This is a genomic window from Pseudomonas sp. UW4, from assembly GCF_000316175.1.
Classification (GTDB): Bacteria; Pseudomonadota; Gammaproteobacteria; order Pseudomonadales; family Pseudomonadaceae; genus Aquipseudomonas; species Aquipseudomonas laurylsulfatiphila.
The window spans coordinates 2,970,109-3,027,779 of record NC_019670.1 but is presented as its reverse complement, the minus strand read 5'-3'; the positions used below and the strand labels follow the sequence as shown (position 1 = coordinate 3,027,779).

The following is a 57,671-nucleotide window of genomic DNA, read 5'->3' as shown; positions in this document are numbered from 1 at the left end:
CCTGTCAGCGGATTCCGGCACCGGCCAGGGATTCCGGAGCCCACTGGGCCTTGGAGAGTGGCTCGATGTACTTCACACCACCGTACGGCCCGTACATCCCGGTAATGTTGTAGCTACCGGTGACGAAGTCGTAGAACATATGGTTGTCCGAGTTCGGCGCCTGCACGTCGTAGCTGTAGGCCATGTGGGCAAAGGCGCCGCGGTACAGCTTGCCGCTGGCGTCGTATTCGTCCGAAGCCAGGGCAATCCAGCTGTCCTCATCGAGGTAGAAGGTGCGCTTGCTGTAGATGTGGCGCTTGCCCGGCTTCAGGGTCGCTTCCACGACCCACACTCGGTGCAGTTCCCAGCGCATCAGGTCGGGATTGACGTGGTTCGGAGTGGTCACGTCCGCAGCCACCTTGTGGTAGTTCAACTTGTAGGTGTTGTACGGGACGTACATTTCCTTCTTGCCCACCAGCTTGAAGTCGTAACGGTCCAGGGCACCGTTGAACACCCAGGAATCGTCATAGGTCGAGCTGCCCGCCGACCCCGGGTTCGGCGTGTCGTAGGCGATGTCCGGCGCCAGCTTCACCCGGCGTTGTCCCGGCAGGTACTGCCAGCCACGACGGCCTTGCTTGAGCGGGTTGACCGCATCGACCACCAGGATGGCTTCACCGGCACGGCGTGCCGGGCCCTGGTAATACAGCTTGGTCTTGAAGAACACGTCGCTCTCGTTGGCCGCCGTGGTACGGGCCGGGTCGTACAGCGGGTACTCGATGTAGGCGTTGCCGGTGGTGGCCAGGGTCGCCCTGCCCGAGGAATCGACGTTCCAGGAATCGTACTTGGAGTTCAGCGCAAAGCCCTGATAGCGCAGCAAGTGGTTCCACATGGCTTCATAGCCATCGGCAGGGATCGGGAACGGCACGCCGGGCAACGCATTGTCCAGGGCGACTCCACCCTCGGTGGTTTTGGTCCCGACCGCGTTTTTCGCCGTGTTATCCAGCAATCGCTGAGGCATGGCCACGGTACGGTGGGTCGGGTAGACATCGACGCGAAACGACGGGAAGCGCTTGAGCAGTTCCTGGGTCGAGGCTGTCATCTTGCCGGCGTACTGGGCAGCATTACCGGCGTTGATCACCGTCAGCGGCTTTTCACTTTCGAAGGGGTCGGGTCGAAACGAACTGCCCGCCTGGTAGCTGGCCGGGGCCTGGATCAGGCCACCGGTATAGGCCGGGATGCTGCCGTCGGCATTGCCGGCTTTTTCGGCGCCGACGCCGGTCAATGTGCTGCCAAGCCGGGCGGCCTGGTCGGAAGATACGGCCGCGTGGGCGGCACCGGTCACCGCCAGCGCAAGGGCTGCGGCCAATACGGATTGGGCAAGTTTCATGGGGTCTCTCCTGTTGCCTGGCAACGTTCGATCAAATAGTCGTTTTGAAGGTGAAGGTGACCATGCCGCGATCCTTGAGCTGGGCCGATGTACCGCCAAAGGCAGTGGCCTGCCCCGGGGTGCAGTTGTACTGACCATTGGCGCCGGGTGCGGCACCCTCTCCCTGGCTGCCGGCGTTGCCGGCGCGGTCGCAGGTATCGAACGAACCGAAGTTGTCCACGTACTTCAGGTCGAAGCGATATTGGTTGTGCACGTCCATGCCAACGCCGATCGAATAGCTTCCGGAGTCTTCGTTGCCCCCCATCTGGACGGCGGAGTTGCCATTGAGGCCGACGTTGTAGGTGGCCGGCATGTAGAAATCGATGCCGGGGAAAACCTGATACCAGGTCGGGTTGAAGTTGACGCCGATGACGTAGTTGTCCTTGCTGACCTTGTCCACGCCGCGGTACCAGTCCTCGCCCTTGAACAGCTGCTTGTTGTCGGTCACATCCAGCCAGCGGCTGTAGCCCAGCTCCACCAGCAGCGAGGCGCTGTCCCACACCGGCGTGTCGGCGAAGGTGGTCAGGCCGTTGAGCACCGCATGCACGGTGTTGCCTCGGGCCACGCCGTTGTTGCCATCGAAACTGCCGATGAATCCGGGCAGCCCGGCGGCGGCCGCGGCCGGGCTGACGGTGGCGGCGACACTGGCCAGCGGCATGTTCTCGCGGTAGTTGAGGTCGAAACCGACGCTGACCCCGGCGATGCTCTTGGACAGGCTGATGCCGTAGATATCGATATCATCGACGTAGAACTGGTTGTAGCTGCCGATGTTGCCCGAGATCAGCTGCGCCGGGCCGACAGCCGTCGGCTGCAGGACCAGGTTGGGCAGGATGTCCGAGGTGTTGCGGTAGTAGAAGCCCAGGGTCCCGTCCAGCCATTGCGGGCTCCACTTGGCCATCAGGCCGAAGTCGCCGTGATTGTCCGGGGTGAAGGTGTGGCCGTTGGTCAGCCGCAGGAATTCATTGGCGCCGATGGGGCCCGGAGCACCGAAGAGTGGATTGCGTCCACCGATCAGCGACAGGTTGTGCCCGCCACTCTGGATGCCGTCGTTGAACCCCAGGTAGGTACCCGATTCAGGCAGGCGCGAGGCGTCCCAACCGAGGAAGTACTGGGCGCTCAGGGTCAGCTCCGGGCCAAAGGTCAGGCTGCTGGACAACTGGTTGCGCGGGATGAACAGCTCCTTGGCCTCGGTGCCCGGCACTGTCAGCCCCTTGGTGATGTCCAGGCCCGACTGGCCATAACTGTTGCCGTGGGCGAAGGCCAGGATGCTTTCGCCCCAGTACTGGGTATGGCTGCCCAGCTTGGCGCTGAGCAGGGTTTCGTCACCGATCTCGGTGCTGCCAAACACGAAGGCATCGAGGATTTCCGCAGACGGTCCGTTGTAGTAGCGGTCGGCATAACCGCTGATATGGCGTGAGTCCGGTACGCCGTTGTTGAGCTGGTTGGTCGAGGCGTTGGCACTGCCGACATTGTCATAGGCATGGTCGTACCAGCTGTTGGCACTGACGCGAAAGCCGGCCTTTTGCTTGTAGACCACGTCCAGTTCCGAGAGCACGTCCAGGCGCTGGGACACTGCACTGCCCGACGAGAAGTTGCGGTTGCCATCATTGTTGTTCCAGCTGTTGGCCAGCTTGCTGTTGGCACTTTCCACGCGCTGGCCGTAGTTGAGCTTGAAGGTGTTGTCGAAACGCACCGACAGGTCTTCGTTGCCCGTATCGATTTCCAGGGCTTGCGCGGGCGCGATGCCCATCCCGGCCAGGATTGCTGTAGCCAAAAGCCCTCGACGCAGGTTTGCATGGCAGATCTTATTGTTGTTGTTCATCTAACGGGCTCACCTTCTCTGTGGTTCATGAAAACGCATTGAAACGGCACTGCGACGCTGTCCTTAGGTGCGCTGCAGGATGGTTACCGATACCGAACGACCCAGCGCCGTGTTATGCGCAAGTGCCGTCCGGACACCGTTGTCGTGCCTGGACGGCGCCGTGCCGCGCAACTGCCAGACCAATTCAGTGATTTGCGCCAGCCCCGTTGCTCCCGGGGCATGGCCGCGACCGAGCAATCCGCCGGAGGAGCAGACATCGACCGGGGTGCCGCGGCTGTTGCGCCGTTCGCGCACGAAGCCGTCGATACCTTCCTCCCGGCACAATCCCAGGGCGGCGCTGTACACCATGAAGTCGCCGACGCTCTGGTCATGCAGCTCCACGGCCTCAATCTCGTCGGCACCGATACCGGCGTGCTCATACGCCAGTTGCGCAACCCGCCGGGTCGTGGCGCGCCCCAGCACATCGAGCACACAGCCGGACTCCTGCTCGGAGGCCAGGTCGCTACCGCGCACACAGGCCCTGACGGCCACCCCACCGCGGGCGCCGTAGCGGGCCAGGAAACCCGGGGTACACAGCAGCACCGCCGCCGCCCCGCTCGCCGGCGGGCAAAGGTAACGAGCCCGCCAGCCATCGAGTGCCGTGCAGCGATTGAGCACGGCCATCGGGTTGAGCATGGCCTTGTTCCGGGCCTGGCTGAGGACCTGCTCGAAGCTGCTCTGGGCCACGCCCATGCGGGTCAGCAACCAACTGGTCTGGGCCGCGAACAGCGCGGCCGGATGCTCGCGCCGGGCAAAATGAGCCTGGCAGGCATCGGGCTGGCCGAGGCCGTCCCAGGCCTGCGGCGCGCTATCGTCCAGACCAAAGAAGGCGCGGTGGGTAACGTTCGCCGGCATGCATTCGAAGCCCAGCGCCAATGCGCATTCGGCCTGACCGGACAACACGCTGTGACGCGCCAGCTGCAAGGCGCTGCTGGCTGCCGTGCAGCCGTCCGCGAGGGAAAACACCGGGACACCGGTCAGGCCGATCTGGGCCAGGACCTGCTCAGTGCAACCGACTGCGCTGCTGACGCAGGCACTGAACACCTGGTCGACCAGGTCATAGTCAATGCGTGCATCGTCGAGCGCCTGGCGAATCGCCCTGCCCGCCAACGCAGCGACACTGTCGCCTGCGCCCAGCGGGACGAACGCAGACATGCCCACCCCCGCAATCAGCACGCTTTGACTCATACGCCCTACCTCGTTAGTCGGCTGGAGCCGATCCTCTCTTGTCTTCGAGCAACGCTCGGCGAGCGGCAGATCCGCCGGGCCGGGTTGGTTCAAGTGAGGTCCAGACTATCGGTCAGGCGCGATCCAACCCCCCCATCGTCAGGGGGGGTGGAAGAACAAGGGAGGTAAAAAATATTTCCGGAGAACTGTAGGAGCCAGCTTGCTGGCGATGGACTCAAGCGCACCGCGTTTATCCAGTTGACACGCGTAATCGTTAACGACCATCGCTGGCAAGCCAGCTCCCACAGGAGACCGTGCCCACGCCGGAAAACTGTAGGAGCCAGCTTGCTGGCGATGGACTCAAGCGCGCCGCGTTTATCCAGTTGACACGCGTAATCGTTAACGACCATCGCTGGCAGGCCAGCTCCCACAGGGTACAAAGTGAGCAGCATTAGCCGTTGCGGCTCGGAAATAATGCGCGAGCAGAAGGCCCAGGTTTCAGCCCGCAGGATCGAGGATGCCAAGCATGTAGGCACGATCCACCACATGCTTGCGGGTGCCGGCCTGGAACTTGCCGAACAGGTTCTTCAAATGCCATTTCACGGTTTCTTCGCCGACATTCAGCGCCAGGGCAATCTGCTTGTTCGACAGGTTACGTGCGAGCAATTGCAAGACTTCGCGCTCCTTGGGTGTCAGCAACCGGCTGGGCGACACCGTGCTGGTCGCCAGTGGCGCCGGCGCGGGTGGTGGTGTGCCTTGCGCAGCGGTCGGAGGTACCTCGTGCCGGATCTTGCGCACCCATTTGAGCAATTGCGGGTGGGTGTCTTCGACAATTCGCCGCAGGCCGTTTTCCTCGGCCAGGCTGATCGCTTCATGCAGGCAGGCCAGGCCGTTGCCGCTCGACTCGTGGAGCGCCAATGCCTTGAGCAGTTTGATCTGCACGATTTCACGGCCGCGACGAATGTGCTCGGCTGTTTCGCCGGCACGCTCCAACAGCCCCAGCATCCCTTGCCAGTCACGTTGCACATGGGCGATATAGGCCTTGGCCAGCATCACCATCAAGGCCAGTTCCGGCCCGAGCAAGCCGGTTTGTTCACGCGCGACCTGCGGCACCTGGGCATCGAGCCGGCGCCCCAATGCCAGGCAGGTATCGGCCCGGCCTTGCAGCGCGTGCAGGCGAATCTGCTCGGCCAGGGCTGCAATGCAGAAACGCGCAATGCCGCGCTCTTCGCCGAGCACGAACAGCGCCTCGAGCAGGTCATAACCACGATGGCCCTGGCCCTGCAGGAACGCCAGGCGAGAGGCGGTGATAAAGCCCAATACAATCGCATCCGGAGAAGCCAGACGCTCGACCACGTCCAGACGGTTGGCCAGTACCGTGGCCGCTTCTTGCACCTGATCGCTCTCGAGCAACACCGTGGCCAGCCCGCTGGCCAGCATCACCGCCACCGGGCTGCGTCGACCGATATCCTGCTCGGCGCGTGCCAGGCTGTCGCGCAATGCCCTTTCGGCCGGCACCAGGCGGCCTTCGGACAGGTAGCTGAGGCCCACGACCCATTCGCCCAGACCGCGAATCGCATCCAGGCCGGAACTCCAGGCATACAAGGGGGCCCGCTGAAAGATCCGCCGGGCTTTTTCCGGCTGGCCCTGGAACAGTGCCAGCCGCGAGATATGGTTGGCGACCACGGCCTGCAACTTGATCTCGCCCGTCGGCAAGGCGTCCAGCCAAGGGGTCAACAGCGTCAACGTCTCGTCCGGCCGGTCGGCAAAATAGGCGGCCGTGGCAAGGATCATGTCCGCCTCGCAGCGTGTGCTGTCATCGGATGCCGGGTCCTGCCGGAGACCGGCGACCAAGCGCACCGCTTCCTCATGCCGATCGCTCATGGCCAGGGACCAGGCGGCCGCCAGGCACATGCGCGAGCGCGATTCGACCTCCTGCGCCGGCAGTTCCTCGACCCATTCCAGGACCCGGCTGAACTGCCCGCGCAACATGATTTCGTACAGGCATTGCTCGATCATCTGATACGCCTGGCGGGTGCGTCCGGCCAACAGATAATGACGAGCCGCCTGCTCCAGGAATTCATGGGCCTCGAGCCAGCTGGCCGCCCGCTCATGCAGGTCCAGGCGTCGGGTCTCGGGCAGAGTGGCAAAGCGCCCGAGCAGGAACTCCCGGGCCAGCGGGTGGATACGCACCCACTCACTGTCCACGCTTTCGACAAAAATCGGCGTCGCCACGCACAGCTCCTGCAAGCGCAAGCCGGCCTGATCGTCGCCGGTCAAGGCGATGCACAGTGACGGATGCAACATCTCCAGCAGCGCAATGCTGATCAGAAATTCAATCTGTTCGGCGGGCAGGTGGGCGATCAGGGTGTCGACGAAATAGCGTCGTATATCACCGGTCCCTGCCGACAGCTCTTCGACCGCCGCGACCACGCTCGGGCTTTTTTCGATGGAAGCGATCGCCAGTTGCAGGCCCAGTGACCAGCCCTCGGTGGCTTCGTGCAAGCGTACGCACAGGTCCGGATCGATACGAAGGCCAAAGCGGCTGCTGAGGATCGCCACGGTTTCGTCCACCCGCAGGCGCAAGGCGTCCGTGCCGATGGCGACATAGAAGCCGCGGGCTTGCAGGTCGGCCACCTGCAGGTTCAAGCGCCCGCGCGAGGCCATGATGATGCGCAGGTTGGCCGGAGCATTGTGCAGCAGGTAGGCCAGGCAATGCCGTACGGTGGCTTCGGGCAGCCGGTCGACTTCGTCGAGCATCAGCACGATTTCGCCGCCCAGGTCCGCGACCTCGGCCAGCCAGTCGGTCAGCCCCTCCAGCTCGTCGCGCCGGGGCCCGGGCATGCGCTCCAGGAAACCGGCAAACGCTGCCCGGCCGCTGCCCACGGCCATGGCCGCGGCCAGCCCCCGGGCGAATCGCACGCCATCGTCATGCTCATCGAGCGTCAACCAGGCCACCACCGCCCCACGGGAAAGAAACTCCCGGCGCCATTGGGCCAGCAGAAATGTCTTGCCGAACCCCGCCGGGCCTTGCACGGCAATGGCCATCTTGTCCGCCAGGGCCGCAGAGTCGATGCTCAGCCGCTCACGCATGTGAGCGGTTTTCTGACTTCGCGGTGGCGTGGTCTTGAGGACCAGTTCCGGTGCAATGCGATCCATGGGGGGCCCTTTGGACTGGGGTACAAAGTAGCGCTGGTTATAAACGATAGTCCCGGAACTGTTCGCGCAATTTCATTTTTTGCACTTTACCCGTTGCGGTATAGGGCAGTGCGTCGACGAATGCCACCGCGTCGGGCAGCCACCACTTGGCCACGTGGTTCTGTAAAAAACCGAGCAACTCGTCCCGCGTCGCCAACATGCCCTGCTTGAGCACCACCACCAGCAGAGGCCGTTCCTGCCATTTGGGGTGGGGCACGCCGATGACCGCCGCTTGCGCCACCGCCGGGTGACCACAGGCGGCGTTTTCCAGGTCAATGGAGGAAATCCATTCGCCGCCGGACTTGATCACATCCTTGGCCCGATCGGTGATCTGCATGTAGCCATCCGGGTCGATGGTTGCGATATCGCCCGTGACCAGCCAACCCTGTTCATCCAGCAAGTCCCCGCCCTCGCCCCGGTAATACTGGCTGGCGATCCACGGCCCCTTGACCCGCAAATGGCCGGACGCCTTGCCGTCACGGGGCAGTTCGGCACCGTCTGCATCGACGATTTTGATCCTGACCCCGAACAACACCCGGCCCTGCTTGGCCTGCAGGTCGATGCGCTCGTCGAGCGAGGCGTCGCGGTGCTTGGGCAAGGCATTGCAAACCGTGCCCAAAGGTGACATCTCGGTCATCCCCCAGGCTTGCAGCACCCGGGCGCCAAAGCGCGTCTCGAAGGTTTGCACCAGGCTGCGCGGCGCCGCAGCCCCACCCATCACGACCCGGTTCAGGCACAGGTCCGCGGTCGGCATCAGCCCGGCGTTTTGCACATGCTGTTGCAGGCTCATCCACACCGTGGGCACGCCCAGGGCCAGGGTGACTCTTTCGCGCTGCATCAAATCATACAGGCTGGCCCCGTCGAGGTCCGCGCCGGGCAGGACCAGGCGCGCCCCGCACATCGCCGCCGAATAGGGCATGCCCCAGGCGTTGACGTGGAACATGGGCACCACCAGCAGCGCCGTATCGGCCGAGGACAGGTTGAACCCGTCCGACGTGCAGGTGGCCATCGAATGCAGCAAGGTCGAGCGATGGGAGTACAACACCCCTTTCGGATTTCCGGTGGTGCCCGAGGTGTAGCACAGGGAGGCCGCCACGCGCTCATCCAGGCAGGGCCAGGCGAAGGTCTCGGGTTCATCGCCGATCAGGTCTTCGTAGCACAGCAGGTTGGGCACGACGATGGGCGGCATCTGGCTGCGTTCGGCCAGGGCGACGAACGCCTTGACCGTGGTCAGTCGTGGCGCAAGCTGCTCGATCAGGGCAGCGAACGACAGGTCGAAAAACAGGTACTGGTCTTCGGCATGGTTGGCGATGAACTCGATCTGCTCGGCAAACAGCCGCGGGTTTATGGTGTGCAGCACCGCGCCCATGCCCGAGACGCCATAGAACATTTCCATGTGCCGGTAGCCGTTCCAGGCCAGGGTGCCGACCCGCTCGCCGGGCTGCACACCGAGGTTCGTGAGAGCATTGGCCAGTTGTCTGGCACGCCGGCCGATGTCGGCGTACGTGCAGTGATGCACCGTGCCGTCCTGCAGGCGCGAGGCTATCTCGACCTGGGGGTGCGAGCACAGCGCATGCTCCAGTACCGAAGAAATGAGTAAGGGGTGATCCTGCATCAGACCCAGCATGGCAATCGCTCCGTTGTGGTTTTTGTAAGGTTCGGGCGGTTGTATTCTGCGCAGGCTCCGGGCATTTATTTGATAAAACGTGCCAATCATTTGATACTTCGCGCCATTCATCCACAAAGGCGCGTGCCATGGACACTCATCTCATTCGCAGCATGTGCCTGTACGGTGCCCGCGAACTGATCGCCGATCTGCACGGCGACCCCTGGCGAGTGGCCCATGGGGCTTCGATTGCCCCGCAGTCGCTGGACCAGCTGGACTTCCTCCTGCCGGTACCAAAGGTGGTGCATTTTCTCGACCTCGCCGCCCGGGAAACCGGTCGCGAGGACTTCGGATTGCTGCTGGCACAGAAGCAAGGGATGGGCGTATTGGGCAGTGCGCTGCTCGACATCGTCAGCGAAGCGACCACGGTGGGCGACTGGCTCGAACGCCTGTCACGTTACTTCCACGTGCTGATGTCCGGTGCTCTGGTGCATCTGGAGCAACACGCACTGGGAATGACCGTGCACTACGAAGTGACCGCGACGGCCGGAATCGACGAAACCCAGTCCGTCCACCTGGGCCTGGCCCTGCTCGCGCGCAAACTGCGCAGCGCGCTGTATCCGCAGTGGTCGCCCGAACGCGTGATGCTGCGTTGCCGGGAACCCCATAGCCGCGCCAGCTACACACGGGTGTTCGGCCAGAACCTGTTCTTCAATCAGGAGTGCAACGGCATGCTGCTCAGCCACCAGGTGCTGGCACATCCACTGAGCGAGCAACAGCCCTTCTCCCGCCCCGCCCTGCTTGACTACCAGCGGGAAAACCAACAGCGACGCAACCGCAGCCCGGCCTCGGCAACCGAAGACTCGGTGCGCAAACTGCTTTCCAGCAGTGGCGCGCCCCTGGACGCCGTCGCCCTCAATCAGCTGCAGAGCCGCCGCACCCTGCAACGCAGGCTGGCCGGCAGCGGCACCACCTTCCAGGCCATCAAGCAGCAGACCAAGCTGGACCTGGCCCGCAAGTACCTGAGCCAGACCGACTTGAAGCTTTCACAGATCGCCGAAGTGCTGGGTTTTTCCAGCCTGAGTGCGTTCAGCCGCTTTTTCCACAACGCCCAGGGCTGCGCGCCCAAAGCCTACCGGGCGCAGGCTGCGGGCACGAACCCGCGGTTCATTTCGCCTTAGGCGGCCGTTGGATTGCCGCTGTGTACCAGCGCGGCCGGAACAGGCAGGCGAACGCGATGGGGCCAATAATGATGGGACTCAAAGGGTGGTTTTCCTGGTCATTGCCCAAATCAACAGTACCGTCATGACGGCGTGCAAGATCACCACTGGCCACAGGAGAACCCCACTCGATTCTCCCGAGTAGCCAACGTAGGCGAGATAAAGCGCAACGGCTGCGTTATAGATCAACATGCCGAGCAACGGGGGGCCGGGCCAGCAGGCGACCGCCAGGGCAATGAGGGCGATCCCGGCCACGCGGACGATGACGCCCGTCAGTTCAATGCCAAGCAAAAGTTGCCCGACCAGTGATGGGACAAGTATCAGCGCCACGCCAGTGGCGGCCTCGATGATCGCGGCGAAAACCAGCAGTCCTCTCATGACTTGCACGCTCCGTCCCGGGCTGTATCGGCGCAAGACTGCACGGGTGCGGAAGATCGGTTAATCCGATTGCGACTAATGCTTAGTGCTTATCGTGATTAACCTCAGTGGAAAGTTCCGGCCCAGCAGCAATACTCCACTCTGTTTCGAAAACCATTCGAGTATAGCGTGGGGCAATAAGTCATGAACTTGAGCGTCTGCGAAGCGAAAGAATCTCGACTTTCGTTAATCAAGCGATGCCTGCGCCAGCCGTTACTGCACTTCTTAGTTGCCGGTTTTGCACTCTTCGTACTGTACGGAGGTTTGCACCCTTCAACGGTCAATCAAGATCCGCAACGCATCGAAATTACCCCTGAAGTTGTTCAGCGGCTCGCGATTTCCTGGCTGGCACGATGGCAACGCCCGGCCTCGGAGCAACAGTTGCAGGCCCTGATTGATGACTATGTGAAAGAGGAAATCCTCTATCGCGAAGCACTGAAACTTGGCCTGGACAAAGACGACACCATCATTCGCCGCCGACTGGCGCAAAAAATGGATTTCCTCGCCGAAGATGTCGCCTCACTTCGCGAACCGGCACCCGGTGTACTTGAAGCCTGGTACAACCGGCATCAGGACCAATATGCCCCGCCCCCTCTGGCGACCTTCCATCATGTGTTTTTCGCCCTGGACAAACGCGGTGCGGATGCGCAGGCCCAGGCTCAAGCCGCGCTAAGAGGGCTGACTGACAGGAACAGCGGTGAAGGCGATGCCTTCGTGTTTGAAAGCGCCTACACAGAGCAATCACAGGATCAAGTGGCGCGGGTCTTTGGTTCTAAGTTCGCCCTTTCGTTGTTCCAACAAACGCCGGGTAGTTGGGTGGGCCCTGTGGAGTCAGGTTTTGGCTGGCATCTGGTGTGGATCGACACGCTGGCCAAGCCACCGGCACCGCCTTTCGAAACCGTGGCCCAGCAGGTCAAGTCCGATTGGTTGTCCGAGCAACGCAGCGAATCGAAACGGGCGAATTTCGATGCGCTCAAAGCACGCTATGAAGTCATGGTGATGATGCCTGCTGCCGCCGCTGACCTTGCCGCCATACCAACGGAGCGGCCGTGATGAGGCGCAGGGTCTGGCTGCTGTTGCTGCTCGGGTTCATGGCGCTGAGCGCGATGGCCCATGAGTCCCGCCCTGCTTATCTGGAACTCAACGAAACGGCCGCTGGGCGCTATGACGTACTGTGGCGCACGCCGGTGCTGTCAGGCATGCGCTTGCCGATTGCGCTGCGGTTTGCCGAAGGTGTGCGCACTGTCGTTGACCCGGTGGAAAGCCAACTGAACGATTCGCTGATCGAACGCCGGGTCATTGAAGCCGGTTCCGCCGGCCTGGTCGGGCAGCGCATCGAGTTTGTCGGTCTGCAAGCGAGCATCACCGATGTGCTGGTGCGTGTCTCGCGCCTGGACGGCAGCCTGACCACCACCCTCGTCCACCCCGCGCAACCCTGGATGGAAATCGCTGCCACGCCGGGAATGTTCTCGGTGGCCGGTGCGTTTCTGGTCCATGGCATCCAGCACATCCTCGGGGGCTTCGATCACTTGCTGTTCGTCTTCGGTCTCCTGCTGCTGGTGGGCAATGGCTGGATGCTGGTGAAGACCATAACCGCGTTCACCCTCGCCCACTCCATCACCCTGGCGCTCGCCGCATTGGGGGCGGTGCAGCTTCCCGGCCCGCCTGTGGAGGCGACGATTGCCCTGAGCATCCTGTTGCTGGCGGTGGAAATCACCCGCAAGAACCGTGGCGACGTCAGCTTCACAATCCAATGGCCATGGGTGGTGGCGTTCTGTTTTGGCCTGTTGCACGGCTTTGGTTTTGCCGGTGCGCTGGCGCAAATCGGCTTGCCCCAGCGCGACCTGCCGCTGGCGCTGTTCACTTTCAATGTCGGCGTCGAAATCGGCCAGTTGATGTTCGTCGCCGCCGTGCTGTGCCTGCGAGCGCTGTTGCTGCGATGTCGGCTGCCACGGTCCGCGCTCCTGTATGCCCGACCGATTGCGGCCTACGGTTTGGGAACACTGGCGGCCTTCTGGTTTTTCGAACGAGTCTCGAGTTTCTGGGCCTGAACTTCACCCTGTCACTGCCGTATTCCGGAGACGTGGAATATGAAAACCCCTACACACTTCACCGCGCCGTCACTGCTCGGTTGCGCCGTGCTCACTGTCAGCTCATTGGCATTGGCAGAGGGCAATCCGGACCGCGAGGTTTACTTTGGCCAGACGCACTCGCACAGCTCCTGGTCGATCGATGCCTACCTGATCGGCAACCACCAGGTCGATCCCGAGCAGGCCTACCAATACTCGCTTGGCATGCCGGTCAAGCATCCGATGGGGTTTGAAGTGCAGCTCAAAGGCCGTCCGCTGGATTTCCATGGCGTAACCGATCATTCGGAGTACGTGGGCGTGATCGCCCTGGCCAACGATCCGAAGTCAGACTTCAGCAAACTGCCCATCGCGCAAAAACTGATTGCCAAGACTCCGGAGGATTTCAACCGGGTGTTCAAGTGGATCGCCGGCAGCTTGAACAATCCCATCAAGGAGCTGATTGATCCGAAGGTGGCCGGCAACATCTGGCAGCAGAACATCGCCATCGCCGACAAGTACTACAAGCCCGGCAAGTTCACCACCTTCGTCGCCTATGAATGGACCTCGGCACCGAACAATCAGAACATGCACCGCAACGTGTTTTTCCGTGACTCGAAGAAGGTGCCGGACCTGCCCTTCACAGCACTCGACTCGAGCAAACCCGAGGACTTGTGGAGCTGGATGGACGATCAACGGAAAAAGGGCAACGAAATACTGGCGATCTCCCACAACGCCAACCTCAGCAACGGTCTGATGTTTCCGGTGGACGTCGATGACCGTGGCCGGCCCATCGATGCGGCGTGGGCCGAAACGCGGATGCGCAATGAATCGCTCACGGAGATTCACCAGGTCAAGGGCACTTCCGAAACCCACCCCGAGCTGTCGCCGACCGACGAATTTGCCAATTATGAAATCATGAGTTTCCTGATCGGCATCGACAACAGCACCTCGAAACTCAACGGCAGCTACATCAGGCAAGCCTGGCAAAACGGCATGGCCTTGCAGGAAACCCGCGGCTACAACCCGTACAAGATGGGCGTGGTCGGCGCCAGCGACTCGCACAACGGGGTGATTCCCTATTCGCAGAGCAACAACTTCGGCTCCCACGGTTTTACCGACAGCACCCCGGCGGCGCGACTTTCCGGCAAACAGAACTCGGGCATGATGGCCCTGCAAACCAGCACCTCTGGTCTGGCCGGCGTCTGGGCGGAAGAAAACACCCGTGAATCGATCTTCGATGCCATGAAGCGTAAAGAGGTCTACGGCACCAGCGGCGTGCGCATCCCCGTGCGCATGTTTGGTGGCTGGGGCTTCGACAACAGTCTGTGGAACGAAAAAGACTGGGTGCATGCCGCCTATGCCAAGGGCGTTCCCATGGGCGGCGACTTGCCGGCAAAACTGGGCAAACAGGCACCGTCCTTCGTGGTATGGGCGGTCAAGGATGCCGACGATGGCAACCTCGACCGAATCCAGATCATCAAGGGCTGGACCAAAAACGGCCAGACCTTCGAGAAGATCTACGACGTCGCCTGGGCCGGTGATCGCCAACCGGACCCGGTCACCGGCAAAGTCCCTGCGGTGGGCTCAACCGTCGATGTTTCCAAGGCGACCTACACCAATACCATCGGTGCCACGGAGCTGAAAAAAGTCTGGGTCGATCCGGACTTCGATCCGGCCCAGCACGCGTTCTACTACGCCCGCGCGCTACAGATCCCGACCCCGCGCTGGAGCACCTATGACGCGGCCAAGCTGCAAGTACCGCCACCGGCCGACGTCTCACCCACCGTCCAGGAGCGCGCGTGGACCTCACCGATCTGGTACACGCCGACAGCCGAGGACAGCAAGTCTGTCGCTGGCGGCAAAACCATTGACCAACTGAAAACCGAAGGCGCCAAAGCGCTCACCAACGAGCAGTTGCAAACCTTCGTGGTGGGCAAAACCATCAAGGTGCGCAATACCGTCACTGGCCAGACATTCGAAATCGTCTATGGCACCGACGGCCAACGCCTGGTCGCCAGCGTCGATGGCAAGGCGCCCGCCGAGGGGGAATACCTGAACATGCTGCATGGCGGGCAGTTCGGCGTACCGGCCAAGTATGAAATCAAGGACGGGCACCTGCTGACAACACTCGGCGGCACGCCCTTCGAGGCCACGGTGTTCGAGCAGAACGGCAAGTACGTGGCGGCTCGCAGCAACGAATTCGGTTATGTGAATTATGAGGTTGAAGCGGTCAAGTAGCGCGCAGGCCAGCACCGATGTTCTGCATCCATCGGTGCTGGCAGATTAACGCGAAAGGACAGGCATTACCGCAGGCCCAAAAAGCCAACCGATGACTCTTTACATCTCAACCTGTGTGCCCAGTTCAATTACCCGATTCAATGGCAACTTGAAGTACTTCAGATTGCTATTGGCATTTTTCAGCAAAAATGCGAACAGGCTTTCTCGCCAACGGGCCATACCGATGCGCTTGGTCGGGATCACCGTTTCCCGGCTGAGGAAATAGGTCGTGCGCATCGGACTGAAGTCCAGTTCGGTCAAGTGACAGAGACTCAACGCCAAGGGCACATCGGGCTCCTCGATAAAACCAAAGTGCAGACTGACCCGGAAGAACCCTTCACCATAGGCCTCAACCTCGAACCGCCGATCAGCACTCACGCGAGGGCTGTCTTCAGACACTACTGTCAGCAATACCACTTGCTCATGCAAAACCTGGTTATGCAGCAGGTTGTGCAGCAGCGCATGAGGAACAGCATCGGTCCTGGCCGTCAGGAACACCGCCGTGCCTTGTACACGATGGGGCGGTTGCGTACGGATGCTGCTGATGAACAGCGGTAGAGGCAGCGCCGATTCATCCAGCCGCTCGACGATAATCTTTCTGCCGCGCTTCCAGGTTGTCATCAAAATGAACAGACCAATGCCGGCGATCACCGGGAACGCACCGCCCTGGAAAATCTTCGGCGCATTGGCTGCGAAATACAGACTGTCTACGAGCAAGAAGCCGAGCAGCATGGGAATGGCCAGCCAGCGCGGCGTTTTCCATAGGAGCAGGACGACTGCCGAAGACAGGATCGTTGTGATCAGCATGGTCCCGGTCACCGCGACGCCATAGGCTGCGGCCAATGCGCTGGACGACTCGAAACCGATGACCAGCAGCACAACACCGACCATCAGTGCCCAGTTAACCGTGCCGATGTAAATCTGCCCCTGCTCCTGACTGGAGGTGTGCTGGATAAACATGCGCGGGATATAACCCAACTGAATGGCCTGGCGAGTCAGGGAGAAAGCACCGGAAATCACCGCTTGTGAAGCGATGATGGTGGCCAGTGTGGAGAGCGCGACCATCGGCAGCAGTGCCCAATCTGGCGCCAGCAAATAGAACGGGTTACGCACAGCCTCCGGGTTTCCCAGGATCAACGCGCCCTGGCCAAAGTAATTGAGCGCCAAACCGGGCAGTACGAGCATGAACCATGCACGAGAAATCGGCTTTCGACCAAAGTGGCCCATGTCGGCATACAGTGCTTCAGCACCGGTCAATGCCAACACGACAGCCCCCAGAATCGCCACACCGATGCCCGGATGAACCACGAAAAACTGCACTGCCCAAACAGGGTTGAGAGCTTGCAACACTTCCGGGCGCTGCAAAATCCCGTAGATGCCAAGCGCGCCCAACACCACAAACCACAGCACCATGACCGGACCAAACAGGATACCGATTCGAGCCGTGCCATGTTTTTGTATCAAGAACAGCGCCACCAGCACGATCACTGACAAGGGCACAACCCAGTGCTCGATCCCGTCAAACGCCAGCTGTAGTCCTTCAACCGCAGAGAGCACCGAAATAGCCGGGGTAATCATGCTGTCCCCGTAAAAAAGTGCCGCGCCAAACAGACCGAGCAGTACCAGTACCTTGCTCATGTGCGGATAAGGTGCTGCCGCGCGGCGGGCTAACGCCGTCAACGCCATGATGCCGCCTTCGCCCTGATTGTCGGCTCGCAGGATGAACAACACGTACTTGATCGAGACCACCCAGATCAGCGACCAGAAGATCAACGACAGAATGCCAAGCACCCCGTCGTGATTGACCTGAACCCCGTAGTGGCCGGAAAAGACTTCTTTGAGCGTGTAGAGGGGGCTGGTGCCGATGTCCCCGTAAACCACACCAACGGCGGCGACGAGCAAGCCCGCGCCAGACGTTTTGGATTGGGAATCTGTTTGCGCGCTGATTACATTTTCACTCAAGGGTCGCTTCTCTCAAATTGCGGGGGAGGAAGTTCTCGCCATCCTTGGGCAATACGGGGCCAGCGTCATTGGAAATGCAGGCGGACGCATGGATGGACTAAAAATTCGCGGCCAGTATCGTTGGGGGCAAAACCGCCTACCGTAAAGAAAGCGTAAAAATTTATACGGCAGCCTCCAAACGTTTTGATAAACCTCACCCGTCCAGGCCTTCTCGAACCATGTCGAGAAAGGTCGTCAAGATACGCCGCGAGCTCTGTGCGCGCAGGCACACCAAGGTCTCGGTGAAGTGCCGCTGACAGTCAACGATCGGCAAGCCGCGAACCCGTGAATCCGAGCCCAGTTCGGCGGCCGAGACGACCCCGACGCCCATGCCGATCGCCACCGCCTCGCGCGCGGCTTCACGCCCCTCCACTTCGATGGCCTTGCGGATGTGCAAACCCGCCGCAGCCATCTCCTCTTCCAGCGATAAGCGCGTGACCGAGCCCTGTTCGCGCAAGACCATGGGCGTGTCGTGCAGGTCGGCCAGGCAGATGGAATCTCGTTGTGCCCAGGGATGGTCCTGGGCGACGAAAGCGAGCATGGGATCGCTGCGCAGATGCAGCGACATCAAGCGGTCGTCTTCGATGTTGCGCCCCAGCAAAGCGATGTCGGCCTGGTGGCTGAACAACCGCTGCAGGACCTCATCGGTATTGGCGGTTTCAATCTTCACATCGATACCGGGGTAACGGCTGCAGAAGCGTGAGACATAAGGCAGGACGTGCACCGGTGCATCCACGGCAAGGTTCAGGGTTCCGGTCGACAGGGTGCGGTAGTCCGTCAGCATGTCGTGGGCATCGACACTGATATCGAACAGGCGCTGGGTCAGGCCGAACAGCCGCTCGCCCACCTCTGTCAGGCGTACCAGGCGCTTGTCGCGGTAGAACACCATTACCCCGTAATAGTCCTCGAGCTTGCGCACCTGGTCGGATACCGCAGGTTGCGACAGGCACAGTTGCTCGGCCGCCCGGGTGAAGCTGCCATTCATGGCGACGGCGTGAAACGCCTTGAGTTGGGTATGGGAAATCGTCATCGGCACACCTTGCTATAGGTTCAACTTATTCGTTCATACGATAAATCGATTTTATTTATAAACAATGAACTGCAAGCATGATTCTCACAAGTGCCGCCCTCGTATCCCTTCAGGAATGCCCTATGGAAATTGAACGTTTCGCTGCGACAAAACGCCGTTCGGACATGGTCCGGTACGACAACCATCTCTATATCGGTGGCCAGGTTGCCACGGACCTGCAGGGTGATATCCAGGCGCAGACCCGCGAGGTGTTGGCCGCTATCGAGCAGCTTTTGCTCAGTGCCGGCAGCCACCGCGAGCGGGTGCTTTCGGTGCGCATCCTGCTCGCCCATCGCGAAGACTATGAAGGGCTGAACCGGGTCTGGGATGAGTTTTTCCCCGAAGGCCATGCCCCTGCACGCGCTTGCACCCTGGCGCAGCTGATCGACCCCGGTTGGCGCGTGGAAATGATCGTGGTCGCCGCGTGCGGCTGATTGCGCCCTCAACCCTGCCTCGAACCGATCCAACGGAGATGACCCCATGCGCCCCTACTGGCTGGACCAGGCCCTGAAAAATCAAGCCGCTGCGCCCTGCCCTGCGCTGCAACAGAACACCCGCGCCGACGTCTGCATCGTCGGCGGTGGCTACACCGGTCTGTGGACCGCCATCATGCTCAAGGAACAGAATCCCGAGCTGGACGTTGTCATCGTCGAAGCCGACATCTGCGGTGCCGGTGCCAGTGGGCGCAATGGCGGATGCGCGCTGTCATGGTCGGCCAAGTACTTCACCCTGGAGCGCTTGTTCGGCGTCAAGGAGGCGATACGCCTGGTCAAGGAATCGGAGCAAAGCATCTACGCCATCGGCACCTTCTGCGAAAAGTACGCGGTAGATGCCGATTACCGTCTCGACGGCACGCTCTACACGGCGACCAACCGCGCCCAGGTCGGCTCGACCGACGGGGTAATCGCGGCACTGGAGCGCCATGGCATCAACTCTTTCGCCAAACGTGCACTACCTGACGTGCAACGCATGGCCGGCTCGGCCCGGCACATCGAGGGCTGGTTCTCGCCGGCGGCTGCCAGTGTGCAACCGGGCAAGCTGGTCCGCGGGCTGCGCCGGGTGGCACTGGAACTGGGCGTACGGATTTTCGAGGGCACGCCGATGACCAGCCTGGAAGAAGGCATGCCCGCCAGCGTCAATACGCCGAACGGCAAAGTGACCTGCGACCGGGTCGTGCTGGCGATGAACGCCTGGATGGCCCGCGCCTTTCCACAGTTCTCGCGTTCGGTGGCCATTGTCTCCAGCGACATGATCATCACCGAGCCGCGACCGGACTTGCTCGAGCGGATCGGCCTGACCAGCGGGGTCACCGTGCTCGACTCGCGGATTTTCGTGCACTACTACCACAACACCCCGGACGGCCGGATCATGCTCGGCAAAGGGGGGAACACCTTTGCCTACGGCGGTCGTATCCTGCCGGTGTTCGACCAGCCATCGCCCTACGCAGGGCTGTTGCGCAACACGCTGACGGAGTTCTTTCCGGATTTTGCCGACGTCGGTATCGCCGCTACCTGGAACGGCCCCTCCGATCGTTCGGTCACCGGCCTGCCTTTCTTCGGCCGCATGGGCGCGAGCGGCAACGTCTTCTATGGCTTCGGCTATTCCGGCAGCGGCGTGGGTCCGTGCCATATGGGTGGGCAGATCCTGTCGTCACTGGTGCTCGGGGTGGACAACCCCTGGACGCGCTCGCCGCTGGTGCAAGGTCCGCTTGGCCATTTCCCGCCGGAGCCGGTCCGCTACCTGGGTTCATTGATGGTGCGTAACGCCATTCGCCGCAAGGAGCATGCTGAAGACCACAACCGACCTCCCCGTCGACTTGACGTGCGCCTGGCGAAATTCGCGGCGGCCGCCGGCAAGGCGGACAAGGGATAGTCGCCTCGCCCTCCAAGGGAAATTTCAATCCGACCAACAGAAAACCCCGCCCGGTCATTCACCGCGCGGGGGTTATCCGCTTGCTGTCAATTCATGCGGGCAGCGAACGGCGCGTGCTCCGGCCAAGTGCATTTCCACTTATAAGCTCAGCTTGTTTGTGACATGTGATAAATCGATTTCAGTTATTTCTTGCCAAATGTTTTTATCAACCCATGCATCACTCCCCACAAAAACAACACCGCCGGAGAAGATCATGACCAAAGCCGAATTCCCGACTACCCAGCCACTGGCAACCCCAGCCCTGGGTGAACCCTACCTGCTGACCCCAGGCCCGCTGACCACTTCCAAGGCCACCAAGGAAGCCATGCTGCGCGACTGGGGATCATGGGACGGTGCCTTCAATCAGGTCACCGCTGAAGTTCGCCAGAAACTGCTGGGCATGGCCGGCGTAGAGGATGACAGCTTCGCCTGCGTGCCATTGCAAGGCAGCGGCAGCTACTCGGTCGAGGCCGCCTTGGCCACCGCCATCCCGCGTGACGGTAAAGCCCTGGTGCTGATGAACGGCGCCTACGGTCAGCGCGCCACCAAGACCCTTGAGTACCTCGGTCGCGCGTTCATTACCCTGGACAAGGGCGATTATCTGCCGCCCCAGCCCGAAGAAGTGGACGCCCTGCTCAAGGCCAACCCTGACGTCACCAACGTCTTCGTCGTCCATTGCGAAACCAGTTCCGGGATCCTCAACCCGCTGCGTGAAATCGCCGATGTCGTGAAGGCCCACGGCAAGAGCCTGATCATCGATGCCATGAGTTCCTTCGGTGCCGTGCCGCTGACGGTGAATGAAATAGCCTTCGACGTGGTGGTGTCCTCCGCCAACAAATGCATCGAGGGTATCCCAGGCTTCGGTTTCGTGATCATCCGCCGCTCCGTGCTGGAAGCCGCCAAAGGCCGCGCCAACTCGCTGTCCCTCGATCTCTTCGAGCAATGGGCCTACATGGAACGCACCGGCCAATGGCGCTTCACACCGCCGACCCACAGTGTGGTGGCGTTCCACAAGGCACTGGAACAGCACAGCGACGAAGGTGGCGTGCAGGGTCGACTGGCGCGCTACACCCGCAACCGCGACGTGCTGGTTGCCGGCATGCGCGAACTGGGTTTCAAGACGCTGCTGGAAGACCGTTGGCTGTCGCCGATCATCACCACGTTCTTCAGCCCTGAACATCCCAACTTCGATTTCACGCGCTTCTACGAAGAACTCAAGGCCCGCCAGTTCATCATCTACCCCGGCAAGTTGACCGTTGCCGAGAGTTTCCGCATCGGCTGCATCGGCCAGATCGACGAATACATCGTCCACCAGTTGCTCCGCGCAATCGCGGACAGCCTGGTCGCCATGGACGTGGACATGCTCAAGCCCGCGGCCTGATCGACCCTTTTCAAGGTCTCTGCCGATTCGAGCGAAGGTGCAATGGGTAGCACCTTTGGGCAGGGATCTTTTTTTAAACCATGGATTCGATGACGTACCGCTCGGCAGCGCCGGGCAGGAGTCAGCGATCGCGTAATTCATGAATCAAAGCCTGATGCCATTGGCACGTTCATCAATCGATGTCGTGCGAATGGACAGACTTGTGCACCGAAAACAAAACAAAAACCGACCAATTTGCGCTGTCTGGCACCACATACGGGATCAGTACACCATGAACAACACGACAAGCCCTCTCGCAACCGGCTGGAAATCCCTCCAGCGTTGGCGCGTGCAGATTTTCCTGATCACCTGGGTGGCGTATGCCGCCTTCTACTTCACCCGCAAAGCTTTCTCTGTCGCCAAGCTGGGTATTGGCGAAGACCCGAACTTCGTACTTGAAAAGTCCATGATGGCCAATCTCGACGCCCTCTACCTGATCGCCTATGCCGTGGGTCAGTTCCTCTGGGGCAATTTCGCTGACCGCTTCGGGCCGAGGGTCGTGGTACTCAGCGGCCTGGTCATCTCGGCCCTGGCGGCGCTGCTCATGGGCACCTATGCCACCTTGCCGATTTTCGTCTCCTGCATGTTGGTACAGGGGCTTGCGCAGTCCACCGGTTGGTCAGGCCTGTGCAAGAACGTCGGCAGTTTCTTCAGCACTGGCGAACGTGGCCGTGTACTGGGTTACTGGTGCACCTGCTACGCCTTCGGCGGTCTGGTAGCCACGCCGTTTGCCGGCTGGTGGGCTTATCAGGCCTATCACGACTGGCGCATCGCGTTCATCAGCAGTGCCGTTGTCGTGCTGGTGGTGGCGGTGTTGTTCTATTTCCTGCAGCGCAACCGTCCGGAAGACGTGGGCCTGCCTGCTGTCGAAATCGAGATCGAACCCGTCAGCGGCGTCGTGGTTCCCCGCGAAAGCATGTGGGCCGGCTTACGGACCGTGATGAAAAATCGCACCGTCCTGATTCTCGGCCTGGCCTATTTCATGCTCAAGCCCGCGCGCTACGCCATCCTGCTGTGGGGCCCGGTGATCATCTACGAACGTATGCCCGAGATCGGCAAGGTTGCCTCTGCCATCGTCCCCACCTCGTTTGAACTGGCAGGTCTGGTAGGCCCCATCCTCATCGGTATCGCATCAGACAAATACTTCGGCGCTCGCCGCATACCGGCCTGCGTGCTCAGCCTGGTGGTCCTCACTGTCTGCCTGGGACTGTTCGTTCCCGCCATGCAAAGCGGCAGTCTGTACATGGTGGTCGGCCTGCTGTTCATGATGGGCCTGACGCTTTACGGGCCGGACTCGATGATCAGCGGCTCGGCGGCCATCGACTTCGGCAGCAAGGACGGGGCTGCCTCCGCCGCAGGCTTCGTCAACGGCTGTGGTTCGGTCGGTGCGGTCCTTGGCGGCCTGCTGCCGGGTTACTTCGACACCATCACCGTGTTCCTGGTGTTCACCGGCGCCGCACTCCTGGCCAGCCTGATGCTGGTGCCCTTCTGGAACAGCCGGCCGAAAACACTGGAAAACCCGCTGTTGGTATCGACCCCGGTGCAACCGGTCATTGTCGGCACCACGCCCTGAATTCGTACTACCCACTCACCTTTCCCTGGAGCAATCATCATGCAATACAAACAACCTTCCCAATTGCAAGCCGTGGTTCTGGACTGGGCGGGCACCGTCGTTGATTTCGGTTCCTTTGCACCCACGCAGATTTTTGTCGAAGCCTTCGCCGAGTTTGGCGTAGCGGTCTCCCTGGCAGAAGCCCGGGGCCCGATGGGCATGGGCAAGTGGGACCACATCCGCACTCTGTGCAACGAGCCGCAGATCGCGGAACGTTACCAGGCAGCCTTCGGACGCCTGCCGACAGATGACGATGTCACCGCCCTTTATGAGCGCTTCATGCCCTTGCAGATCGAAAAGATCGCCCTGCACTCGGCGCTGATTCCAGGGGCCCTGGATACGATCGATGCCTTGCGCGACAAGGGCCTGAAAATCGGCTCGTGCTCCGGTTACCCGGCCGTGGTCATGGAGAAAGTCGTCGAGCTGGCGCGCAAGAACGGCTACGTCGCCGACCACGTCGTGGCCACTGACGAAGTACCCAATGGCCGTCCGCACCCGGCCCAGGCCCTGGCCAACGTGATCGCTCTGGGCATCAGTGATGTAGCCGCTTGCGTCAAGGTCGACGACACCTGGCCAGGCATCCTTGAAGGCCGCAGTGCCGGCATGTGGACGGTCGCATTGACCTGCTCCGGCAACGCACTGGGGCTGACCTATGACCAGTTCAGGGACTTGCCTTCGGACAAGCTGGCCGAAGAGCGCGCCCGCATCACCAGGATGTTCGAAGGTTCGCGCCCGCACTACCTGATCGACACCATCGTCGATCTACCGGCCGTCATTGAAGACATCAATGCACGCCTGGCTCGTGGCGAAACCCCTCAGGGTTCCTGACCCTGCACGGCTTGTGCACCTGACAGTGACCGTCCTGTGGGCGGTCACACCCCAAAACAACAAGAGAACCCGATCATGAACTACGCCCAACCAGGCACGGCCGGTGCCATCGTTTCCTTCAAGTCCCGCTACGGCAACTACATCGGCGGTGAGTTCGTCGCGCCGGTCAAAGGTCAGTACTTCACCACCACCTCGCCGGTGAATGGTCAACCTATTGCCGAGTTTCCCCGCTCCACGGCCGAAGACATCGACAAGGCCCTGGACGCTGCCCACGCAGCTGCCGATGCCTGGGGCAAGACCTCGGTGCAGGACCGCTCGCTGGCGCTGCTGAAAATCGCCGACCGCATCGAGCAGAACCTCGAACTGCTGGCCGTCACTGAAACCTGGGACAACGGCAAGGCCGTGCGTGAAACGCTGAACGCCGACATCCCGCTGGCCGTGGACCACTTCCGCTACTACGCCGGTTGCATCCGCGCGCAGGAAGGCAGCTCGGCGGAAATCAACGAACACACCGCGGCCTATCACTTCCATGAGCCGTTGGGCGTGGTCGGCCAGATCATCCCGTGGAACTTCCCGATCCTGATGGCCGCGTGGAAACTCGCCCCGGCCCTGGCTGCCGGTAACTGCGTGGTGCTCAAGCCCGCCGAGCAGACCCCGCTGGGCATCACCGTGCTGGTCGAACTGATCGGCGACCTGCTGCCACCGGGCGTGCTGAACATCGTGCAAGGCTTCGGCAAAGAAGCCGGCGAAGCCCTGGCCACCAGCAAACGCATCGCCAAGATCGCCTTCACCGGCTCGACCCCGGTCGGCTCGCACATCATGAAATGCGCCGCCGAAAACATCATTCCGTCCACCGTGGAGCTGGGTGGCAAGTCGCCGAACATCTTCTTCGAAGACATCATGAAGGCCGAACCGTCCTTCATCGAGAAAGCCGCCGAAGGCCTGGTGCTGGCGTTCTTCAACCAGGGCGAAGTCTGCACCTGCCCGTCCCGCGCTCTGGTGCAGGAGTCGATCTACGACGAGTTCATGCAAGTGGTGATGAAGAAGGTCCTGCAAATCAAACGCGGCGACCCGCTGGACACCGACACCATGGTCGGCGCCCAGGCGTCCGAGCAGCAATTCGACAAGATCCTTTCGTACCTGGAAATCGCCAAGGGCGAAGGGGCCGAGTTGCTGACCGGCGGCAAGGTGGAAAAACTCGAGGGCAACCTGGCGAGCGGGTATTACATCCAGCCGACGCTGCTCAAGGGCACCAACAAGATGCGCGTGTTCCAGGAAGAAATCTTCGGCCCGGTGGTGAGCATCACCACCTTCAAGGACGAAGCCGAAGCCCTGGCCATCGCCAACGACACCGAGTTCGGCCTCGGCGCCGGCCTCTGGACCCGCGACATCAATCGCGCCTACCGCATGGGCCGCGCCATCAAGGCCGGTCGTGTGTGGACCAACTGCTACCACCTGTACCCGGCGCACGCCGCGTTCGGCGGGTACAAGAAGTCCGGCGTCGGCCGTGAAACCCACAAGATGATGCTTGATCACTATCAGCAGACCAAAAACCTGCTGGTGAGCTACGACATCAATCCGTTGGGCTTCTTCTAAGCAGCGGGGGCGATGCACTTAACACTGCATCGCCCTTTCTACCGCCTTCGCGAGCAGGCTCGCTCCCACAGTGGATCCGGGCCGGCTCCTCAATAGTGATTTCACCCCATAACCCTGTGGGAGCGAGCCTGCTCGCGAAGGCGTCCTCACTGACCTGAGATTTTTCTGTTCCCCTTGATCGCCCCTTTGGAGCCCTCGATGAAAATCCGTTACAAGGTGAGCCTTGTGGCTGCTTGTGTGCTGTTGGTGACCACCAGTCTTCTATCGCTGGTTCAGGTAGAGCAGATCCGTAGCATTTTGCGTCACCAGGTCGAGGCGAGCATTGCCGAATCGAGCAATGCGGTGGCACGTCAGATCGAAAACTGGCTGAACGGCAAGCTTCATCTGATGGACCTGGCCTCCCAGGCGATCGATCGCCAGTACAGTGTGCAAACGACCCAACGGATCATCGATTCGCCCATTCTCAAAGACGAATTCAAGCTGGTGTTTGGCGCCCTTGAGTCAGATGGAAAGCCCATCAAGAATACGGCGGCGTGGAATCCGAAACCCGACTATGACGGTCGCACCCGTCCCTGGTACGCGACTGGAAAGACCGGCAGCCAAGCCGTACTGACCGAACCCTACAAGGACTCCACCACGGGTGAAATCCTGATCTCGGCCGTCGCCCGGATCAGCGACGCGGGACAGTTGCTCGGGGTGTTTGGCGGTGACATCCGCCTGACTACGGTGGCCGATGCCATCAATACCCTGGATTTCGGCGGGGCCGGTTATGCGTTCCTGCTCAGCAAAAGCGGCAACATCATTTCCCACCCGGACGCCGAACTGAACGGCAAGCCCTACAGTCAGCTTTTTGCCGGGAGCGCTCTGCCCCTCGACGCTCAGCTTCAAGAGGTGAGCAGCGGCGGGAAATCCCTCCTGGTGTCCTTCATCCCGCTCTCCGGTCTCAACGGGATGGACTGGTACATCGGCGTGGTCCTGGACCAGGACATCGTCATGGCCGCGGCGCATACCCTGAGTTGGCGAGCCGTGATCGGTACCGGCCTGGGCGTGCTGCTCAGCCTGCTGGTGTTGGGCCTGCTGGTCAGGCGACTGCTGCGGCCACTGGAACAACTGAAGGACTCGCTGGCAGACATCAATCGCGGTGAAGGCGACCTGACCCGCCAGCTGCCCGTGGTCGGCAATGATGAAATTGCGCTGGTCGCCGGGGAGTTCAACCAGTTCCTGCACAATCTCAAGGCGCTCATTGGCGACGTGAAAAACAGCTCGCTACAGGTCCGCGAGAGCACCACCGCGACCTCATGCGAAGCGGATCAGGCCGCCAACCGCGTACAGGTGCAATTGCAGGAACTGGATCAACTGGCCACCGCCATGACCGAGATGGCCTCGACCGCCGAGGATGTCGCGCGCAACGCGCAAACCGCTGCCGAAGCGGCCATCGCGGCTAACGAAGAAACCGCCGACGGCGTCGCTCTGGTCTCCCGGTCTACCGGGGCCATCAAGCGCTTGGCCGAGGAGATGGACGCCACCGGTCATGCGATCAATGACTTGTCCACTCTCAGTCAAAGCATTGAATCGATTGTGGCGGTCATCACCAGCATCGCTGACCAGACCAATCTGCTGGCCCTCAATGCCGCCATCGAGGCGGCCCGTGCCGGCGAATCGGGACGCGGGTTTGCGGTCGTAGCCGATGAGGTGCGCTCCCTGGCCTCGCGCACCCAGCAATCCACCCAGGAAATACGCGAGATGATCGACCAGCTGCAGACCGGGGTAAAACATGCCCAGGCACGCATGCAACAGAGCCGCGACACGGCCAGCAAAACGGCCGGGGATGCCAACGCCGCCAATGACACCCTCGAACGCATACGCCTGGCCATTTACCGCATCAATGACATGAACCTGCAGATTGCCGCGGCCGCAGAAGAACAAAGCGCCACGACCGAAGAAATCAACCGCAACACCACCAATATCCGCGACATCAGTCTTGAAGTGTCCGGCAGTGCGGACAAACAGGTTCGCCAGTGCCTGGTCATGGTCGACCACGTCGGCCAGCAGGACAAACTACTGAGTCGCTTCCGGATTTGAATGTTGCATTTGCCCGAATGCTTGAGCTGCAAACCCGTAACAGATCACAAAAACAACTATTCCACCGAGGTAAGAAAGATGAGTGCGGCTTCCCTGTATCCCGTTCGTCCCGAGGTTCTGGCCAACACCCTGACCGACGAGGCGACCTACAAGGCCATGTACCAGCAGTCGGTCGTCAACCCCGACGGCTTCTGGCGCGAGCAAGCCAAGCGCCTCGACTGGATCAAGCCTTTCACCACGGTGAAGCAGACCTCCTTCGACGACCATGTCGACATCAAGTGGTTCGCCGACGGCACCCTGAACGTGTCCTACAACTGCCTCGACCGTCATCTGGCCGAGCGCGGCGACCAGGTCGCGATCATCTGGGAAGGCGATGACCCTGCCGAAAGCCGCCACATCACCTACCGCGAGTTGCACGAACAAGTCTGCAAGTTCGCCAACGCCCTGCGCGGCCAGGATGTGCACCGCGGCGACGTGGTGACGATCTACATGCCGATGATCCCCGAAGCCGTGGTCGCCATGCTCGCCTGCACCCGGATCGGCGCGATTCACTCGGTGGTGTTCGGCGGGTTCTCGCCGGAAGCCCTGGCCGGTCGCATCATCGACTGCAAATCCAAAGTGGTGATCACCGCCGACGAAGGCATTCGTGCCGGCAAGAAGATCCCGCTCAAGGCCAACGTCGACGACGCGCTGACCAACCCGGAAACCAGCAGCATCCAGAAAGTCATCGTGTGCAAGCGCACCGGTGGCCAGATCAAGTGGAACCAGCACCGCGACATCTGGTTCGAGGACCTGATGAAAGTGGCCGGCACCGTGTGCGCGCCGAAAGAGATGGGTGCCGAAGAGGCGCTGTTCATCCTTTACACCTCGGGTTCCACCGGCAAGCCGAAGGGCGTGCAGCACACCACCGGCGGCTACCTGCTGTACGCCGCCATGACCCACGAGCGCGTGTTCGACTACCGTCCGGGCGAGATCTACTGGTGCACCGCCGACGTCGGCTGGGTCACCGGCCACAGCTACATCGTCTACGGCCCGCTGGCCAACGGCGCGACCACCCTGCTGTTCGAAGGCGTGCCGAACTACCCGGACATCACCCGGGTGGCGAAGATCGTCGACAAACACAAGGTCAACATCCTTTACACGGCACCGACCGCGATCCGCGCCATGATGGCCTCGGGCACCGCCGCTGTTGAAGGTGCCGATGGCAGCAGCCTGCGCTTATTGGGCTCGGTGGGCGAGCCGATCAACCCGGAAGCCTGGGACTGGTACTACAAGAACGTCGGCAAGTCCCGCTGCCCGATCGTCGACACCTGGTGGCAGACCGAAACCGGCGGCAACATGATGAGCCCGCTGCCGGGCGCTCACGCCCTCAAGCCAGGCTCGGCGGCGCGTCCGTTCTTCGGCGTGGTGCCGGCCCTGGTGGACAACCTGGGCAACATCATCGAAGGCGAGGCCGAGGGCAACCTGGTGATTCTCGATTCGTGGCCAGGCCAGGCGCGTACGCTGTTTGGCGACCATGATCGCTTCGTCGACACCTACTTCAAGACCTTCCGCGGCATGTACTTCACCGGTGACGGCGCCCGTCGCGATGCCGATGGCTATTACTGGATCACCGGTCGCGTGGACGACGTGCTCAACGTCTCCGGCCACCGCATGGGCACCGCCGAGATCGAAAGCGCGATGGTCGCCCACCCGAAAGTCGCCGAGGCGGCGGTGGTCGGTGTGCCGCACGACATCAAGGGGCAGGGCATTTATGTCTATGTCACCCTGAAAAACGGCGAGGAGCCGAACGAGCAGCTGCGCCTGGAGCTGAAGAACTGGGTGCGCAAGGAGATCGGGCCGATTGCCTCGCCGGATGTGATCCAGTGGGCGCCGGGGCTGCCGAAGACCCGTTCGGGCAAGATCATGCGGCGGATTCTGCGCAAGATTGCGGCGTCGGAATATGATGGGTTGGGGGATATCTCCACCCTGGCAGATCCGGGCGTCGTGCTGAACCTGGTCAACACGCACCGCAGCATGAACGTCGCCTGACAGTTCGGGCCCCATCTATGAGCCGCCAGAGGCTCAAGGCATCGGCACGACGGTGTAATAAACGCCGTTGGCGCCAAAGGACGGTCGCAACCAGGAATTGCCGCACTGGTAGTACGTGGTATTGGAGAAACTTATCAAGCCACAGCCTTGGGGCAGTGAGGCGTACGTCGCGCCCATGGGCATTGTCGGTGGGGCGGAAGCCACCATGCCGGCGTTATAGCTGGCGTTCTGGTCGGCGACCGTCGCTGCTGCTTCACCGACGACCACGCCCGCCGCAGCGGCAGCGGCCGGATTGACCCCCTCGTTATAACCACAGTTGTAGCAGCCACTGCTGGCAATCACGGCGGTTGGTGGATGGTAGTAAGCGGTCCCGTAAGGCACGGCACGGTAGGTGGTTGTGCCATAAATAGGGGGGCGGTAAGCCGTCGTGCCATAGCCATCCGCGTGATAGCCGGCGGCGGTGGCGCCATTTGCACCCTGCGCATGCCAGGCACCTTCGCCACCCGAAGCCGTTCCACCTTCCGCGCCCGTGCCGTGCCAGGAGCCCTCGCCACCGGACGCCGTGCCGCCGCGATAGCCTGTGCCGCTCCAGCTCCCATCACCTCCGGAAGCCGAGCCGCCGCGATTGGTTTCGCCACTCCAACTGCCGCCACCGCCCGACGCCGAGCCGTATTCACCCGAATGACTCCATGAGCCCCCTCCTCCGTAAGTGCGTCCGAAGCCGGAAGCGTGGTACCAGGCCGCTGCCTGGTCGCAGGTGAGCACAGCGACAAGCAGGCCGGCGAATTTCAAGGTAGATCTGTTCATGGGTCAGTCTCCTTGTTCAGGGTTTCGCCACGGGCTCTTTTACCCCCTGCGGGGCACGAAGATCGGGCGGTGGGGCAAACTGAATGCGGTGGGCCGTTTCGATGTGGTCAGGCCTGAAAAAATCGACAGGCATCGCCGACTGGAGCTTCCAGTCACTGAAATCGACTTGATGCCGGGATCGTGTCGGATCATCGAGAAACACGGCGCGCAACCGGCGTGGCAGCTTGTCCTGCACGCCGATCCACGCCTGGACGAACACGCTGTCGCTGGTGTAGGCGATCACATCGGTGGTGGTGTCACCGACCACCGTGCTTTGGCCGACGTAGAACGCCACACGCAGGTCCCGGGACAAATCCTTGTAGGGATCGGCGACGATCACGTCGGTGAACGGAAAGTAGATCGCGGCACGCTGGTACGCGGCCTCCAGGGTCGCATCAATGGTAGGCGGTGCGTCCGCCTGGGCCAGCAAGTTGCCTTTACGTTCGAAGGCATAGGCTTGTTTGCCGTCGTAGTAAAACTCGGTGGCCGGGCCGTCGCCGGAAGTCAGCACACGAAGGCGATCCGGTCGTTGCACGTTGACCAGGTCCACCGTGCCATAGGCCAGGGGAGGCCCTAGCCGGCTGGGCTTTTCGTAGGTCGTGACGGCTTTGAAACTCATGCCCTGAGTGCCCGCGAGCCTGGCACTCATGCCCTTTAGAACCTCCAGCGCCCTGGGTTCCAATTGCACCGCAGGCGGATTGGCAGAGGGTGCTTGTGCGGCGTGCAGCGGGATGGCGAATAGACCTATGGCTAGACCGAGACCGAACAACCGGACAGGCGTTTGGAAGGTAGGCATCGATTGTTCTCCACGGAAACCTGCGGGGCGATCACGGGTCGTCAGAGTCATTAGAAAAGCTCAGTTACAGGGTGATTGCCATGCATTCGGGAAAATAGTTTGAACAAATCCGGTCAGAAACCCGCGCAAAGGCTACAGCAGCGCGAACCTCGCGAGGCGTACGCTCGGCAGCACGACCCACGCATGACGCCGCTGTGTATCACACTGTGTCAGTGCGACTTCCCGATACACAGACTTTCATCCGGCCGGCGCCTGGACACAGGCCGGATACGTTGCCGCGTTTCAATGCAAGCAAGGTTTGCAGGGGCTCAGACCGATCCCTGCCCCATGGCTGGTAATGGAGACATCCCATGAAGATGGCACTGCGCAACAGCAACACCGGCAAGACTCGCCGCCACCTGGTCGGCCCATCGATCCTCGCCCTCACCCTGTTCGGTGTGCTCGGCGCAGCTCATGCGCAAACGGCCGCCACCGTGCAGCCGGCTGCGCCCCCAGCCCAAACCACTCAGGCGGCGCCCTCGCCGTTCGGCCCGCTCAAGCATGTCAACGCCGGGCTGCTGGACGTGGCGTACGCCGAAACCGGCCCGGCCGACGGACCGGTGGTGATCCTGCTGCACGGCTGGCCGTACGACATTCACAGCTATGACGAAGTCGCGCCGTTGCTCGCCGCCAAGGGCTACCGGGTACTGATGCCCTATGCGCGCGGCTATGGCGATACGCATTTCCTCTCCGACAAGACCCTGCGCAATGGCCAGCCGGCTGCGCTGGCCAGTGATGTCATCGACTTCATGGATGCCCTGAAGATCAAGCAAGCGGTGCTCGGTGGTTATGACTGGGGTGCGCGTTCGGCCGGCATTGTCTCGGCGCTGTGGCCGGAGCGGGTCAAGGCGCTGGTCTCGGTCAGCGGTTATCTGATCGGCAACCAGGCGGCCGGCAAGAACCCGCTGCCACCCAAGGCGGAACTGCAGTGGTGGTATCAGTTCTACTTCGCCACCGACCGCGGTCGCGCCGGTTACGCGAAAAACACCCACGACTTCGCCAAGCTGATCTGGCAACTGGCTTCGCCGAAATGGGCGTTCGATGACGCCACTTTCGACCGCAGCGCCAAGGCGCTGGACAACCCCGATCATGTCGACATCACCGTGTTCAACTACCGCTGGCGCCTGGGCCTGGTCCAGGGTGAAAGCCGCTACGAAGCGCTGGAGCAGAAGCTGGCCACGGCGCCGTCCATCAGCGTGCCGACCATTACCCTTGAAGGCGATGCCAACGGCGCACCGCACCCGGCCCCCGAAGACTATGCCAAGCGCTTCACCGGCAAATACGAGTTCCGGCTGATCAACGGCGGCATCGGCCACAACCTGCCGCAGGAAGATCCGCAGGCGTTCGCCAAGGCTGTGATCGATGCGGATCATCTTTAACCTTCGCGTATTTATCCAGTAGCAAACGCGGTGCGCTTGAGTCCATCGCGAGCAAGCTCGCTCCCACAGTTTCAGCGTGGGCACGGTCCCTTGTGGGAGCTGGCTTGCCTGCGATGGGCGTTAACGATAACGCGTATGAGCTGGATAAACGCAGCGCGCTTGAGTCCATCGCCAGCAAGCTGGCTCCTACAGTTTCAGCGTGGGCACGGTCCTTTGTGGGAGCTGGCTTGCCTGCGATGGTCGTTAACAATAACGCAGGTGAACTGGATGAACGCGGCGCATTGGAGTCCATCGCCAGCAGGCTGGCTCCTACAGTTTTAGCGCGGGCATGACCCCTTGTGGGAGCTGGCTTGCCTGCGATGGTCGTTAACGATTACGCGTATGAGCTGGATAAACGCGGCGCATTTGAGTCCATCGCCAGCAGGCTGGCTCCTACAGTTTCAGCGTGGGCACGGTCCTTTGTGGGAGCTGGCTTGCCTGCGATGGTCGTTAACAATAACGCGGGTGAACTGGATGAACGCGGCGCATTTGAGTCCATCGCCAGCAGGCTGGCTCCTACAGTTTCAGCGTGGGCACGGTCCTTTGTGGGAGCTGGCTTGCCTGCGATGGTCGTCAACGATAGCGCGGGTGAACTGGATGAGCGTGGCGCGTTTGAGACCATCGCCAGCAGGCTGGCTCCTACAGTTTCCTGCCATTGGTTTGCTACGAGTAATGGATCTCGCTCAAGTCGATCGACACCAGCAACGCCTCCTTGTTGACCTGCCCATCGGCCTTGCGCCGATAGGCTCGCCGCTTGCCCGGCATGCGCAAGCCGTCGGCCTGGACGTAGTCATAAACCAGTTGGGCAGCGGGCATGCCACCGCTCACATCGACGTTGTAGTCGTGGCGGCGCAGCAGAAAGTCATCGCTGAAGTAGAAGTCCTGGATGGCGCTGTGGGTTGCGATGCTGTCGGGGAAGTGCACCCGCAAATGCCGCCAGAGCTCGGCGCCCTCTTGCAAGGGCTCGATTTCCTCGCTGGTTACGCCCGGCAAGGTGAACAGGAAGGGCATGGTCAGGTAGGACCACATCGCATAGCCGTTGAAGTAGGCCCGGTGCAACGGGTCCCAGGCCGTGTGTTCCCCGTGGCCCTTGAAGGATGCCCGGGGTGCCTGGCGCTCGGCAATCACCTTGCCCGCGGTATTCTCGATGGCAATTCGGTTCGGCGTATAGGCCGTGAATTGCCCCGGTGCACCGAAGGGTGTCACCGAGGCTCTTTGTTCATGCAGCCACACGGTCATCTGGCGTGGCGCGCTGTCCTGGGTCAACCCTTTCATGCCCCAGAGCGACCCGCCGGTGACGATCGTGGCGCAGACCTTATTGAAACTGTTCCAGCGCGCCAGGCCGCCATGAGCGGTCAGTATCCGGTCCAGCAGTTCGCGATCCTGGGCAGGCATGATTGCGTCCCCTCCTCGTCCGTTAGTGCTTGCATCACTATCAGAATAATGGATAGCCGGCCGCGTGCCGGACCGGCCGATGGACAACCGGATTCAGACGAGCGCATTGCCGTGGCTACAAAGGCTCTCGGAAAAACAATTGACTGCGGGTGGACTCCTGTAGGAGCGAGCTTGCTCGCGATGGTCTCGAGAGCGCCGCGTTTATCCGGAAAACAAGCGTTATCGTTAACGACCATCGCGAGCAAGCTCGCTCCTACAGTAGACCTGCTCGATACCGCACCAATAGTATGATAAGTTGCACGCAGTCGACCATCTCCGTGGAGCCCCGATCATGGGAACCGTACGAAAAACCATCACCGTGACTGACCAGCAAGACAACTGGATCAAAGCGCAGATAGAAGCGGGCCATTACACCAACGACAGCGAATATATTCGCGATCTGATCCGTCGTGAACAGGAACGCAGCGCTGAACTCGAAACGATTCGTGCCGCCCTTCGGGAAGGTGAATCCAGCGGAAAACCTCGCCCATTCGATCCAGTTGCATTCAAACAGCGAATGTTAGCCGCGCATGGCTGAATATCGTCTAACGCCTGCCGCAGAGGGCGACCTTGAGGCAATCTGGAGTTATACCGCTCGCCAGTGGGGCCTGGATCAGGCCAATCGCTACATTGACATCCTTACCTCAGCATTTGCGCAATTGGCCGAGCACCCGAAAAAAGCGCCAGCCTGCGACACTATCCGTCCTGGTTATCGGCGCTGCAGTGTGGAGCGGCACATGATCTATTTTCGAATCACTGCGTACGGAATTGCGATCATCAGGGTCCTTCATGACCGGATGGAAGCGCAGCGCAAGCTCTAACGATCCATTTCGCAACCCCGTGTAAAAACTGGACGAATGTATTGCTTCGACCAATCCCCATCGCGAGCAGGCTCGCTTGAGTCAGCAAGCCTGGGAGTGATTGGCGGAAGGCAGCCGGAGTCGAACCTGCCCGGGAACGGATGCCGTCCCCAACCGGGTTTGAAGCCCGGCCGCGCCACCGGGCGCGATTGCCTTCCTTGAATTCGTTTCCCTGAATCAGGGCTCATTGCGCTGGGCCAACGCATTGTCCGGGCGAACCTGGCGACGATCGCCGAATCGCCGGGTCAGGCCGATGCGGTCGAAGTATTCCAGTATCTGGATACTGCGCTTGCGCCCCAGGCCCACCGCATCACGAAACGCCGTCACCTGGATCACCGGGTTGGTGTCCGCCAGTTGCAACAGCATAGCCGCCAATCGGCGAATCATGCTGTCGGTATAAAACAGGTCGCGCACCACTTGATGCATCAGGCCCAGGCGCGCCATTTTGCGCAGCAACCCGCGCACAGCCGCTTCCTCATGCCCCAGGTCGCGCACCCACGGCGGGTCGAATGCGGCCTGCTCGAACAGCGGTTGCAATTGCAGCCATAGGGCTTCGTCCTCTTCGCTCAAGCGCACCTGGTGCCCGGGCAGATGCAACCACGGGCCACTGCTGGCGATGTCGCCGCTGGCCAGCAACTCGTCGAGCAAGCTGATGAATGTCGCGCGTTCTTGAGTGCTGCCGGCAAATCGGCGCAAGCGATCCCGATCCGGCCCCATCTGGTCCGGCTCCAGTTGATGAAAGCGTGCGAGCTGTTCCAGCACGGCGGCCTTCAAGCCCTGCCAACGGCTGGCACTGAACAGCAACGCGCCCTGGCGGGTGTCGATCAAGCGCACGTCAGCGGGTAATACCCAACGGCTGCGCGGTCGGTTGAACTGCCGCTCCAGGCGCTGCGGATCGAGCCCGGTGTCGCTGTGGGCCAGCAATGCCGGTAAAACATCCTCCAGCCTGGTGCTGCTCGCCAGCGCCGTCAGCTGCGCCAAGCGTTCGGGGCTGCGGCGTTGCCGGGTCGGTGCGAACGGATCGAGTACCCGACCGCCGCCCAAGGTACGTTGGGCACTCTGGTCGCGCAGGATCAGCCGATCGCCTTTCACCGCGTGCACCGGCGTATTGAGCAGCAGTTGTGCAAACATCCGCCCACCGGGCGCCAGGCTGGCGCCTTCAAGCAAGGCGACTCTGCCGGTGACGTCCTGGGTGCCGAGGTGCACGTGCACCGGTTGAAAGTGTTCGAAGGCCCGGGATTCGCCGGCAAGCAACTGCATGTCGATGTCCAGGCGTTGGGTGGGCGCGTACAAGCCGTCGGCGAGCAACCAGTGACCGCGGTGGATGTGCTCCAGCGCCAGCCGTTCGGCACTCAGGTTCAACGCCACGCGCTGGCCGGCACAGGCGTGTTCGGCGGCCTGGTTTTGCGCGTGCAGGCCGCGAATGCGCACCGGCTTGCCTTGTGGCCCCAACAGCAAGGTATCGCCTACCGCGACCTGGCCGGACAGCGCCGTGCCGGTCACCACGATACCGGCCCCGGCCACGCTGAAGGCCCGATCGATCGCCAGGCGAAAACCACCTTCGGTGTTGCGCTGCTGTACTTCACGCTGGGCATCGAGCAACGCCTTGCGCAAAGTTTCGATGCCCTCGCCGGTCACGCTCGACAGTGCAATCAGCGGCGCATCGGCATAGGGTCCGGGCGCCAGCAAGGTACGGATTTGCTCACGCACGTCTTGCACCCTGGCGCTGTCGACCCGATCGCACTTGCTGATCGCCACCAGCGCCCGCGGGATGCCGAGCAACTCGACGATCGCCAGGTGCTCGCGGGTTTGCGGCATCACCCCGTCATCGGCGGCCACCACCAGCAACACCAGATCGATGCCCTGTGCCCCGGCCAGCATGTTGTGGGTGAAACGTTCATGGCCGGGAACGTCGATGAAACCGGTCAGTGGCGTCCCCGGCTCCAGCGCGGCATACAGGTAGCCGAGGTCGATGGTCATGCCGCGCTCACGCTCCTCCCGGCGCCGGTCGCCCGCTTGCCCCGTCAACGCCTGGAGCAGCGCCGTCTTGCCATGGTCGATGTGTCCTGCGGTGCCGACAATCACCCTGCCCGGCCCTCCACCTGCAATTGATCGAGCTGCGTCAGCCAGGCCGACTCGTCGTCCAGCTGCCGCAGGTCCAGCCACAGGGCGTCATCGTCAATGCGCCCGAGCACCGCAATCGGCAAGGCGCGAAAGGCCTCTTCCAGATTCAGCAAGGATCGCCCGCGCAAACGCTTCGACGTGAGTGGGCGAATACACAGCGCCGCGCTGGCCAGCCGCGCCACCGGTTGGCTGCCGCTGCCGATCATGCCCAGTGACGGGATGGCACTGACGCTCCAGCCGTCACCCAGCACCTGGGCCAGCGCCGGCTGCAAGCGCTCAGCCTGGGAGAGGATATCGGCCTGTGGTCGGGTCAACAGGCGCAGGCTCGGCAAACGCTCGGCCAGCCGGTCCGGGTTTCGGTATAGACCCAGCACCGCTTCCAGGGCCGCCAGGGTCATTTTGTCGACCCGCAGCGCACGCTTGAGCGGGTTTTTCTTGATCCTGGCGATCAGGTCCTTGCGACCGACAATCAGCCCCGCTTGCGGGCCGCCGAGCAGTTTGTCGCCACTGAAGGTCACGATGTCCGCGCCATCGAGCAGCGCCTGGCGCACCGTCGGTTCGGCGGGCAGCCCCCAGCGGGTCAAGTCCAGCAGACTGCCGCTGCCGAGGTCCTCGAGCAGCGGCAAGCCGTGCCGGCGTGCCAGTTGCGCCAGTTCCGCGGTCGGCACGCTCGTGGTGAAGCCTTGAATGCTGTAGTTGCTCGCGTGCACCCGCATGATCAAACCGCTGCGCGGGCCGATGGCGGCCTCGTAGTCGCGGGCATGGGTGCGGTTGGTGGTGCCCACCTCGACGAGCTTTACACCGGCACGGGCCATGATGTCGGGAATGCGGAAGGCGCCGCCGATTTCAATCAGTTCGCCCCGGGAAATAATCCCCTCCTTGCGCGCCCCCAGGCTGTTGAGGGTCAGCAGTACCGCGGCGGCATTGTTGTTGACCACGGTCACCGCTTCGGCGCCGGTCAGTTCGCGGATCAAGCCTTCGATCAGGTCGTCGCGATCGCCGCGCTTGCCGCTGCGCAGGTCGAACTCAAGGTTGAGCGGATAACGCGCGGCCATTTGCACCGCCTCGATCGCCTCTTCGGGCAACAACGCCCGCCCGAGGTTGGTGTGCAGCACCGTGCCGGTGAGGTTGAACACACGCCGCACATGGCTGCGATGCTGGATGGCCAATCGCTCGCCGACCCGGCCTGCCAGCACCTCGGCGCTGACTTCTACAGGTTCGAGCAAACCCTGCCGAGCCCCTTCGCGCATCTCATCCAGCAAAAGCCGCAAGGCACCCAGCAAGGCGTCGCGTCCATGGCGCTCGGTCAGCGGCCGGCACGCGGGGTGACGCAACAGACTGTCGATGGAAGGTAGACGCAGGGATGGGCTGGCACCGCGTGCAGACATCTGGCACTCCTGGAAACGAATGACCCTCGCGCCAGAGTGTAGACGCTGCGTTTATTCGTCTCCCGGCGCCAGCAGCAGATTCGGCGCCAGGCGCTGATAGCCGTCCTGGGCCAGGCGCATGTCGAGCATCAGGCTGGACAGGTCTGCCGACAACGCTTCGGCATGCGCATCGTTTTCCAGATAGAGCAACTTCAGATAGCTGTTGCAACCGGGGCAGACTTCGGCGCGCAACGGCGCCTGGTTGGCGGCATGGCGATCATCTTCAAGGCTGAGGTATTCCAGGCCCTTGCTCTGCTCGCAATACACGCACTTGACCCGCACCACGTGCCACTCGCAGGCGCACAGCGAACAGACCAGATAACGCAAGCCATTGTGCTTGCCGCGATGGCGGATGACCCCGGCCATGGCCGGCGAGCCACAGGCCGGGCACTGGCTGAGGCTGTCGCCGGGTGTCAGTGCCAGGTTCGGCGTACTCAAGAGCCAGTGGCTCCAGGCTGTTTGCAGCGCCGCACCGAGAAACGGCACCAGCGCCGCCGGTACCAGCGAATACTGGCCGCTGACCAGTGCCACAGCCCAGGCGCGGCGTTGCCCGGCACCGGCCAGGCGCAAGGTGTCCACGGCATCGGCCACGGCGGATTGTGGCGGTGCGCCATAGCGCTGCAACAAGGCATCGAGGTAAAGCTGCCAGTCGTCTTCGCGCGCCAGGCTGTCGGCCGCAAAGGGCGGCAAGCCGTGCTGCTGGCACAATTCGATGCGCTGCCGGTCCAGAGGCTCGCCAAGCGGCGGATCGTCCAGCACCTGTTGCTGCACCCGGCACAACCCGGCAATCAGGCGCAGGTAATCGGCCAACGGGTGCCCTTCGGCCAACCCTTCCAGGCGCTGGGCGCGCAGGCTGAACAGGTTGGGCGGTGGCAGGTACAGAAACGGCGGCGAACTGGCCGCCGCTTCGATTTCTCCAGGTTCAAGGATGGTTGGCAAAGGTCAGCCCTTTTTGGTGATCGGTCGCGTAGGCGCTTCGTCGCGGGTCTCATCTTGAGTCACTTGGCGATACCAGAGTTCGTGGTGCTTCCTGGCCCAGGCGCGGCTGACCCGGCCGTGCACCATGGCGCTGACCGAGCCCTTGATCCAGATGCCGGCGTAGATGTGCACAATGATGCTCAGGATCAGCACGAAACCGGCCAGCGCATGCAGCAACATCGCCCAGCGTATCGTGGTGATGCCGAAATACTCGCTGAAGTAGGCTCGCCAGATCACCAGCCCGCTGAACAACAGCACCAGCATGCACAGCAGTAAAGTCCAGAACAGCAGCTTCTGCCCGGGGTTGTATTTGCCGATGGGCGGGACGCCCTCCTCTTCATTTTTCATCACCCGGTCGATGCGCTTGAGCCACAGGCGATCGTTGGCGATGAAGTAGTTGGCGCGCCCGAAGCGAAACACCAGGCCAAGGAACAGCAGGAACATCAGCACGCCCATGAACGGGTGCAGGATGCGTGTCCATGGCCCGCCGCCGAACAGGTTGCTCAGCCAGAACAATGCCGGGTGGAACAGCGCCAGCCCGGACAGCCCCGCCATGAGGAACAGAATCGCCACCAGCCAGTGATTGGTGCGCTGGTTGCTGGTGTAGCGCAGGATCGTCTTGTTGCTCATGACCTGCCCTCCCCGCGGGGATCGAAGGTATGCACCGACGGATCGACTTCGTGCACGGCGTTGTCCGGCGGCTCGGGATGTTCATCCTCTTCGACGATTTGCGGGCCGACCCGCACGTAGTGGAAGAACCCGGCCAGCACCGCCGCGCCCATGGCCAGCAGCGCCAGGGGTTTACTGATGCCTTTCCACAGCCCTACCAACGGGCTGATCGCCGGGTGATCGGGCAAGCCCGCATACACTCTTGGCGTATCGGCATGGTGCAGCACGTACATCACGTGGGTGCCGCCAACGCCTTCGGGGTCGTACAGGCCGGCGTTTTCAAAGCCGCGGCTTTTCAGATCGACGATGCGTTCGGCGGCGTGCTCCTTCATGTCGTCTTTGGAGCCGAACACGATGGCACCGGTCGGGCAGGTTTTCACGCAGGCCGGTTCCAGCCCGACCGCCACCCGGTCCGAGCACAGGGTGCACTTGTAGGCCTTGTGATCCTTTTGCGAGATCCGTGGAATGTTGAACGGACACCCGGTGATGCAGTAGCCACAACCGATGCAGTGGTCCTGATCGAAATCGACGATGCCGTTGGCGTGCTTGATGATCGCCCCGGGGCTGGGGCATGCCGCCAGGCAACCGGGCTCGGCGCAGTGCATGCAGCCGTCCTTGCGGATCAGCCATTCCAGGTTACCGGCGTCGGTCTCGTGCTCGGTGAAGCGCATCAGCGTCCAGGTTTGTGCAGTGAGGTCCTGCGGGTTGTCGTAGGTACCGTGGTTATGGCCGACCTCATCGCGCAGCTCGTTCCATTCCGAGCAGGCAACCTGGCAGGCCTTGCAGCCAATGCATTTGGTGGTATCGATCAGCTTGGCGACTTCCTCCATGCCGCGCACCGAGGGTGCGGGTGTAGTGGTGGCCGAGCGGGCAATGATGTCTTGGCTGGCCATTTAGACTTTCTCCACGTTGACCAGGAATGACTTGGATTCCGGGGTCTGTGTGTTGCCATCGCCGAGGAACGGCACCAGGGTGTTGGTCAGGTAACCGTGTCGCGTGAGCCCGGTAAAGCCCCAGTGCAGCGGAATGCCGATCTGGTGCACCACCTGGTTGTTGACCTGCAGCGGACGAATCCGCTTGGTCACCACCGCCACCGCTTCGATGAAGCCACGCTTGCTGCTGACCCGTACCTTATCGCCTGCGACTATGCCTTTTTCCTTGGCCAGCACTTCGCCGATCTCGACGAATTGCTCCGGTTGGGTAATTGCGTTGAGCTTGCAATGCTTGCTCCAGAAGTGGAAATGCTCGGTCAGCCGGTAACTGGTGGCGGCGTACGGGTAATCCTTGGCCACCCCGAGGGTGTCCCAGACCGAATCGAAGATCCGCGCTGCCGGGTTGCTGGTGGCTTTCTTGTTTTGCGGGTGCAGCGGATTGATGCCGATCGGTGTCTCGAACGGCTCGTAGTGCTCGGGAAACGGACCTTCGTTCATCTTGTCGACGGCGAAGAATCGCGCCACGCCTTCGGGGTTCATGATGAACGGATTCATCCCGGCTTCCGGCGGCACGTCGGCCTTGTAGTCCGGCACATCGGTGCCGGCCCAGGCTTTGCCGTTCCACCACACCAGGCGTTTTTTCGGATCCCACGGTTTGCCTTGCAGGTCCGCCGAGGCGCGGTTGTAGAGAATCCGACGGTTGGCCGGCCAGGCCCAGGCCCAGCCCTGATGCTGGTGCATGCCATAGGGGTCGTTGTTGTCGCGGCGGGCCATCTGGTTGCCCAGTTCGGTCCAGCTGCCACAGAAAATCCAGCAACCGGAGGCCGTACTGCCGTCATCCTTGAGCTGGCCGAAACCGGCCAGTTGCGCGTTGGCCTTGATCGCCGCGCCGGTGGCGTCGGTGAAGTCGGTAGTCGCCGAGCCGTTGATCTCCTTGGCCAGTTCCTCCGGCGAAGGTTCGTCGGCGATCTTGTACGGCCACGTCAACTTGAGCAGCGGGTCGGGATACGCGCCGCCATCGGCCTGATAACGCTGGCGCAGACGCAGGAACAATTCGCTCATGATCCGTACGTCGGTGCGCGCTTCGCCGGGGCCGTCAGCGCCTTTCCAGTGCCATTGCAGCCAGCGGCTGCTGTTGACCAGCGAACCGTCTTCCTCGGCAAAACAGGTGGTGGGCAGGCGGATCACTTCGGTCTGGATGTCGGCGCTGTTCACGTCGTTGTACGGCCCGACCTTTTGCCAAAACTCGGAAGTCTCAGTGGCCAGCGGGTCCATCACCACCAGCCATTTCAACTTGGCCAGAGCCGCCATCACGCGGTTTTTATCGGGCAGCGCGGCGATCGGGTTGAAGCCCTGGCACATGTAGCCGTTTACCTTGCCTTGCCCCATCAGGTCGAACACCTTGAGGATGTCGTATTGAGGGATGTCCAGTTTCGGCAGGTACTCGTAAGCCCAGTTGTTCTCGACGGTGGCGTTGGCGCCGTACCAGGATTTCATCAGGCTGACGTGAAACTTGCTGTAGTTCTGCCAGTAGGACAGTTGCCCCGGGCGCAACGGCTTCTGCGTACGCTTGACGATGTAGGCGTTGTAATCCTGTTCGGCATCGCCAGGTAGCGTGAGGTAGCCCGGCAGTGAGTTGGACAACAGCCCCAGGTCGGTCAGCCCCTGGATATTGGAGTGCCCGCGCAAGGCGTTCACGCCGCCGCCCGGCATGCCGACGTTGCCCAGCAGCAGTTGCACCATCGCCGCGCTGCGGATGATCTGCGCGCCAATCGAGTGTTGGGTCCAGCCCAGCGCGTAGAGGATGGTCATGGTCTTGCCCGGTTGCGAGCAAGTGGCGATTTCCTCCCAGATTTTCTGCATGGCATCGACCGGCATGCCGCAGATCTGGCTCGCCAGTTCCTTGGTGTAACGGCTGTAATGCTGCTTCATCAACTGATAGACGCAGCGCGGGTCCTGCAGGGTCGGGTCGACCTTGGCAAAACCGTCTTCACCGAGCTCATAGCCCCAACCGGACTTGTCGGTGTAGAGGCGCTTGGCCGCGTCGTAGCCGCTGAAAATCCCGTCCTCGAAGCCATAGCCGGCTTTGACGATGAACGACACGTCGGTGTAGTTGCGCACGTACTCGTGCTGGATCTTGTCCTCGGTCAGCAGGTAGTTGATCAGCCCGCCCATGAAGGCGATGTCGGTGCCGGTACGGATCGGCGCGTAATAGTCGGCCACCGAGGCCGTGCGGGTAAAACGCGGGTCGACCACGATCAGCCGCGCCTTGTTGTGCGCCTTGGCTTCGGTCACCCATTTGAAGCCGCACGGGTGCGCTTCTGCTGCGTTGCCGCCCATCACCAGAACCAGATTCGCGTTGGCGATATCGGTCCAGGTATTGGTCATGGCACCACGGCCGTACGTCGGGGCAAGACTTGCCACCGTCGGGCCGTGTCAGACACGCGCCTGGTTATCGAACCCCAGCATGCCGAGGCTGCGCACCACCTTGTGGGTGATGTAGCCCGCTTCATTGGACGCCGCCGATGCCGCGAGGAAACCGGTGGTGAGCCAGCGGTTCACCGTTTGCCCCTGCTCGTTCTTCTCGATGAAGTTGGCGTCGCGGTCGGCCTTCATCAGGTCGGCGACGCGATCGAGGGCTTCATCCCAGGAGATGCGCGTCCACTCGGTGCTGCCGGGCTTGCGCACCTGCGGGTATTGCAGGCGGCCGGGACTGTGAATGAAATCCAGCAGGCCCGCGCCTTTGGGGCACAGGGTGCCGCGGTTGACCGGGTGGTCGGCGTCACCTTCGATGTGGATGATGTTTTGCGCGACATTCTTTGCCGCATCGCCCTGGCTGTACATGATCAAGCCGCAACCGACCGAGCAATACGGGCAGGTGTTGCGGGTTTCATGGGTGTGGGCGAGCTTGAAATGACGCACCTGTTCGGCAAAGGCAAGCGTCGGGGCCATGCCCAACGCACCCAGGCTAGAGCCTGCAAGGCCGATACCGGCGACCTTGAAGAACTGACGACGGCTGAGATCCATCGTGCACTCCTGATCAGGTGGAACCCGGTACATGGCCGGGCTTTTTCGAACAACCACGGTAGCGGCAGTCTGGCTGCCGACAGTTGAACTTTAGTCAATGCTGTCGAATCTGCGATGGAACCCGACCGTCGGGCGTTAGTCGGCGCGCCCGGCTATTGGCACAAAACCTGTGGGAGCGGGCTTGCCCGCGAAGGCGTAGTGTCAGCCAACACTCATGCTGGATCTGCCGGCCCCTTCGCGGGCAAGCCCGCTCCCACAGGGGTGTGGTGTCAGTCATCGCGAGCAAGCTCGCTCCTGCAGGGATTGGCGCTTATCATGGCCGGCATGATTAACCGGCCTTTACGAGATTTGCGCATGACTTTCGATTTTGATCAGGTGTTCGACCGCCACAATACCGGCAGTACCAAGTGGAGCCGCTACCCGGCGGACGTGTTGCCGATGTGGGTTGCCGACATGGATTTCGCCGCGCCGCCGGTGATCATCCAGGCCCTGCAAAAAAGACTGGAACACCCGATGGTCGGTTACAGCGTGGCCCAGGATGACCTGCGCGAGGCTATCGTTGCCGACCTCTGGAACAAATACGCCTGGCGTGTTGAGCCCCAGGAGCTGATTTTCCTGCCGGGCGTCGAGTCGGGCTTCAACATGGCGTTGAAGGCCCTGGTGCAATCGCAACAGAACGTCGTTGTGCAGGTGCCGAACTACCCGCCGCTGCGCCACGCACCCGGACATTGGGGCCTTAACAAGGTCGAGCTGAATTTCGATGCGCAAGCCGACGGCACCTACAGCACGCCGCTGGATACCCTGAGCCAGTCGCTGCAAGGCGGTGGTGCACTGCTGCTGAGCAACCCGCACAACCCGCTGGGCAAAGCCTTCCCCCGCGCAGAGCTGCAAGCCATTGCCGACATTTGCCTTGAGCATGATGCCTGGATCATTTCCGACGAGATCCACGCCGAGTTGTGCTTCGACGGCCGCCAGCACATTCCGATGGCCACGCTGAGCCCGCAAGTCGCCCAGCGCACCATCACGCTGATGTCGGCGAGCAAGGCCTACAACATCGCCGGCCTGAAGACCTCGTTCATGATCATCCAGGACCGCCACCTGCGCGAGAAGGTCAACCACGCCCGTTGCGGCATGGTCGACAGCGTCAACCCGCTGGGCATGGAAGCCACCCGCGTCGCCTACAGCGAAGCTGCGCCATGGCTGGCCGAACTGAAGGTTTACCTGCAAGGCAACCGCGATTTCCTCGCCGAAGCGATACGCACCCGCCTGCCGGGCATCACCATGAACCTGCCGCAAAGCACCTACCTGGCGTGGCTCGACTGCACGGCACTGGGGCTGGACGACCCGCAGCAGTTCTTCCTCGAACAGGCCAGGGTCGGCTTGAGCGCCGGCCTGGACTTCGGCGATGACTGCAAGCAGTTCGTGCGCCTGAATTTCGGCTGCCCACGCTCGCTGCTCGAAGAAGGCATCGCGCGGATGGAGCGCAGCTTGCGCCATCTCAAGGCCTGATCCGCCCCTCAACAACAACCAGGATCCCTGTGGGAGCGGGCTTGCCCGCGATGAACGCCAGCGCAACGCGTTTATTCAGACAGAACGCGTTATCGTTTACGTCCATCGCGAGCAAGCTCGCTCCTACAAGTCATCTGCATCGCGCGGATGGAGCGCAGCTTGCGCCATCTCAAGGCCTGATCCAGCCCTCCTGCCACACCTGTCCCCCCTTGTGGGAGCGAGCCTGCTCGCGATGGCGTCCTGTCGGTTGGCAATGTAGTCGCCTGACACTGCGCCTTCGCGAGCAGGCTCGCTCCCACAGGGCGGCAAGCCGATTCTGTGCGTCTCTGAAAAATTGAACCGACCCAAGCCTGCGATGCTCAACAACCTATAGCCCTGCACTGGCGGTTGTTTTTTGGGATCCGGACCATGAGCTTCATTACCTGGGTGGCGGTGTTGGGGGCTGTGTTGCTGACGCTGGCACTGACTTCGTCGTACCTGCGCTGGATGCCGGTCACCACTTCGGCGGTGTGTCTGGTACTGGGCGTCGCCATCGGTCCGGCGGGCCTGGGTTTGCTCAGGCTTGATATCAAGGATGCCGCTTTCTGGATGGAGCATCTATCGGAAGTAGCGGTACTGTTTTCGCTGTTTGTCTGCGGGTTGAAGTTGCGCCTGCCCCTGGGCGATCGCCGATGGCGGGTGGCATTTGCCCTGGCGGGACCGGTGATGATCCTGACCATTGCCGGTGTAAGCCTGTTGCTGCATTTCGGGTTTGGGTTCCCGTGGGGGCCGTCGCTATTGATCGGGTCGATTCTGGCGCCCACCGATCCGGTCCTGGCCTCTCTGGTACAGGTCAGCGATGCCAAGGATTACGACCCGGTCAGGTTCGGGCTAACCGGTGAAGCCGGTTTCAACGATGGCATTGCATTCCCCTTCGTGATCCTCGGCTTGTTGTTACTGCAACACAGCGACAATACAGGTGCCTGGCTCGACGACTGGATCCTCAAGAGTCTGCTATGGGCCGTGCCCGCCGGACTGTTGACCGGTTACTGGATGGGGCGCGGCATTGGCCGCCTGACCTTGTTCATGCGCATCAAGAATGCCGACAGCACCTTCTCACCCAATGATTATCTGGCCCTGGCCCTGATCGCACTGGCCTATGTCGTGGCCGAAACCATTCAGGGCTACGGGTTTCTCTCGGTGTTTGCCGCCGGCCTGGGCTTGCGCCAGGCCGAGGTCAAGACAAGCGGTGACACCCAGGCACCAGCCGAACATCTGGTCCAGGCGGTGGTCGGTCACCAGCATGTCGAACCCGAAGCGGCCGTGGCCGGCAATGTGGACCACCTGCAAGACACGCAAGTCGCTGCCGGAATCATGATGGGCGACATGCTATCGTTCGGCAGCCTGGTGGAACGGGCCATGGAAGTGTTTCTGGTCACCTTGCTCGGGGTCGTGTTGGTTGCACACTGGGACTGGCGGGCTCTGGTGCTCGCACTGGTGCTGTTCGGGATGATTCGCCCGCTGGCGGTCTGGCTGATGCCGTGGGGTTCGCTGCTCAATGGCCCGCAACGCTGGTTGATCGGCTGGTTCGGCATTCGCGGCATCGGCAGTTTCTACTACCTGTTCTACGCCTTGAACCACGATCTGTTGCCTTCGGTGGCCACCTTGTGTACCGATCTGACGCTCTCGGTGGTGGCCCTGAGCATTCTGGTCCACGGCATCAGCACCCAGCCAATGCTGGCCCGCTATGAACAGCACAACCGCCGCGTCACTTCATCGCCAAGGCAATGATTTCCACCAGGTTGAGTTGGGTAAAAGGTTTCGGCAAACGCGGCAGATGGGCGGCAAAGCCTTCCAGCCGCTCGGCATAACCGGTGGCGAGGATGATCGGCACGTCCGGTCGCATGCTCCTGATGGCATTGGCCAGTTGTGCCCCACTCATCTGTGGCATGGCCATGTCGGTGATGACCAGATCGATCTGCGGTTCACTGCTGAACAGTTCCAGCGCCCTGGCACCGCAAGGCGCACTGATGACCCGATGCCCGAGGTCCTCGAGCAGCAGGCAGGTGCTGGTCAACACCAGGCTGTCATCGTCCACCACCAATACGCTCAGGCCAGGCCCCGTCACGGCCGGCGTTTCGGCGACCGGTTGCACGGGCGAATCACCGGTGGCGACCGGCAACCAGAGTTCGGCGGTCGTGCCATGGTCCTTCTGGCTTTTGAGGATGAACCGTCCGCCCAGTTGTTCAATAAAACCGTGAACCATCGACAACCCCAGGCCCGTGCCTTTACCCACGCCCTTGGTGGTGAAAAACGGGTCCATCGCCGAGACCAGCGTGGTTTCATCCATGCCCTCGCCGGTATCGGCAATGCTCAGGCAGACGTAGCACCCCGGGGCCAGGGATGAGGTGGCTGTGTCGGTCACTTCACGGTTTCTGGCGCTGAAGCTGATGGTTCCGCCATTGGGCATGGCGTCACGGGCGTTGGTGGCCAGGTTCAGTACGGCCAGTTCCAGCTGATTGAGGTCCGCCAGCACCGGTTCGAGATCTTCGGGAAAGCGCGTTTCGATTCTCACCGAAGGCCCCAGGGAACTGCGTAACAGCCCGGAAATGCCTTCCACCAAGGCCGGTATCCGCACAGGTTCCGACTTGAGTTCCTGGCGTCGGGCAAACGCCAGCATGCGCTGGGTCAGGGAAACGCCGCGCAAGGCACCCTGGGTAGCGTTGTCGATCAAGCGGGTTAATTTGGGGTTATCCGTCACCCGTTTGCGCACGATTTCCAGATTGCCGAGGATCACCGTCAGCAGGTTATTGAAATCGTGAGCGATGCCACCACTGAGCTGGCCGATGGCCTGCATTTTCTGCGCCTGGAACAAGGCCTCCCGGGTTTGCTCCAGCACCTGCTGCGCTTGCGTGACGTCAGTGATATCACGGGTAATCTTGGCAAAACCGAGCAAGGTGCCGGTGTCGCCCCAGATCGGATCGACGATGACGTGTGCGAGGAACCGCGTACCGTCCTTGCGCATCCGCCAGCCCTTGTTTTCAAAGCGCCCTTCACGCTTGGCGATATCCAGCGTCCTTTGTGGCTCGCGGGCTTCGCGATCCTCCGGGGTATAGAAGATCGAAAAATGCTGGCCAATGACTTCTTCCGGCAAGTAACCCTTGATGCGCTGGGCACCAAGGTTCCAGTTGCTCACGCGTCCGTCCGGCGAAAGCATGTAGATCGCATAGTCGGTAACGCTCTGCACCAGCAGGCGGAACTGCTGCTCGCTTTGCTTGAGGATTTCCTCGGCCACTCTTCGATCGGTCAGGTCGCGGGTGATCTTGGCGAAACCCAGCAAGGTGCCCGACGGGTCGAAGATCGGATCGATGACCACATGGGACCAGAAATGAGTGCCGTCCTTGCGCACCTGCCAGCCTTCGCCCTCGAAACGCCCTTCACCAAGCGCCGTGTCCAGTGTCCGCTGGGGCAAGCCGGCACGGCGATCGTCATCGGTGTAGAAACGCGAGAAATGCTCACCGAGGATCTCGGCCTCCTCATACCCCTTGAAGCGCCTGGCGCCGGCATTCCAGCTGGTAATGATGCCGTCTGGATCAATCATGTAGATCGCATAGTCGATCACCGCATCGATCAATAGCCGGAAACGACCGTCTTCGATGGCACTGACCTTGGCTCGATCTTCGCTCATGGATCCCACCGCCTCATTGTTTTTCTGGAGTATGCGTCATACCGGGAATTTGGACAGCCCACCAACGCGGCAACAATTGTTTGACCTTGCTCTCGCCAAAACGGTCATCGATCAACATCACTACTCCTTGATCCTGTTGCGTACGGATGACCCGTCCGGCGGCCTGCACCACTTTCTGTACACCGGGAAACAGATAGGTGTAGTCGTAACCGGCGCCAAAGATAGCGGCCATGCGCCGTTTCAGTTGCTCGTTTACCGGATTGAGTTGGGCCAGCCCCAAGGTGGCGATAAATGCGCCGATCAACCTGGCACCGGGCAAATCGATGCCTTCACCAAAGGCCCCTCCCAATACCGCAAAGCCGACCCCCTGGCCGTCGGCGTGGAATTGGTCGAGAAACTGCTGGCGTTGCGACTCACCCATGCCTCGGGACTGCGACCACAGGCTGATGTGCGGATGTTTCTCGGCCAGTAACTGCGCCACCTGTTGCAAGTAATCGAAACTGCTGAAAAACGCCAGGTAATTACCGGGGCGCTTGCAGAACTGCCTGGCGATCAGGTCCACGATCGGTTCGAGAGAGGACTGGCGGTGCACGAACCGCGTGGAGATCTGGTTGACGATGTGCACTTGCAGTTGATCGGCATGAAACGGCGACTCGACGTCGATGCACACCGTGTCCGCCGGCGTCCCCAGTAAATCGGCGTAATAGTGCCTTGGGCTGAGGGTCGCGGAAAACAGCACGGTGCTGCGCGCGGCAGTCAGGCGCGGGCGGATGAACCCTGCGGGTACCACGTTGCGCAGGCACAGCAGCGAGAGATTGCGCTTGCGTTCGAGGTCGCGCTTGCTGATGTCGAACAGGAACTGCTCATCGAACAGTTCGGCCACCCGGCAAAACTGCAGCATGTCGAAGTAGAAGCCTTGCAGTGCGCTGTCCAGCCCTTGTGGATGATCGTTCAGGTAGTCACCGATGCTGGCGCTGCACGATGACAGTGCCTGAAGCAGCTTTTCCGGCGCCTTGTCATAGGCTTGATAGGCGCCGGTTTGCGCTTCATGCAGGGCATTCCACTCGCGGTTGATTCGCTGCATCGGCTTTTTCAGCACCTCGGGTGCGGTTTTGCGCACAGCGTTGAAGGTCGCCTGATCGAGGCTGGCGCTGTACATCTGCCGGCCGCGCTCCACCAGGTTGTGGGCTTCGTCGACCAGCACCGCGACCTTCCAGTGATTGGCCTGGGCCAGACCGAACAACAAGGCGCTGAAATCGAAGTAATAGTTGTAGTCGGCAACCACCACGTCGGCCCATCGCGCCATTTCCTGGCTCAGGTAATAGGGACAGACATCGTGTGCCAGGGCAACCTCGCGCAGGGCGCCCTGGTCCAGCAGGCTCAGTTGACTGGCCGCCTGCCGCGCAGCCGGCAGGCGATCGTAGAAACCCCGGGCCAGTGGGCAGGACTCGCCGTGGCAGGCTTTGTCCGGATGTTCGCAGGCCTTGTCCCGGGCAATCATTTCCAGCACCCGCAACGGTGGCGCATCGGCGCTGGCCAGCAGCACTTGCGCGGCGTCCAGGGCCAGCTTGCGTCCTGGGGTTTTCGCTGTCAGGAAGAACACTTTGTCCAGCTGCTGCGGTGCCAGTGCCTTGAGCATGGGAAACAGGGTGCCCAGGGTCTTGCCGATTCCCGTGGGCGCCTGCGCCATCAGGCAGCGCCCTGTGCTGACGGCCTTGAACACCGACTCGGCCAGATGGCGCTGCCCCGGCCGAAAATCGGCGTGGGGAAAGGCCAGGCGCTGCGCCGCGAGATTGCGCCCGTCACGGTGGACGACTTCCTGTTGCGCCCATTGCAGGAAGCGCGCGCAATGCTGGTCGAAGAATTGTTGCAACTGCGCGGCCTCGTGGGGCTCGACCAGGCAGGTTTCCTTTTCACTGACGATGTCGAAATACACCAGCGCCAGGTTGATCCGCGGCAGATCCAGTTGGCGGCACATCAACCAGCCGTAGATTTTCGCCTGGGCCCAATGCAACTGACGGTGGTTGGCCGGTTGTTTGCTCAAGTCACCGCGGTAGGTCTTGACCTCTTCCAGGCAGTTTTGCCCCGGATCATAGCCATCCGCCCTGCCCTTGACCGTCAGGGTCTGAAACTGGCCCTCAAGGGCGACTTCGCTTTGGTAACCCTCGCTGCGCCGCGAGGCCACCGTGCGGTGCCCGACAATGCCCTCCAGCGCGGTGGGTGACGGCGTGAAGCGCAGGTCGAGGTCGCCGGCCTTGGCGGTGAACTCGCACAGAGCCCGCACCGCAATGCTGTAGCTCAAGCGTCCTGCTCCGCCCATTGCACGTAGCACACGGCGATGGGCATCTGGTGTTCATGGCAGAACTCCAGCCAGCGCAACTGGTTGTCCTGCAGGCGATCGCCCGGGCCCTTGACTTCGATCATGCGGTAGGTCTTTTGCTGCGGCCAGAACTGGATCAGGTCCGGCATGCCGGCGCGATTGGCCTTGATGTCCAGCAAGAGGCGATTGAACCAGTGCTTGAGATGCTCGGCGGGGAGGCAATCGAGGGCTTGCTCCAGCAACTCCTCGCTGAGCACGCTCCAAAACACGAACGGCGACTGCACGCCCCACTTGGCGGCATAACGGTCGCGAATGGTCTGCCGGTAGCGCCCGTCTTCGAGTTCGGCCAGGCAGGCCTGGAACAGTTCGGCCCGGCGGGCCTGGAAGTCTTCGCTGAGCAAATCCACTGGCCCGCGCTGGAACGGGTGGAAGAATGCCCCCGGCAAAGGCGCGAAGATCGCCGGCCAGCACAACAGGCCGAACAGCGAGTTGATCAGGCTGTTTTCGACGTAGTGGATCGGTGCCGAATCCTCAGCCAGATGCGCCTGAACGTAAAACTCGACCGAAACTGCCGGATCGACTCTTGGTAGTTGCAGGTCCAGACGCTGCATTTCCCGAGGTGCCGCCCGCTTGATGGGCGGCCCGCCGAGCTTGCGTCGCAGGCGCGGCAGCACGCGGAGCAAGTGCTGGTGTTCGGCGGCACTCTCCGGTGCCTGTTCGGCCTGCTCGGCCAGATCCAGCGCCAACTCCAACTCCCCGCTGCGCTCCAGCACGCGAATGAGTCGCGCACGCGCACCCGGATAAGCGCATTCACGGTAGAGATCCAGGGCCATGGCGAAATCCGCGATGCGTTCGCAATACTGGCCCATCTGGAACAACAGCTTGCCGCGCCGGCGTTGCAACCAGGGATTGTCCAGCGCCAGGCCCTTGATGCGCCCGGCCACCTCTTCCAGTGTTTCACCGGCTTCGAATTGTTGCTGGTACGCGTGCAGGAGGACACAGGCATCCACGTCTTCGCGGCTGCGCAAGCCGCGGGATCCGGCGCTGAATTCGACTTTTTCGTAGGTGTAGATACCCAGGTCGGCCAGCACGAACTCCGACCAGTCCTGATACAGGTTGCCGAAGAACATCAGGCGCAGGCGATCGCACAACTCCATGATGGTCAGGCTGAGCAGGCGCTCATCCAGCCATGGGCACCAGTCGTTGAAGCTTTGCGCCTGGGGAAATTGTTCGCTCAGTGCTGGCAGCCAATCGGTTTTCCGGCCTTTGGGTTGATCGATGACGGAGCCAAAGGTCTGGAGGATTTCACCCTTGAGCAGCAATTCGAACAGTTCCTCGACCGCCAGCGGCATGCGCTCATCGACCCAACCGAGTTTCAACAGCGGGCCGGCGGCGCTGAGGATATCGCCGATTTCCTCGTAATGCAGTTTGCCGGCCCTGAAATGAATGCCCTTGCGCATGACCATTCTGACCAGCAGTGCCTGCGATTCACGGGGCAACCGCTTAAACTCATTAATGAAACGCAACTCGTCGACGCTCAGTACATCGGCAAAGCGCTGCTCAAGCCAATCAAGCACTTGCAGGAAGTTGTTCAAGTAGTAGAACGGATCGTCGAGGGGATTTGCGGTCACAGGAAATGGGCCATGGCGAGCGAGTACTGGTTATGCGTACAGATACCAGTTCCACCCTGCCCGGTGCAATCGGAAAAGGATAAATGGAGGCGCTGTACGGAATATTTCCCGGGCAGTAGAACTTTCTGCCCCCTGGCGGCACCAACCGCCATAGACATGCAGTGACAGGCGCGAATGGATGGCACTGCTTCACAACGAACGGGAGGTGATCATGGACATCAAGACTTTGGGTTTACCCCTGGCCGTCGCGGCCCTGCTGATGCTGGCCGGCTGCTCGACGCCAACGGTGGTGACCCTGCAGAACGGCACTCAGTACCTGACCAAGGACATGCCGAAGACCAATACCAAGGACGGATTCTTTGAGTTCGAGGACATTTCGGGGGCGAAGGTGAAAGTCAGGGCCGACGAAGTGGCGACGATTCGCGAGGAAGACTGACGTTTCTCCTGGCACGATGTGGCAGGTTTCGAGCACTGCCTTACACTCGATAGACCCCGTGCGACCGAATGACTGTGCAACGCTTCGACACTGGCGTTGCAATACGGGCATCACGCATAGACTCAGGTGACGCCGAAATGAAAATGGTCATGCCACTTCTGGCCTCTGTGCTCGCCGTCAGCGCGTGCGTGACGGCGAGCCTTTGTGACGCTGCGACAAAGGCAAAGCCAAAACCCCTGCCGACGTACAAAACCAGTTTCGATTGCACCACGCCACAGGCATCCACCGAAAAGCTTATCTGTCACGACGCTCAGCTGGCGCGCATGGACCTGGAACTCTATCGTCTTTATCGCCTGGCGCTCACCGACGAACATTCAGTACCGCGCCCGAATAAAGTCGAGATAGACCAGCGGTTCTGGATTGAGTCCCGTAACCAGTGTGGTGCCGGCCCGCAAGCCAAGGCGTGCGTCATCGCAAGTTATGCCGAGCGTGCGTTCCAACTGCGCCAGGGTTCGGCCATTGCCAGAACCAAGGACCCCAGCAGGCTCTCCGAAGGCCCCTTGGCTTATCGTTGCGCAGGGTTCAACGCATTGGTTGCCGCGACCTTCTTTACGGTCGAACCGGGCGTGGTGTTCCTCAAATGGGCCAACTCCTCGGTGACGCTGAACCAGGTGCCGAACAATTCCGGAACCCAGTACAGGGGCAAGGATTACAAAGGCAGCTACAGCTTCTGGCAAATCGGCGATGAGGTTTTTTTCCAGATACCCGACTCAGGCCAGATGAGTTGCGCAGCCGAGCCGGTCGGCTGACAAGGATGGCAGCGGGACATCCTGTCCCGATTGCCTGACCAGGCCTTCAGCTGCCGGTGCGAATCTTGTTCCACACGCGTGTGCGAACCCGGTCGATGTTCAATGGCATGGCTTCCAGTGCAAACAGTTTTCCCATCATTTCCGGGCTTGGGTAAACCTTGGTGTCGTTCTTTATCGCCGGGTCGATCAGGCTGTCAGCCTTTTCGTTGCCATTGGCGTAGTGCACGTAGTTGCTGACGCTGGCCATGACGTCCGGGCGCAGCAGATAGTTCATGAAGGCGTAACCGGCCTTTTCGTCCGGAGCGTCGACCGGCATCGCGACCATGTCGAACCATATGGCGGCGCCTTCCTTGGGAATCGCATAACCGATATCGATACCATTGTTGGCTTCCCTGGCGCGGTTTTCCGCTTGCAGGATGTCGCCGGAGAAACCGACCGCGACGCAGATGTCGCCATTGGCCAGGTCACTGGTGTACTTGGACGAGTGGAAATAGCTCACATACGGCCGCACTTTCAACAGCAAGGCTTCGGCCTTTTTGTAGTCCTCCGGGTTCTTGCTGTGGGGCGCCAGCCCGAGGTAGTTCAACGCGGCCGGCAGCAGTTCGGGACCGTTATCGAGGATGGCCACGCCGCACTTTTGCAACTTCTGCATGTTCTCGGGCTTGAAAATCAAGTCCCAGGAATCCACCGGGGCGTTGTCGCCCAGCACCGCCTTGACCTTGGCAATGTTGTAGCCGATGCCGGTGCTGCCCCACAGGTACGGGAAGCCGTGCTCGTTGCCCGGATCGTTGGTCTGCAAGGCCTTGAGCAGTACCGGGTTGAGGTTTTTCCAGTTCGGCAACTGGCTCTTGTCGAGCTTCTTCAGGGCACCGCCCTCAATTTGCCGCGCCATGAAGTGGTTGGACGGAAACACCACGTCATACCCGGATTTGCCGGTCATCAGCTTGCCATCGAGGGTCTCGTTGCTGTCGTAGACGTCGTAGGTGAAGCCGATGCCGGTTTCTTTCTGGAAGTTTTTCGTGGTGTCCGGCGCGATGTAATCCGACCAGTTATAGATTTTGACGGTTTCGGCCGCCTGACTGATCGATGCAGCAAGCAGCAGCGGAGCCAGGGTCAGTGTCTTTCGGAGCATGAGTCGATTCCTGTAGGTTGTTTTTGTTGGCAGGCAATCAAGGATCAGAAAATCAGGACGTAGGTCTTGCGCACGGTTTCCTGGATATCCCAGATCCCGAGGCTGTTGGCCGGCAACATCAGTGCGTCGCCCGCTTCTATGTGCAGCGGTTCGCCGCCGTCCGGGGTGAAGGTGCAGCGGCCCTGGATGAAGTGACAGAATTCCTGGGCGACGATCTGCCGCCGCCAGCGCCCCGGGGTGCATTCCCAGACGCCGGTCTCGACGCCGTCGTCGCGTTCGACGCTGGTGGTCGAAGCCACGGCCACGGGCGTGCCGAGGGGCACGGCGACCGGGTTGGATTCCTCCAGTTTCAGGGTTGCGGTGTGTTTGAATTGCGTGATGCTCATGGGATTACCTGTCGATATGGCCTGTCGATGAAGAGCGCGCCGTTTAGTGCATGAAACCTTCCATGAAACCGGCCACCCCGCTGGCCAGCTTGCGCCGCCAGGGCGCGGTAGCCGGGTTGGCCAGGGTCTGGTCCTCATGGACAAAGCTGCGGATGATTGCGTTGTAGCCAAGCCAGCGGATCGGTTCCGGCTCCCAGGCCCTGAGCGCGTCGAGGCCCCGCTGCGGGATGACCCACGGCTGGCGCACCAGATCGGTGTCGCGCCCCAGGATCAGGTCGGCCAGCGTGCGTCCACCGAGGTTGCTGGCGCCAACGCCCTCCCCGCCGTAGCCGCCAGACAAGGCGATGCCTTTGGTCCGGTCGCAGAGCATGTGCGGCTTGAAGTGCCGGGACATGCCCAGGTTGCCGCCCCAGGAATGAGTGATCTGCACGTTCTTCAACTGCGGGAACAGTTCGCCGAACAGGTAGCGCCGCAGGTCTTTTTCATCCGTGGTCAGCTCGAAGTCATGGCGCAGCTTGCCGGCGAACTGATAGCCGCCACGGGCGCCAAAGATCAAACGGTTGTCAGCGGTGCGCTGGCCGTAGGTCACCTGGCGACTGGCCTCGCTGAACGCCTGGCCACGGCTCAGGCCGATTTCATCCCAGGTGGCCGCCGACAGCGGCTCGGTCGCGACGATCAGGCTCTGTACCGGCATCTGATAACGCCCCAGGGGCGGCAAGGTGACGGCGTAGCCTTCTACTGCCGGAACGACCCAGTGACAGCGCACCGACGCTTTCGCCGTGCGCAGGCTGCCAGATTGCCAATGGGTGACCGGGCTGTTTTCGTAGATCCTGACCCCCAGGCGCTCCACCATCCGGGCCAGCCCGCGTACCAGTCTGGCCGGGTGGATGGTCGCCACGTGCGGCGCATAGATGCCGCCATAGGGTTTGGCGACGCGGATCTGCTGCGCCAGTTGTTCCGGGTTCAGCCAGCGATAGTGGTTGTCGTCGAGGCCCTGGCGATGGAGATCGTCCAGGTGGTGACGCAGGCTGGTCGCCTGCTCCGGATAACGCGCAGCGCAATACAGCACCCCGCCTTTACGGAAATCGCAGTCGATGCCCTCACGTTCGAGGACAGTCTCCACTTCATCCGGAATGCCATGCAACAAATCATAGGAAGCGCGGCGCTCTTCGACCGGCAAACCGGCCAGCAGACGATCTTCACCCAGCAAGTTGCCCATCAGCCAGCCGCCATTGCGCCCCGACGCGCCGAAACCGGCGGTCTGCGCTTCGACAATGGCGATGTTCAGCTGCGGTTTGTGCTGCTTGAGGTAGTACGCGGTCCAGAGACCGGTGTAGCCCGCGCCGATGATCGCCACGTCCACATCCAGGTCCCGCTCCAGCGCCGGACGCGCCAACAAAGGCTCGTCGAGCTGATCCATCCACAAACTGATAGTGCGCCACGCCGGCATGCAAGACTCCG

42 protein-coding genes and 1 tRNA gene are annotated in these 57,671 nt (G+C 61.6%); 19 read left to right on the top strand and 24 right to left on the bottom strand.

Annotation, left to right across the window (positions count from 1 at the left end):
• Positions 1–4 precede the first annotated feature (4 nt).
• The 5 genes from PPUTUW4_RS13160 to PPUTUW4_RS13140 form a co-directional block, all read right to left on the bottom strand.
• Positions 5–1,366, bottom strand: a complete 1,362-nt coding sequence (locus PPUTUW4_RS13160) for a DUF1329 domain-containing protein (RefSeq protein WP_015095095.1) — start codon at positions 1,364–1,366, stop codon at positions 5–7.
• Positions 1,367–1,397: 31 nt separating this feature from the next.
• The gene (locus PPUTUW4_RS13155) at positions 1,398–3,227 is read right to left on the bottom strand and encodes a DUF1302 domain-containing protein (RefSeq protein ID WP_015095094.1); all 1,830 of its coding nucleotides are present in this window, start codon (positions 3,225–3,227) and stop codon (positions 1,398–1,400) included.
• 63 nt (positions 3,228–3,290) lie between these two features.
• A complete protein-coding gene (locus PPUTUW4_RS13150) occupies positions 3,291–4,454 on the bottom strand; it encodes an acetyl-CoA acetyltransferase (RefSeq protein WP_015095093.1) in 1,164 nt (387 codons plus the stop codon).
• Positions 4,455–4,931: 477 nt separating this feature from the next.
• Positions 4,932–7,592: a LuxR C-terminal-related transcriptional regulator gene (locus tag PPUTUW4_RS13145; RefSeq protein ID WP_015095092.1), complete on the bottom strand. Its 2,661-nt coding sequence runs from the start codon at positions 7,590–7,592 to the stop codon at positions 4,932–4,934.
• Positions 7,593–7,629: 37 nt separating this feature from the next.
• Positions 7,630–9,258: a 3-(methylthio)propionyl-CoA ligase gene (locus tag PPUTUW4_RS13140; RefSeq protein WP_015095091.1), complete on the bottom strand. Its 1,629-nt coding sequence runs from the start codon at positions 9,256–9,258 to the stop codon at positions 7,630–7,632.
• Positions 9,259–9,386: 128 nt separating this feature from the next.
• On the opposite strand from PPUTUW4_RS13140, the gene PPUTUW4_RS13135 reads away from it, so the two are divergent.
• Entirely contained in the window at positions 9,387–10,418 is a 1,032-nt protein-coding gene (locus tag PPUTUW4_RS13135; protein WP_015095090.1) for an AraC family transcriptional regulator, read from the top strand.
• A 78-nt stretch (positions 10,419–10,496) separates the two neighbouring features.
• Here PPUTUW4_RS13135 and PPUTUW4_RS13130 read toward each other — a convergent pair whose 3' ends face one another.
• Positions 10,497–10,835: a hypothetical protein gene (locus PPUTUW4_RS13130; protein ID WP_015095089.1), complete on the bottom strand. Its 339-nt coding sequence runs from the start codon at positions 10,833–10,835 to the stop codon at positions 10,497–10,499.
• 183 nt (positions 10,836–11,018) lie between these two features.
• Between PPUTUW4_RS13130 and PPUTUW4_RS13125 the strand changes: the two genes are divergently transcribed.
• Genes PPUTUW4_RS13125 through PPUTUW4_RS13115 form a run of 3 tightly spaced genes read left to right on the top strand, consistent with a single transcriptional unit; the run spans position 11,019 to position 15,181 of the window.
• Complete coding sequence (locus tag PPUTUW4_RS13125) at positions 11,019–11,927, top strand: peptidylprolyl isomerase (RefSeq protein ID WP_015095088.1); 909 nt, start codon at positions 11,019–11,021, stop codon at positions 11,925–11,927.
• Positions 11,927–12,925 carry a HupE/UreJ family protein gene (locus tag PPUTUW4_RS13120; protein WP_015095087.1) on the top strand — a complete coding sequence of 333 codons (999 nt, stop codon included), beginning with the start codon at positions 11,927–11,929 and terminating at the stop codon, positions 12,923–12,925. Before PPUTUW4_RS13125 ends, PPUTUW4_RS13120 begins: the two co-directional genes overlap by 1 nt.
• 39 nt (positions 12,926–12,964) lie before the next feature.
• Positions 12,965–15,181: a DUF3604 domain-containing protein gene (locus PPUTUW4_RS13115; protein WP_015095086.1), complete on the top strand. Its 2,217-nt coding sequence runs from the start codon at positions 12,965–12,967 to the stop codon at positions 15,179–15,181.
• A gap of 99 nt (positions 15,182–15,280) precedes the next feature.
• Here PPUTUW4_RS13115 and PPUTUW4_RS13110 read toward each other — a convergent pair whose 3' ends face one another.
• The gene (locus PPUTUW4_RS13110) at positions 15,281–17,182 is read right to left on the bottom strand and encodes a potassium transporter Kup (RefSeq protein ID WP_015095085.1); all 1,902 of its coding nucleotides are present in this window, start codon (positions 17,180–17,182) and stop codon (positions 15,281–15,283) included.
• A gap of 193 nt (positions 17,183–17,375) precedes the next feature.
• The gene (locus tag PPUTUW4_RS13105) at positions 17,376–18,251 is read right to left on the bottom strand and encodes a LysR substrate-binding domain-containing protein (protein WP_015095084.1); all 876 of its coding nucleotides are present in this window, start codon (positions 18,249–18,251) and stop codon (positions 17,376–17,378) included.
• 122 nt (positions 18,252–18,373) lie between these two features.
• Between PPUTUW4_RS13105 and PPUTUW4_RS13100 the strand changes: the two genes are divergently transcribed.
• The 8 genes from PPUTUW4_RS13100 (at position 18,374) to acs (ending at position 29,770) form a co-directional block, all read left to right on the top strand.
• Entirely contained in the window at positions 18,374–18,724 is a 351-nt protein-coding gene (locus tag PPUTUW4_RS13100; protein ID WP_007970216.1) for a RidA family protein, read from the top strand.
• Positions 18,725–18,770: 46 nt separating this feature from the next.
• A complete protein-coding gene (locus PPUTUW4_RS13095) occupies positions 18,771–20,162 on the top strand; it encodes an FAD-dependent oxidoreductase (protein ID WP_015095083.1) in 1,392 nt (463 codons plus the stop codon).
• A 253-nt stretch (positions 20,163–20,415) separates the two neighbouring features.
• On the top strand, positions 20,416–21,582 hold the full coding sequence (locus PPUTUW4_RS13090; protein WP_015095082.1) for a 2-aminoethylphosphonate--pyruvate transaminase: 1,167 nt from the start codon (positions 20,416–20,418) through the stop codon (positions 21,580–21,582).
• A gap of 271 nt (positions 21,583–21,853) precedes the next feature.
• On the top strand, positions 21,854–23,194 hold the full coding sequence (locus PPUTUW4_RS13085; RefSeq protein WP_015095081.1) for an MFS transporter: 1,341 nt from the start codon (positions 21,854–21,856) through the stop codon (positions 23,192–23,194).
• 39 nt (positions 23,195–23,233) lie between these two features.
• Positions 23,234–24,061, top strand: a complete 828-nt coding sequence (gene phnX / locus PPUTUW4_RS13080) for a phosphonoacetaldehyde hydrolase (protein WP_015095080.1) — start codon at positions 23,234–23,236, stop codon at positions 24,059–24,061.
• A gap of 75 nt (positions 24,062–24,136) precedes the next feature.
• Positions 24,137–25,657, top strand: a complete 1,521-nt coding sequence (locus PPUTUW4_RS13075; RefSeq protein WP_015095079.1) for an aldehyde dehydrogenase family protein — start codon at positions 24,137–24,139, stop codon at positions 25,655–25,657.
• Positions 25,658–25,855: 198 nt separating this feature from the next.
• On the top strand, positions 25,856–27,739 hold the full coding sequence (locus PPUTUW4_RS13070; protein WP_015095078.1) for a methyl-accepting chemotaxis protein: 1,884 nt from the start codon (positions 25,856–25,858) through the stop codon (positions 27,737–27,739).
• Positions 27,740–27,817: 78 nt separating this feature from the next.
• Positions 27,818–29,770 (top strand): acetate--CoA ligase, encoded by a 1,953-nt coding sequence (acs, locus tag PPUTUW4_RS13065; protein WP_015095077.1) that lies wholly within the window; start codon positions 27,818–27,820, stop codon positions 29,768–29,770.
• A gap of 33 nt (positions 29,771–29,803) precedes the next feature.
• Here acs and PPUTUW4_RS13060 read toward each other — a convergent pair whose 3' ends face one another.
• Both PPUTUW4_RS13060 and PPUTUW4_RS13055 read right to left on the bottom strand, forming a co-directional pair.
• Positions 29,804–30,577 (bottom strand): hypothetical protein, encoded by a 774-nt coding sequence (locus PPUTUW4_RS13060; RefSeq protein WP_015095076.1) that lies wholly within the window; start codon positions 30,575–30,577, stop codon positions 29,804–29,806.
• Between the two features lie 16 nt (positions 30,578–30,593).
• Positions 30,594–31,412: a DUF2092 domain-containing protein gene (locus PPUTUW4_RS13055; RefSeq protein ID WP_015095075.1), complete on the bottom strand. Its 819-nt coding sequence runs from the start codon at positions 31,410–31,412 to the stop codon at positions 30,594–30,596.
• Positions 31,413–31,762: 350 nt separating this feature from the next.
• On the opposite strand from PPUTUW4_RS13055, the gene PPUTUW4_RS13050 reads away from it, so the two are divergent.
• Positions 31,763–32,830 carry an alpha/beta hydrolase gene (locus PPUTUW4_RS13050; protein ID WP_015095074.1) on the top strand — a complete coding sequence of 356 codons (1,068 nt, stop codon included), beginning with the start codon at positions 31,763–31,765 and terminating at the stop codon, positions 32,828–32,830.
• Positions 32,831–33,532: 702 nt separating this feature from the next.
• On the opposite strand, the gene PPUTUW4_RS13045 is transcribed toward PPUTUW4_RS13050, so the two are convergent.
• On the bottom strand, positions 33,533–34,264 hold the full coding sequence (locus PPUTUW4_RS13045; RefSeq protein WP_015095073.1) for a hypothetical protein: 732 nt from the start codon (positions 34,262–34,264) through the stop codon (positions 33,533–33,535).
• 331 nt (positions 34,265–34,595) lie between these two features.
• On the opposite strand from PPUTUW4_RS13045, the gene PPUTUW4_RS13040 reads away from it, so the two are divergent.
• Together PPUTUW4_RS13040 and PPUTUW4_RS13035 are read left to right on the top strand one after the other, a co-directional pair.
• On the top strand, positions 34,596–34,841 hold the full coding sequence (locus tag PPUTUW4_RS13040) for a type II toxin-antitoxin system ParD family antitoxin (protein WP_015095071.1): 246 nt from the start codon (positions 34,596–34,598) through the stop codon (positions 34,839–34,841).
• Positions 34,834–35,124: a type II toxin-antitoxin system RelE/ParE family toxin gene (locus PPUTUW4_RS13035; protein ID WP_015095070.1), complete on the top strand. Its 291-nt coding sequence runs from the start codon at positions 34,834–34,836 to the stop codon at positions 35,122–35,124. Before PPUTUW4_RS13040 ends, PPUTUW4_RS13035 begins: the two co-directional genes overlap by 8 nt.
• A 101-nt stretch (positions 35,125–35,225) precedes the next feature.
• Here PPUTUW4_RS13035 and PPUTUW4_RS13030 read toward each other — a convergent pair.
• The 7 genes from PPUTUW4_RS13030 to fdnG form a co-directional block, all read right to left on the bottom strand.
• Positions 35,226–35,321 (bottom strand) — tRNA-Sec (locus tag PPUTUW4_RS13030).
• A gap of 19 nt (positions 35,322–35,340) precedes the next feature.
• Positions 35,341–37,248 (bottom strand): selenocysteine-specific translation elongation factor, encoded by a 1,908-nt coding sequence (gene selB / locus PPUTUW4_RS13025; protein WP_015095069.1) that lies wholly within the window; start codon positions 37,246–37,248, stop codon positions 35,341–35,343.
• Positions 37,245–38,675 (bottom strand): L-seryl-tRNA(Sec) selenium transferase, encoded by a 1,431-nt coding sequence (gene selA / locus PPUTUW4_RS13020; protein ID WP_015095068.1) that lies wholly within the window; start codon positions 38,673–38,675, stop codon positions 37,245–37,247. Before selA ends, selB begins: the two co-directional genes overlap by 4 nt.
• Before the next feature lie 51 nt (positions 38,676–38,726).
• Positions 38,727–39,653 carry a formate dehydrogenase accessory protein FdhE gene (gene fdhE, locus PPUTUW4_RS13015; RefSeq protein ID WP_015095067.1) on the bottom strand — a complete coding sequence of 309 codons (927 nt, stop codon included), beginning with the start codon at positions 39,651–39,653 and terminating at the stop codon, positions 38,727–38,729.
• A gap of 3 nt (positions 39,654–39,656) precedes the next feature.
• Entirely contained in the window at positions 39,657–40,322 is a 666-nt protein-coding gene (locus PPUTUW4_RS13010) for a formate dehydrogenase subunit gamma (RefSeq protein ID WP_015095066.1), read from the bottom strand.
• Positions 40,319–41,254 carry a formate dehydrogenase subunit beta gene (gene fdxH, locus PPUTUW4_RS13005; protein ID WP_015095065.1) on the bottom strand — a complete coding sequence of 312 codons (936 nt, stop codon included), beginning with the start codon at positions 41,252–41,254 and terminating at the stop codon, positions 40,319–40,321. Before fdxH ends, PPUTUW4_RS13010 begins: the two co-directional genes overlap by 4 nt.
• A complete protein-coding gene (gene fdnG / locus PPUTUW4_RS13000) occupies positions 41,255–44,320 on the bottom strand; it encodes a formate dehydrogenase-N subunit alpha (RefSeq protein ID WP_144443095.1) in 3,066 nt (1,021 codons plus the stop codon).
• A gap of 354 nt (positions 44,321–44,674) precedes the next feature.
• On the opposite strand from fdnG, the gene PPUTUW4_RS12990 reads away from it, so the two are divergent.
• Positions 44,675–45,829, top strand: a complete 1,155-nt coding sequence (locus PPUTUW4_RS12990) for a PatB family C-S lyase (protein ID WP_041474860.1) — start codon at positions 44,675–44,677, stop codon at positions 45,827–45,829.
• A gap of 408 nt (positions 45,830–46,237) precedes the next feature.
• Positions 46,238–47,599, top strand: a complete 1,362-nt coding sequence (locus PPUTUW4_RS12985) for a sodium:proton antiporter (RefSeq protein ID WP_015095061.1) — start codon at positions 46,238–46,240, stop codon at positions 47,597–47,599.
• Here the strand turns inward: PPUTUW4_RS12985 and PPUTUW4_RS12980 are convergent.
• Genes PPUTUW4_RS12980 through PPUTUW4_RS12970 form a run of 3 tightly spaced genes read right to left on the bottom strand, consistent with a single transcriptional unit; the run spans position 47,577 to position 53,447 of the window.
• Positions 47,577–49,496 (bottom strand): PAS domain-containing sensor histidine kinase, encoded by a 1,920-nt coding sequence (locus PPUTUW4_RS12980; RefSeq protein ID WP_015095060.1) that lies wholly within the window; start codon positions 49,494–49,496, stop codon positions 47,577–47,579. The two genes, PPUTUW4_RS12985 and PPUTUW4_RS12980, sit on opposite strands and share 23 nt — an antisense overlap.
• 13 nt (positions 49,497–49,509) lie before the next feature.
• A complete protein-coding gene (locus PPUTUW4_RS12975) occupies positions 49,510–51,798 on the bottom strand; it encodes an ATP-dependent DNA helicase (RefSeq protein WP_015095059.1) in 2,289 nt (762 codons plus the stop codon).
• Positions 51,795–53,447: a VRR-NUC domain-containing protein gene (locus tag PPUTUW4_RS12970; protein WP_015095058.1), complete on the bottom strand. Its 1,653-nt coding sequence runs from the start codon at positions 53,445–53,447 to the stop codon at positions 51,795–51,797. Before PPUTUW4_RS12970 ends, PPUTUW4_RS12975 begins: the two co-directional genes overlap by 4 nt.
• Before the next feature lie 211 nt (positions 53,448–53,658).
• Between PPUTUW4_RS12970 and PPUTUW4_RS12965 the strand changes: the two genes are divergently transcribed.
• Both PPUTUW4_RS12965 and PPUTUW4_RS12960 read left to right on the top strand, forming a co-directional pair.
• Positions 53,659–53,883 (top strand): YgdI/YgdR family lipoprotein, encoded by a 225-nt coding sequence (locus PPUTUW4_RS12965; protein WP_041475031.1) that lies wholly within the window; start codon positions 53,659–53,661, stop codon positions 53,881–53,883.
• 137 nt (positions 53,884–54,020) lie between these two features.
• The gene (locus tag PPUTUW4_RS12960; RefSeq protein WP_015095056.1) at positions 54,021–54,692 is read left to right on the top strand and encodes an MliC family protein; all 672 of its coding nucleotides are present in this window, start codon (positions 54,021–54,023) and stop codon (positions 54,690–54,692) included.
• Between the two features lie 46 nt (positions 54,693–54,738).
• Here PPUTUW4_RS12960 and PPUTUW4_RS12955 read toward each other — a convergent pair whose 3' ends face one another.
• From PPUTUW4_RS12955 to PPUTUW4_RS12945, 3 genes are read right to left on the bottom strand one after another with little or no spacing between them, the layout of a single operon-like run.
• The gene (locus PPUTUW4_RS12955; RefSeq protein ID WP_015095055.1) at positions 54,739–55,824 is read right to left on the bottom strand and encodes a polyamine ABC transporter substrate-binding protein; all 1,086 of its coding nucleotides are present in this window, start codon (positions 55,822–55,824) and stop codon (positions 54,739–54,741) included.
• Between the two features lie 44 nt (positions 55,825–55,868).
• Positions 55,869–56,210 (bottom strand): cupin domain-containing protein, encoded by a 342-nt coding sequence (locus tag PPUTUW4_RS12950; protein ID WP_015095054.1) that lies wholly within the window; start codon positions 56,208–56,210, stop codon positions 55,869–55,871.
• A 43-nt stretch (positions 56,211–56,253) separates the two neighbouring features.
• Positions 56,254–57,660 (bottom strand): FAD-dependent oxidoreductase, encoded by a 1,407-nt coding sequence (locus PPUTUW4_RS12945; protein WP_015095053.1) that lies wholly within the window; start codon positions 57,658–57,660, stop codon positions 56,254–56,256.
• Positions 57,661–57,671 lie beyond the last annotated feature (11 nt).

Excerpts from the sequence above, each read along its gene's own strand:
- selA (WP_015095068.1), bottom strand. The coding sequence starts at position 38,675 with ATGTCTGCACGCGGTGCCAGCCCATCCCTGCGTCTACCTTCCATCGAC.
- PPUTUW4_RS13115 (WP_015095086.1), top strand. The coding sequence starts at position 12,965 with ATGAAAACCCCTACACACTTCACCGCGCCGTCACTGCTCGGTTGCGCC.
- PPUTUW4_RS13130 (WP_015095089.1), bottom strand. The coding sequence starts at position 10,835 with ATGAGAGGACTGCTGGTTTTCGCCGCGATCATCGAGGCCGCCACTGGC.
- fdxH (WP_015095065.1), bottom strand. The coding sequence starts at position 41,254 with ATGGCCAGCCAAGACATCATTGCCCGCTCGGCCACCACTACACCCGCA.
- PPUTUW4_RS12990 (WP_041474860.1), top strand. The coding sequence starts at position 44,675 with ATGACTTTCGATTTTGATCAGGTGTTCGACCGCCACAATACCGGCAGT.
- PPUTUW4_RS13050 (WP_015095074.1), top strand. The coding sequence starts at position 31,763 with ATGAAGATGGCACTGCGCAACAGCAACACCGGCAAGACTCGCCGCCAC.
- PPUTUW4_RS13160 (WP_015095095.1), bottom strand. The coding sequence starts at position 1,366 with ATGAAACTTGCCCAATCCGTATTGGCCGCAGCCCTTGCGCTGGCGGTG.
- PPUTUW4_RS13090 (WP_015095082.1), top strand. The coding sequence starts at position 20,416 with ATGACCAAAGCCGAATTCCCGACTACCCAGCCACTGGCAACCCCAGCC.
- acs (WP_015095077.1), top strand. The coding sequence starts at position 27,818 with ATGAGTGCGGCTTCCCTGTATCCCGTTCGTCCCGAGGTTCTGGCCAAC.
- PPUTUW4_RS13070 (WP_015095078.1), top strand. The coding sequence starts at position 25,856 with ATGAAAATCCGTTACAAGGTGAGCCTTGTGGCTGCTTGTGTGCTGTTG.
- PPUTUW4_RS13040 (WP_015095071.1), top strand. The coding sequence starts at position 34,596 with ATGGGAACCGTACGAAAAACCATCACCGTGACTGACCAGCAAGACAAC.
- PPUTUW4_RS12950 (WP_015095054.1), bottom strand. The coding sequence starts at position 56,210 with ATGAGCATCACGCAATTCAAACACACCGCAACCCTGAAACTGGAGGAA.
- PPUTUW4_RS13060 (WP_015095076.1), bottom strand. The coding sequence starts at position 30,577 with ATGAACAGATCTACCTTGAAATTCGCCGGCCTGCTTGTCGCTGTGCTC.
- phnX (WP_015095080.1), top strand. The coding sequence starts at position 23,234 with ATGCAATACAAACAACCTTCCCAATTGCAAGCCGTGGTTCTGGACTGG.
- PPUTUW4_RS13085 (WP_015095081.1), top strand. The coding sequence starts at position 21,854 with ATGAACAACACGACAAGCCCTCTCGCAACCGGCTGGAAATCCCTCCAG.
- PPUTUW4_RS13105 (WP_015095084.1), bottom strand. The coding sequence starts at position 18,251 with ATGACGATTTCCCATACCCAACTCAAGGCGTTTCACGCCGTCGCCATG.
- PPUTUW4_RS12955 (WP_015095055.1), bottom strand. The coding sequence starts at position 55,824 with ATGCTCCGAAAGACACTGACCCTGGCTCCGCTGCTGCTTGCTGCATCG.
- PPUTUW4_RS13055 (WP_015095075.1), bottom strand. The coding sequence starts at position 31,412 with ATGCCTACCTTCCAAACGCCTGTCCGGTTGTTCGGTCTCGGTCTAGCC.
- PPUTUW4_RS13145 (WP_015095092.1), bottom strand. The coding sequence starts at position 7,592 with ATGGATCGCATTGCACCGGAACTGGTCCTCAAGACCACGCCACCGCGA.
- PPUTUW4_RS13125 (WP_015095088.1), top strand. The coding sequence starts at position 11,019 with ATGAACTTGAGCGTCTGCGAAGCGAAAGAATCTCGACTTTCGTTAATC.
- PPUTUW4_RS12980 (WP_015095060.1), bottom strand. The coding sequence starts at position 49,496 with ATGAGCGAAGATCGAGCCAAGGTCAGTGCCATCGAAGACGGTCGTTTC.
- PPUTUW4_RS13135 (WP_015095090.1), top strand. The coding sequence starts at position 9,387 with ATGGACACTCATCTCATTCGCAGCATGTGCCTGTACGGTGCCCGCGAA.
- PPUTUW4_RS12945 (WP_015095053.1), bottom strand. The coding sequence starts at position 57,660 with ATGCCGGCGTGGCGCACTATCAGTTTGTGGATGGATCAGCTCGACGAG.
- PPUTUW4_RS13075 (WP_015095079.1), top strand. The coding sequence starts at position 24,137 with ATGAACTACGCCCAACCAGGCACGGCCGGTGCCATCGTTTCCTTCAAG.
- PPUTUW4_RS13120 (WP_015095087.1), top strand. The coding sequence starts at position 11,927 with ATGAGGCGCAGGGTCTGGCTGCTGTTGCTGCTCGGGTTCATGGCGCTG.
- PPUTUW4_RS12960 (WP_015095056.1), top strand. The coding sequence starts at position 54,021 with ATGAAAATGGTCATGCCACTTCTGGCCTCTGTGCTCGCCGTCAGCGCG.
- PPUTUW4_RS13155 (WP_015095094.1), bottom strand. The coding sequence starts at position 3,227 with ATGAACAACAACAATAAGATCTGCCATGCAAACCTGCGTCGAGGGCTT.
- PPUTUW4_RS13150 (WP_015095093.1), bottom strand. The coding sequence starts at position 4,454 with ATGAGTCAAAGCGTGCTGATTGCGGGGGTGGGCATGTCTGCGTTCGTC.
- PPUTUW4_RS13095 (WP_015095083.1), top strand. The coding sequence starts at position 18,771 with ATGCGCCCCTACTGGCTGGACCAGGCCCTGAAAAATCAAGCCGCTGCG.
- PPUTUW4_RS12985 (WP_015095061.1), top strand. The coding sequence starts at position 46,238 with ATGAGCTTCATTACCTGGGTGGCGGTGTTGGGGGCTGTGTTGCTGACG.
- PPUTUW4_RS13010 (WP_015095066.1), bottom strand. The coding sequence starts at position 40,322 with ATGAGCAACAAGACGATCCTGCGCTACACCAGCAACCAGCGCACCAAT.
- PPUTUW4_RS13100 (WP_007970216.1), top strand. The coding sequence starts at position 18,374 with ATGGAAATTGAACGTTTCGCTGCGACAAAACGCCGTTCGGACATGGTC.
- PPUTUW4_RS12965 (WP_041475031.1), top strand. The coding sequence starts at position 53,659 with ATGGACATCAAGACTTTGGGTTTACCCCTGGCCGTCGCGGCCCTGCTG.
- PPUTUW4_RS13140 (WP_015095091.1), bottom strand. The coding sequence starts at position 9,258 with ATGCTGGGTCTGATGCAGGATCACCCCTTACTCATTTCTTCGGTACTG.
- PPUTUW4_RS13035 (WP_015095070.1), top strand. The coding sequence starts at position 34,834 with ATGGCTGAATATCGTCTAACGCCTGCCGCAGAGGGCGACCTTGAGGCA.
- PPUTUW4_RS13045 (WP_015095073.1), bottom strand. The coding sequence starts at position 34,264 with ATGCCTGCCCAGGATCGCGAACTGCTGGACCGGATACTGACCGCTCAT.